Genomic DNA, 57,246 nt, shown 5'->3' with positions numbered 1-57,246 from the left:
CAGCAGGGTCTCGCCGCCGAAGGGCTGCTGGCCGAGCACGGGGAACCGGCGGCGCGCGTCGGGCTCGGGCGCGAGCCACAGCGTCTCCACCTCCTGGACGGCGACGACCAGCGGCAGCCCCGGGTCGGGAGGGATGCGCGACCAGCGGCTGCGGACCTCGCCCGGCACCCCGAAGGTGCCCACGCCCCGCTGGGCGCCGTCCGGGTCGAGCAGGGTCAGCAGCACCGCCGTGGGCGGCGGCCACGCGGTCGGGGCGGTGCCGAGCACGTCGCAGATCTCGTCGTAGCTGCGGGCGGCCGCGATCCGGGCGCTCAGGAGCTGGTGCTGGGACTGCAGCGCCTCGACCTCGGGGGTTCGGCTGGCGCGCTTCCGGGCGGCCGGAACGGGCACCGCATCCGGCTTCTCCACCTTGGTGGAGGCCCGGGAGCGCGCGACGTGCTGGCGCAGCTCGTCGTCGATGAGGTTCACCACATCGGGGGCGTTCGGGTCCGGCGACGTGGTGCCGACGATCGCCGCGGCCACCTCGATGAGCTTGATGTTGGTGCGCTGGCTGAGCCGCACGAGCTGGTCGAAGCCCTGGTCGGGGGTGATCCCGAGCCGCTCGACGAGCACGCCCTTGGCCTGCTCGATGACCGCGCGGTTCCGCATGGCGGTGCGCACCCCGGTCAGCTCGGCTCGCAGCTTGGCGACCAGCGCGGCGAGCGCCTCCGCCGGCTCCGCGCTGCTGTTGCCGCCCTCCGCGGGGGCCCTCTCGGCCATGCCTGTCGCCTCTCCCGTCCGTGCCAGTGTCCCGGCGCACCGCGTCCGGCTCGCCCGTTGATGTTTACCACCATCCGGCCCGGGTAGGGGCGTTGGCAGGTCAGCGCAGTCGGTTCGTGGAGGTCGGAGTCTTGAGGATTGCCCTGGTCTCCGCCCAAGCCAGCCCGCTGGGGCTGGGCGGACCGACGGCGGGAGGCCGGCACACGCACGTGGCGGCCCTGGCCCGGGCCCTCGGAGCCATGTCGCACGAGGTGACGGTGTACGTGCGCCGGGAGGACCGCGCCGCGCCCGAGCGCCTGCCGTTCGCGCCCGGCGTCACGGTCGAGCAGGTGCCCGCCGGCCCGGTCGAGTCGCTGCCGCCCGACGACACCCTGCCTCACATGGGGGACTTCGGCCGCGCCCTCGCGGCGCGCTGGGGCGACGAGGCGGGCGCCGGCCCGGACGTCGTGCACGCCCACTACTGGCTCTCCGGCCTCGCCGCGCTCACCGCCACCGCCGACGTGCGGCGGCCGGTCGTGGTGACGTACCACGGCCTCGCCTCCGCCGAGCGCCGCATCCTGCCCGTCGACCACAACGCCGGCCCGGGCCCCCGCGCGGGCATGGAGCGCACGCTGGGCTCGCTGGCCGACCGGGTCGTCGCGCAGAGCGAGGACGAGGTCGCCGAGCTCGGCCGCATGGGGGTGCGCCGCGCCGCGACCGTGATCGTCCCGTCGGGCGTCGACACCGAGCTGTTCACGCCGTCCGGCGCGGCCGCCGACCACCGCCGCCCCGGGCTGCGCCGCATCCTGTCGGTCGGCCCGCTCGTGCCGCGCAAGGGCTTCGGCGACCTCGTCGAGGCGCTGCGCCGCGTGCCGGGGGCCGAGCTCGTCGTCGTCGGCGGCCCCGACCCGGCCCGCCCGCCGCGCGACATCGACGCCGACCCCGAGGCCCGCCGCCTGATCCAGCTGGCCGACACCCACGGCGTCGCCGACCGGGTGCGCATCGTCGGCGCGGTCACCCCGGAGGAGCTGGCGGCCTGGTACCGCTCCGCCGACGTCCTGGCCTGCGCCCCCTGGTACGAGCCGTTCGGCCTGACCCCGCTGGAGGCGATGGCCTGCGGCGTGCCGGTGGTCGCCTACGCCGTCGGCGGCATCGGCGAGAGCGTCATCGACAACGTCACCGGCGTGCTCGTGCCGCCCCGCGACGTCAACGCGATGGCCGGCGCCCTGCGCGCGCTGCTCGGCGACGAGGTGCGCCGGATGAGCTTCGCCAGCGCCGCGATCGACCGCGTCCGCTCCCGCTACAGCTGGGAGCGTGCGGCGGCGGAGCTGGAGCGGGTGTACCAGACGGTGACCGGCGGCCCCGTCGCCGCCGACGGCGCCGAGGAGTCGTCCGAGGAGGACGAACTCTCCGAGGTCTCCTGATCACGTTCGGTGGTTCGCGTCTTGCTCATGGACCGGGCGGCGCGGTACGTTTGTCGAACCACATCCGCATCCTTCGTTGGACCGAGTCCTTCGTCGGATGGCCTCGGCGGGTCGTCAAATCAGCCGCGATCCAGTCGCCGCGGGACGTGCCGGGCGCTCGAGACCAGGGCGCCGACTGGCCGAACTTCGCCGTGAGACCGCCGTGCGCCGCCGTGCGTCGTGGCCCTCCCGGCCGGCAGGCAGGGAGACCCCCTCATGACCATCACCTCCCGCGGACCCCGTGCACCCGGCAAAGACGTCGAATCGGCCGCCCAGGCCCTGCTCACCCTCCTGGCCGACCTTCCGCCCGACAGCCCCGACCGCCCCCGCGTCCGGGCCCGCCTCATCGAGCTGTACCTCCCGCTGGCCGAGTACCTCGCCCGCCGCTTCCGCAACCGCGGCGAGCCCCTCGACGACCTCGTCCAGGTCGCCGGCGTCGGCCTGATCAAGTCCGTGGACGGCTACGACCCGGCCCGCGGCGCCGCCTTCCCCAGCTACGCCATCCCGATGATCGCGGGCGAGCTCAAGCGGCACTTCCGCGACAAGGGCTGGGACGTGCGGGTGCCGCGGCGCCTGCAGGAGCTGCGCCTGGAGCTCGGTAAGATCTCCGGCGGCCTGGCCCAGGAGCTCGGCCGCTCGCCGACCGTCGCCGACCTCGCCGCCCGCCTCGGGGTCAGCGAGGAGGAGGTCATCGAGGGCCTCGAGTCGGGGCACGCGTACCGCGCCCTGTCGATCAACGCGCCCGCCGGCGGCGACGACACCGGGGCCGAGCTCGCCGACCTCCTGGGCGGCCTGGACCGGGCCCTGGAGGCGGTGGACGACCGTGAGTCGCTGCGGCCCCTCATCGAGCGGCTGCCCGAGCGGGAGCAGCGGATCATCGCGATGCGGTTCTTCGGCAACCTGACGCAGACGCAGATCGCCCAGCGGCTGGGGATCTCGCAGATGCACGTGTCCCGGCTGCTGAGCCACGCCCTGACGTTCCTGCGGGGCGAGCTGAACGGCCCGCTGTGAGCGCTCAGGCCGGGGTGAGGACCGAGGAGACCGTCAGCTGGTACACGTTGTAGGCCTGCCGGATCACCGGGTGGGCCACGTTGCGCACCGGCACGCCGCCGGGGGTCGTCCCGCGCTCCGACCCGGCGTGCGCGTGCCCGTGCACGGCGAGGCCCACGCCCGGCGCGCCGTCGATGGCCTGGGCCAGGTGGTAGGAGCCGAGGAACGGGTAGATCTCCACCGGCTCGCCCAGCAGCGTCTCGGGCACGGGGGAGTAGTGGGTCAGCGAGATCCGCACGTCGCACTCCAGCGCGGCCAGCGCCTCGCCGAAGCGCGCCGCGAGCTCGCGGCCGTGGCGGGTGAAGGCCTTCATCTCCGGCTCGCCGAACTCGCTGGCGCACGCGCCCGCGAACCCGCCGCCGAAGCCCTTGGTGCCGGCCACGCCGACGCGGATGCCGTTGCACTCCAGCACGGTGCCGGTGCACTCCAGGACGGTCAGGCCGGCGTCGCGCAGGACCGCCGTAACCTCCTCCGGCCGGTCGGAGTGGTAGTCGTGGTTGCCGAGGATCGCGACGACGGGCACGGCCAGCCCGCCGAACTCGCGGGCCACGCACGCCGCCTCCTCCGGGGTGCCGTGCCGGGTGAGGTCGCCGGCCAGCAGCAGCAGGTCGGCCTTGCCGCCGAGGTGCTCCAGCGCCGGGCGGTAGCGGCCGACCACGTCGGCGTCGAGGTGGACGTCCCCGACCGCCGCGATCCGCACACACCCCTCGTCGGTACCCGTCACAGCTCCTCCACCTCTTCCGGCTCGTGCACGCGGGTCAGGCCGATGTTGCACTGCACCGGCAGGTCCGGGAACGCCTCGGAGACCACCCGGCAGATCGTGTCGCGGCGCTCGGCGCTCTCCACCTCGCCGACGAGCGCGATCCCGGCGCCGGTGCGGACGAAGCGGATGCCCTGCTCCGTGATCCGGTCGTCCTCGGCGAGCAGATGCTGCAGCTCACCCTCGACGTACTGCTCCGTGGACATCGTGGTCTCCCCTCACATGGCCGCGGCCAGGGCGCTGGCCTCGGCCATCGACATCACGCCGAGTCGGTCGATCAAGAACAGGAAAGCATGGGCGTACGGCGAGTGGGCCGTTTCCCGGTAGACCCGGGGCCAGTCGATCTGTTCCCGCAGCGACCGCGCCACGGGCAGCCCGCGCGCGAAGTCGCAGTAGTGCGCCGACCAGGTGAGCACCTTGTGGATCATCAGCTCGGTCGCCGAGAGGACAGGCATGTGGCAGGCGTTGACCGCGATGATGTCGGTGTCCTCCAGCGTCGCGTCGGTCACCGGCCGCTGCACGGGGCAGAAGATGAAGTCGATCAGGTTCTCGTCGTCCCAGCCCTTCACCAGCCAGCCCTCGGGCGGCACGTCGCCGCGGAAGCCGACCTCGGCCAGCGCGGCCAGCACCCGCTCCGAGTCCTCCTGCTTGATCAGGAAGTCGATGTCGTGGTCGACGGACTCACCGCCGCGCGCGTACACCGCGAAGCTGCCCGCCAGACAGAAGGGGATGCCCGCGTCCTTGAGGTGGAACGCGGCCTTCTTGAGCGTGGCGATCAGCGGCTGACTGTCCTCGGAAACTGCCATGCCTGACGGCTTACCCCCGCCGTCATTCCGTCACACGCACCGAATTCGCCAGTTCCTCACCCAGGCGCCGCAGCTCACCGGCCGGGCAGGCCTGGGCCAGCCGCGGGAAGAGCTCGGTCTCCTCCTCCTGCATGTGCTGGCGAACGGCGTCGAAGCGCTCGGCGGTGAGCGGGGCGAACGAGGCGTGCTCGGCCTCCTCGTAGGAGGCGATGTCCGGCCCGGCCGGCAGGTGCTCGCGCAGGGCCGGGTGCAGGAAGCGCGACTCGGCGTCGGCGTGGCGGGCGAGGGCGTCCGCGGCGGCGGCGAGCGCGTCGCGGCGCCGCTGCGGGGTGGAGGCCGTCTCCGCGTCGGCGAACAGCGACTCCAGCCGGCGGTGCTCGGCCGTGAGGAGCTCGAGGAGATCCGCCGACATGGTGCAGGCGTACCCAGAGCGGACATCCGCTAACCCACTCTACCGTGATGTTGGTACATGTGTTCGAATAGTCGACCATGGAGCGAAGAAAGCACTGGTGGAACGGCACCTGGGGGCGGCTGGCCCGCCGCGACGTCTATCTGCTCGAGGACGCCGGCATCTGGTGGGTCGAGTCGCGGGAGGGCGGCGCCGACGGGCGCTGCCGGCGCTACGAGTTCACCGACGAGGAGAGCGCGATGAACTGCGTGTCCGGCCTGCTCGCGCAGCCGGGCAACTGGCGCGAGATCAACTGAACAACGTTCCGCCGTTTCCCGGCGGTACTGCACAACAAAACTGCGCTATCAAGCACCGGATCGCAATGGTTCGCCGCCGAAGGGGGTCGTAGGTTGTGAAGCATGAGCCGTCGTTACCTCATGTGCCGCCCGACGTACTTCGCGGTGGACTACGCGATCAACCCGTGGATGGACCCGAGCCGGCCGGTCGACGCCGCTCGGGCCGTGGCGCAGTGGACGACCCTCTACGAGCTGTACCTGGCGCTCGGCCACACCGTCGAGCTCATCGACCCGATCCCCGGCCTGCCCGACATGGTCTTCGCCGCCAACGGCGCGACGGTCGTGGACGGCCGGGTGTACGGCGCGCAGTTCCGCCACCCCGAGCGCGCCGACGAGGGCCCGGCCTACCTGGAGTGGTTCGCCCGCAACGGCTTCGACGTGCACGCGGCCAAGAGCGTCAACGAGGGCGAGGGCGACCTGCTGCTGGCCGGCGACTGGATCCTGGCCGGCACCGGGCTGCGCACCGAGCACGCCGCGCACGCCGAGGCGCAGGAGCTCTTCGGCCGGCCGGTGCTCACCCTGCAGCTCGTCGACCCGCGCTACTACCACCTCGACACCGCGCTGACCGTGCTGTCGCGGGACAACATCGCGTACTACCCGGGCGCGTTCTCGGCCGGCAGCCAGGCGGTCCTGCGCCGGCTGTACCCCGACGCCGTGCTCGCCACCGCCGATGACGCCGCCGTGCTGGGCCTCAACGCGGTGAGCGACGGCCACCGGGTCGTCCTGCCATCCGCCGCCACCCGCCTGGCCGGGGAGCTAGCGTCGAAGGGGTTCGAGCCGGTCCCCGTCGACGTGTCCGAGCTGCACAAGGCCGGCGGCGGCCCGAAGTGCTGCACCCTGGAGGTCCGGTCATCATGACGAGCGTTGCCAACCGCACGGCCCCGGCGGTCGAGGAGGCCGAGCGCCACACGGCGCACAACTACCACCCGCTGCCGGTCGTCATCGCCGAGGCCGAGGGAGCGTGGGTCACCGACGTCGACGGGCGCCGCTACCTCGACTGCCTTGCCGGGTACTCCGCGCTGAACTTCGGCCACCGCCACCCCGGCCTCGTCGCCGCCGCCCACGAGCAGCTCGACCGGGTCACCCTGACCAGCCGGGCCTTCCTGCACGACCAGTTCGGCCCGTTCTGCCGCGACCTGGCCCGCCTGACCGGCAAGGACCTCGTGCTGCCGATGAACAGCGGCGCCGAGGCCGTGGAGACCGCGATCAAGGTGTCGCGCAAGTGGGGGTACCAGGTCAAGGGCGTCCCCGCCGGCCAGGCGACCATCATCGTGGCCGACGGCAACTTCCACGGCCGCACCACGACCATCGTGAGCTTCTCCACCGACCCCGAGGCCCGGGCCGACTACGGCCCCTACACGCCCGGCTTCGTCGTCGTGCCCTACGGCGACCTCGACGCGCTCGCCGCCGCGATCGACGAGACGACGGTGGCGGTACTCCTGGAGCCCATTCAGGGCGAGGCGGGCGTCCTGGTGCCGCCGAGCGGCTACCTGCCGGGCGTGCGCCGCCTGTGCACCGAGCGCGGCGTGCTCTTCGTCGCCGACGAGATCCAGTCCGGCCTCGGCCGCACCGGCGCCACCTTCGCGTGCGACGACGAGTCCGTCGTCCCGGACATGTACATCCTGGGCAAGGCCCTCGGCGGCGGCATCGTCCCCGTCTCGGCCGTGGCCGCGAACACCGACATCCTCGGCGTGCTGCGCCCGGGCGAGCACGGCTCCACCTTCGGCGGCAACCCGCTGGCGTGCGCGGTCGCCCGCGCGGTCATCGCCCTGCTGGAGACCGGCGAGCCCCAGGCCCGCGCCCGCGAGGTCGGCGCCCACCTGCACCGGCGCCTCAACGCGCTGGTCGGCCACGGCCTGACCGCGGTGCGCGGCCGGGGCCTGTGGGCCGGCATCGACATCGACCCGGCGCTCATGACGGGCCGCGAGGCGAGCGTCCACCTCATGGCCCGCGGCGTGCTGGCCAAGGACACCCACGGCTCGACCCTGCGCCTCGCCCCGCCGCTCGTGGTGACGGAGGAGGAGATCGACTTCGCCGTGGACGCCCTGGCGGCGGTCCTCCGTGGCGAGGTGGCCTAGGGGCTGTATCGAAGTGGATGGCCGGGCTGCGGCGGACTCAGACGCCGCCGGGAACCGTAGCGGTCACACCCCGATACAACCCCGGTATCGGGGCGCGCCCGGCGCGGCCCCAGCCGACGCCTGAGCCTCGCCTCGCTCCGACCCCCACTTCGATGCAGCCCCTAGGCCGACGCCCCGGCGGCGGGTCCTCAGCGGCCGAGCAACCGGCTGAAGAAGCCCTGACGCTGGGCCGGGGCCGGCGCCTCCAGCACGACGACGTCCGGCGACGCGAGACGGACCGGTGAGATGAGCGCCGGCATCGGGCGCGGGCGGGGCAACGGGTGCCGGTCCGCGGGCGTCATGGGCGGGCGGTCACCGTGGGCCACCGGGCAGCGCGCGGCCGCCGGCGGGACCGGCGAGCGCCCGCGGCGGCCGAGCTCGCGGGCGTCCGGGTCGAGGGAGAACCCCGGGCCCTGGTCGCCGGGCTCGGGGTAGTACCGGTGGAAGACGCCGAGCGTCGCGGGGCTCATCGGCGGCACGACCCACGACCAGTCGGCCGGGGTCGGGCGGCCGCAGCGCTCCTCGCTCGCGATGTGGGCCAGGAAGCGCTCCGACTCGGTGTGGTGGTCGCTGATGCGCGCGCCCGCCTGGTCGAAGGACCACAGCACCGCGCGGTTGAGCTCGACGAGCGCCCGGTCCTTCCACAGCGAGCGCTCGGTCGACGTGTCGAGGCCCAGCCGCTCGGCGACGACCGGCAGCAGGTTGTACCGGTCGTGGTCGGCCAGGTTCCGGGCGCCGATCTCGGTGCCGAGGTACCAGCCGTTGAACGGGGCGAGCGGGTAGTCGACGCCGCCGATGTGCATGCGCATGTTCGCGATGGCCGGGATGGCGTGCCAACGCAGCCCCAGCTCGGCGAACCAGCGCAGCTCCGGGTGCTCGATCGGCACCTCCCACACCGCGTCCTCGGGCAGCTCGTGCAGGCTCACCGAGCCGTCGGGGGCCTCGAGCGCCAGCGGCAGCACGTCGAACGGGTTGTCGGGCTTGCCGCGCCAGCCGTACTGGTGCAGCGTCTCGGTGAACTGGACGTAGCGCGGGTCGCCGACCACGGTGCCGTCCGCGTGGCGGTGCCCGGCGTAGCGGATGAGCTGCTCGTTCCACAGCCTCACGGCGCGCGTGCCGGGCCGGTGCGGCGCGAAGACCGAGATGACCGGGCGGATCACGTGCCGCTCGCGCTGCCCGGCCAGGCGCAGGTGCCGGACGAGCTCGTCGGCGATCTCGCCGGGGGCGGTGACCTTGCGCAGGTCCCGCACCACGAGGCTGCGCCAGTAGAGCCGGCCGATGCACCGGCTCGCGTTGCGCCAGGCGACGCGGGCGCCGAAGACGAGCTCGGCGTACGTGTGCGCGTAGGTGCCGGTCTCGGCGATCTCGTCGCGGACCCGGGCCATGCGCTCCCGCTCGTTGCCGCCGGGCTGCTCGTGATGGAAGAGGGCGAGGAAGTCCTCGGCCTCCGCCGGGTCAACGGGGCAGTGATCGTCCCAGACAGTCACGCCGCCACCTCCGCTTCGCTACGGTGACGCCGCTCATCAGGCTGAGTCACCTGGTGAGCGGCCTCTCCGCTTCGCTCCGAACCGCTCACGCGCTACCTCCAACGTGGCAAGGAGCACATCGTGTAAGCGCCCGGGCGAACGAAGCCGCACAACGTGTGTGGCCGGCGTCGTAGCGTCAGCTATTGCAAGTTGCAGAAACGACGGGGAGCGCCGCCGAAGGTACCGGCGACGCTCCCCGATCGGACCCCTCAACGACGCAGGCCTCGCGGCGGCTGTGTTTCCACTATCCGGAGGCCACCCGGCGCAGCCGGGCCAGGTAGGTCTGGGCCACGACCACCAGCGCGATGAACGCCCCGCTGATGACCGTCTGCCAGGCCGACGTGACCGTGCCGATCTGGTTGATGAGGTTCTGGATCACCTGCAGCAGCAGCACGCCGGCGATGGTGCCGCCGAGGGTGCCCGCGCCGCCGGTCAGCAGCGTGCCGCCGATGACCACCGCGGCGATCGCGTCGAGCTCCATGCCGGTGCCGAGCACCGTGACGCCGGAGCCGAGGCGGGCCGCGTTCATCGCGCCGGCGAGCCCGGCCAGCACGCCGGAGAGCACGTACACCCGCACCTGCGTGCTGCGGATCCGCACGCCCATCAGGCGGGCCGCGTCCTCGCTGCCGCCGATGGCGTAGACGGACTGGCCGAAGCGGCTGCGGTACAGCAGCAGCATCCCGGCCGCGAAGAGCACCACGACGAGGTAGACCGGGTAGCCGATGCCGGCGAGCTCGCCCGTCCCGAAGTGCTTGAAGGAGTCGGTCTTCACGAGGTAGGTGTCGGCCCCCTCGCCGGACAGGGCGAGCATCAGCCCGCGGGCCCCGAGCAGCCCGGCGAGCGTCACGATGAAGGGCGCCAGCCGCGCGTAGGCGATAATCAGCCCCTGCACGAGCCCGAACAGCCCGCACGCGGCCAGCGGCAGCGCGAAGGCGGCCCAGGTGCCGTACTGCGAGGCCCAGGCGGCCAGCACGCCGCCCAGCACGTACAGCGACCCGACGGACAGGTCGATGCCGCCGCTGATGATCACGAAGGTCATGCCCAGCGCGATCAGCGCCGGCGGCGCGGTCGAGATGAGCACCGTGCCGAGGTTGTCGAAGGTGCGGAAGCTGTCCCAGATGACGACGCCGACGACGATCACGAGGACGAGCACGGCGAGCGCGCCCTGGCGCTGGACGAGCTCGACGATCCGCTCGGTGCGCATCGAGGCCGCCTCGGCCCGGGCCGCCTTGGCCGGGGGAGTCACCACGGTCGGGCTGCTCATCGGGTCCTCCGTTCGCGGAGCGTTTGTGCTGCTGGAGCGACCACGGCGTGGCCGGCCGCCGGGGTCATCGGGTCCTCCGCTCGCGGGCGGCGTACACCGCCACCAGGATGATGACCGCCTGCACCATCTGCGCGGTCGAGTCGCGCAGGTTGTTGGCGATCATCGTCGCGGTCAGCAGCTGCATGAGCAGCGCGCCGGCCACGGTGCCGAGCACGCGCACCTTGCCGCCGGTCAGCGGGGTGCCGCCGACGACCACGGCGGTGATCGCCGAGAGCTCGATCAGCAGGCCGATCCGCGACGCGTCGGCCGAGCCGATTCGGGAGACCTGGATGACGCCGGCCACCGAGGCGAGGACCGCGCTGATGACGTACACCGTCACCAGCACCCGCCGCACCGGCACGCCGGCGAGCACCGCGGCCGGGCGGTTGTCGCCGACGGCCAGCAGCCGCCGGCCGAAGACCGTCCGGCGCACCACGAAGCCGACGACGATGGCCAGCACGGCGGCGATCCAGACGGTGTACGGCACGTAGAAGAACTGCCCCGTGCCGATCTCGATGAAGTTCTTGTCGTGGATGTCCTTGTAGCGCCCGCTGGACAGCACCAGCGCGATGCCCCGGCCGGCCACCAGCATCGCCAGCGTCGCCACGATCGGCTGGAGGCCGACGAAGGCGACCAGGCCGCCGTTGACCAGGCCGATGACCAGCCCGCCGACGAGCGCGAGGACGATCGCGGCGACCGGGCCGTAGCCGAGGTACAGCGGGATGATCGCCGCCCCGAGGGCCATCACGGACCCGACCGACAGGTCGATGCCCTCGGTGCCGATGACCAGCGCCATGCCCAGCGCCACGATCACCACCGGGGTGACCTGGACGAGCTGGATGCGCAGGTTCGACCACTCGAGGAAGTTGTCGGTGTACACGACGTTGAACAGCACCAGCACGAGCAGGGCCACGTACACGCCGTACACCGGCAGCAGCCGCCGCCAGCGGGAAAGGTCGATCTTGTTCACTGCGGTCGTGTCGCTCATGACGCGGCCACCGCGATCACGTTCATCAGTTGCTCCGTCGTCACTTCGTCGCCGCGCAGCATTCCCACCACGGCGCCGTCCCGCAGCACCACCACCCGGTCGGAGCCCTCGATGAGCTCCTCGGCGTCCGAGGACACCAGCACCACGCCGAGGCCCTCGGCGGCGAGCTCGTCGATGAGCGCCTGAACCTCGGCCTTCGCGCCCACGTCGATGCCGCGGGTCGGCTCGTCCAGCAGCAGCACCTTGGGCCCGGTGGCCAGCAGCCGGGCCAGCAGCACCTTCTGCTGGTTGCCGCCGGAGAGGTCGCCGACCCGCTGGTGCGGGCTGGAGGCCTTGATCCGCAGCCGCCGCATGAAGGTGTCCACGATCTCGTCGATCTTCCGCTCGGAGACCACGCCCGCGGTGGACAGCCGCGGCAGTACCGCGAGCGCGATGTTCTCCCGCACCGACAGCCCCAGCGCGACGCCCTCGGCCTTGCGGTCCTCGGGCTGCACGGCGATGCCGGCCTTCAGGGCGCTGACCGGGGTCGGGCGGCGCAGCGGCCTGCCGTCGACCTCGACGGCCCCGCTGTCCAGCGGCAGGGCGCCGGCCACGGCCTTGATGGTCTCGCTGCGCCCGGCGCCGAGCAGGCCCCCGAGCCCGACCACCTCGCCGGGCCGGACCTCGAAGCTGACCCCGGCGAGCCGGTGGCGGCTGACGAGGTCGGTGGCCTTGAGCACCGGGGGGCCGCCGGCGGCGTCGTGCTCGCCGGCGAAGCTGGTGAACGCGCGCCCGGCCGAGACCGGGCGGCCGAGCATGTGCGAGACGAGCTCGACGCGCTCGAGGCCGGCCAGCTTGCCCGCGTGGACCAGCCGGCCGTCGCGCAGGATCGTGACGCTGTCGCAGATGCGGTACAGCTCGTCGAGGCGGTGGCTCACGTAGATGATGCCGACGCCGCGCTCGTGCAGCTGGTGGATGACGCCGAAGAGCGTCTCCACCTCGCGGGGCTCGAGCGAGGAGGTCGGCTCGTCCATCACGACGACCTTGGCGTCGACCATGACCGCCCGGGCCAGCGCCACCATCTGCTGCGCGCCCAGCGGCAGGCGGCCCAGCGGGCGGCGCACGTCGGAGGTGATGCCGAAGCCGGAGAGGATCTCGGCCGCCTCGCGGTTCATCCGGGCCACGTCGACCAGGCCGAGGCGGTTGCGCGGCTCCCGGGTGAGGAAGAGGTTGCGCGCCACGCTCATCTGCGGGACGAGGTTGACCTCCTGGTAGATGGTGGAGATCCCGGCGGCCTGGGCGTCGAGCGGGCCGCCGAAGGAGACGGGCTCGCCCTGGTAGCGGACCTCGCCGCCGTCCGGGCTGTACACGCCGGTGAGGACCTTGATCAGGGTCGACTTGCCGGCGCCGTTCTCCCCGACGAGCGCGTGCACCTCGCCCGCGCGCAGCGTGAACGAGACGTCGTCGAGCGCACGCACGCCCGGGAACTGCTTGCTGACCCCGACGACTTCCAACAAAGACATGCTGCCTCTTTCCGCGCGTCGACCCCGGCCCGCGAACGACACCGTTCGCGGGCCGGGGTTCGAGGGTCTAGTAGGACTGACCGATGTCCGAGGACGCGTTGGTCGAGTCGTACTCGCGGTCGGAGATGATGATGTTCTCCGGGATCGCCTCGCCGTTGAAGAACTTGGTGGCGGTGGAGAAGGCCAGCGGGCCGAAGCGCGGGTTGGACTCGATGACCGAGTAGATCCAGCCGTCGACGATGCCCTGCACGGCGCCCTTGGTGCCGTCGATCGTCACGATCTTGACGTCGCCGGCCTTCTTGCTGGCGCCCTTGAGGGCGGTCACCGCGCCGAGGGCCATCTCGTCGTTCTCGGCGTAGATGCCGTTGACGTTCGGGTTGGCCTGCAGCAGCTGCTCGGCCGTCTTCTGGCCGTCCTCACGGGAGAAGTTGCCGGTCTGCTCGAAGACGACCTTGATGCCCGGGGCGACCTTGGCGATCTCGTCCTTGAAACCGCTGGTGCGCAGCGTGGTGACGTTGTTGCCGGGGGCGCCGAGCAGGATCGCGACCGTGCCGGTGTTGTTCAGGGCCTTGGCCATCTTGTCGGCGGCCCGCTTGCCCTGCTCCGCGAAGTCCGACCCGATGAAGGTCAGGTAGTTGGTGCAGCTCTTCGCGTTGATCTTCCGGTCGATCGTGACGATCGGGACCTTCTTCGCCGCGGCCTTGGCGAACACCGAGTCCCAGCCGTCCGAGTTGAGCGGGGCCACGATCAGCAGCTGCACGCCCTGGTCGATCAGGGTGCTCACGTCGGTGATCTGCTTGTTGAAGTTCGAGTCGGCGTTTGTCGCCTTGAGGTTGGCCTCGGGGATGCCCAGCTTCTTCGCCTCGTCCTTGATGGACTGGGTCTCGGCGATGCGGAACGGGTTCGCCTCCTTCTCCGACTGGGAGAAGCCGACCTGAGCGGTCTTGAGGTCGATCTTGGTGCCGCCGAACTGCTGCAGCGTGCAGGTCGCGCCCGCGGTGTCGGCCGACTTGGTGGCCTGCGCGGCGGCGGATGCGTTCGCCGACGTGCCGGACCCGGCGTTGTCGTCCTCGGACTTCGCGCAGCCGGACATCAGCAGGGCCGCGGCGCTGAGCACGGCCAGGGCGGGCCGCCAGCGGCCACGCATATCGATCATGGTGTGTCACTCCCTTGAGCGAGGGGTCGACGGGGGTGTCTGTGCGGAACCTCATCGAGGTGTATCGCATTCACTCATCCTCCAACTTTTTCTGTCAAGAGTTTCCACCCACTCGCCCAAAACCAAACACCAACTGTCACATGGCCGAGACCTGGGCGATGCCGGACCGACATCGATGACGGACCTTGTGCGACGGTGTTGAGCGGCGTACAACAACATTCAACATATTCGATCGAGTACCGCCTGGGAGCTGCGATGATCCGACCTCTCGGGGCGCTGCACCGCGCCCTGACCGCCGCCGTCACGACCCTCGGACTGGCCCTTACCGCATCCATCCCGCTCGTTGTTACCGGCGCGTCGCCCGCCACCGCGACCGCAACACCCCAACCAGGTCCGCTCACCGCCCCCGTCATGGGCTGGAACAGCTGGAACCGGTTCGGCTGCAACATCGACGAGAACCTGATCAAGGCGACCGCCGACGCCATGGTCAGCTCCGGCCTGCGCGACTCCGGGTACACCTACGTCGACATCGACGACTGCTGGATGGCGGGCACCCGGGACGCCCAGGGCCGCCTGCAGCCCGACCCGGTGCGCTTCCCGGGCGGCATCGCGGCCATCGCGACCTACGTGCACGCCCGCGGCCTCAAGCTCGGCATCTACTCCTCGGCCGGCACCGCCACCTGCCAGGGCCTGCCGGCGAGCCTCGACCACGAGGCCACCGACGCCCAGACGTGGGCCTCCTGGGGCGTGGACCTGCTCAAGTACGACAACTGCAACAACCAGGGCCGGCCCGCCCTCGACCGCTACAAGGCCATGGGCGACGCGCTCAAGGCGACCGGGCGGGCGATCGTCTACAGCCTGTGCAACTGGGGCGACGACCAGCCCTGGGTCTTCGGCCCGAACGTCGGGGGCAGTTCCTGGCGCACCACGGGCGACATCAACGCCAGCTGGGGCAGCATCACCTCGCTCCTGGACCAGCAGGCCGGGCTGGAGCCGTTCGCGCGCAAGGGGTACTTCAACGACCCCGACATGCTCGAGGTCGGCAACGGCTCGCTGACCCAGGACGAGAACGTCGCCCACTTCTCGCTCTGGTCGCTGCTGTCCGCGCCGCTGCTGCTCGGCAACGACCTGCGCTCGGTGAGCGCGACGACGCTGGGCATCCTGCGCAACGCCGACGTCATCGCGGTGAACCGGGACTGGGCCGGGTCCCAGGGCCGGCGGATCGCGGACGCGGGCGAGCAGGAGGTCTGGGCCAAGCCGATGAGCGACGGCTCGGTCGCCGTGGTGCTGTTCAACCGCGGCGCCGCCACCGCGACCGTCGCCACCACCGCGGCCGCGCTCGGGCTCACCGGCTCGAGCTCGTACGCCACGAAGAACCTCTGGACCGGCGCGACCGGCACCACCACCGGGGCGCTGAGCGCGTCGGTGCCCTCGCACGGCGTCGCGATGTTCCGGGTCACCCGGGCCGGCACCCTGGCCGGGGCCCCGGCGGCCGGGACGTACCAGGTGAGCGACATGACCTGGGCCGCGTCGAGCAACGGCTGGGGCCCGGCCGAGCGCGACCGCTCCAACGGCGAGCAGGCGGCCGGCGACGGCAGGACGCTGACCGTCGGCGGGACGACGTTCGCCAAGGGCGTCGGCGTCCACGCGGACGCGGCCATCCACGTGTACCTGGGCCGGGCCTGCCGCACCTTCACCGCCCAGGTCGGCGTCGACGCCGAGTCCGGCACCGCGGGCTCCGTGCGCTTCGCGGTCTACGGCGACGGCCGGCTGCTGGGGTACTCCGGCGTGAAGACCGGCGGCCAGGCGCCCACCCGCCTGACCGTCTCCACCGGCGGCTACCTGAGCCTGGAGCTGCGGGTCACGGACGCGCGCACGAACGGCATCACGAGCGACCACGCGGACTGGGGGAGCCCGACCCTGGTCTGCGGTACCCCCGGCGCCGGTTCGTTCGTCAGCGACCGCACATGGGATTCGTCAAGTGGCACCGCGACCAACGGCTGGGGCCCGGCCGAGCGTGACATGTCCAACGGCGAGCAGGCGGCCGCGGACGGCAGCGTCCTGACCGTCGGCGGCGTCTCCTACCCGAAGGGCGTCGGCGCCCACGCGGCGTCCGACATCACCGTCCCGTCGTCGGGCTGCACCCGGTTCACGGCCGTGGCCGGCCTGGACGCCGAGGTGGGCACGAGCTCGACGGGCGTGACGTTCTCGGTGCTCGGCGACGGCACGACGCTGTACACCAGCCCGACGGTCACCGCCGCCGCTCCCGTGGCGATCGACGTCGACGTGTCCGGCCGGGCCGGCCTGCGCCTCGTCGTCGGGGGCGCGGGCAGCATCGACTACGACCACGCCGACTGGGCGGACGCCCGGCTGGTCTGCTAACCGATTCGGTGGGTCCCCTCCGCCGGGGTGACCACGAAGGCGTCGGGGGGCGTGAAGCCGGCTTGGGTGAACGCCTCCCGCACCGCCGCCTCCACCGCCGCGCACCGGTCCGCGTCGACGAGCGCGAGCACGCACCCGCCGAACCCGCCCCCGGTCATCCGGGCCCCGTACGCGCCCGCGGCGAGCGCCGCCGTCACCACGGTGTCGACCTCGGGCACGGTGATCTCGTAGTCGTCGCGCATGGACTCGTGCGAGGCGGTCATCAGCGGCCCGATCGCGCGGGCGTCCCCGGCGCGCAGCGCCGCCACGGTGTCGAGCACGCGCTGGTCCTCGGTCACCACGTGCCGGACCCGCTTGCGCATCACCTCGTCGTCGAGGCGCGCCAGCGCGGCGTCGAGGCCGTCCGGCTCCACGTCGCGCAGCGCCGCCACGTCGAGGATCTTCGCGGCCTCCTCGCAGCTGCGCCGCCGGGCCGCGTACTCGCTCGTCACGTGTGCGTGCGGCGCCTTGCTGTCCACCACCAGGATCGCGAGCCCCTGCGCGGCGAGGTCGAACGGCACCTGCTCGGTCGCGAGGGACCGGCAGTCCAGGAACAGCGCGTGGCCCGCGCGGCACAGCGTCGAGGCCGACTGGTCCATGATGCCGGTCGGCGCGCCCACGTACTCGTTCTCGGCCCGCTGGGCCAGCCGCGGCCGCACCGCCATGGGCACGTCGAGCCCGGCGAGGTCCAGCAGCACCGCCATCACCGCGCACTCCAGCGCCGCCGACGACGACAGCCCGGCCCCGAACGGGACATCGGACGCGACGGCCAGGGACGCACCCGGGACATCGTGGCCGGCCTCGCGCAGCGCCCACACGATCCCGGCGACGTACGACGCCCAGCCCTCGACCTTCTCGTCCGGGCCGAACGTGACCGACTCGCCGGTCTGCTCCGACGCGACCGTCCAGCGCGGCGAGCCCTCCCGGCGGCCGCCGACCACGGTCAGGTGCGGCAGGGCGAAGGGCAGCACGAAGCCGTCGTTGTAGTCGGTGTGCTCGCCGATGAGGTTCACCCGCCCCGGGCTGGCCCACACGGCGTCCCAGGGGCCCTCGGGGAGCCGTTCCAGCGCGGTGCTCACAGCGCAACCTCCCGCAGCATCTGGGCGGCCTGCTCGGGCCGCACGTCGTTGACGAACACGCCCATCGCCGACTCGGAGCCGGCCAGGTACTTGAGCTTGCCCGGCGCCCGCCGCGTGCTGAACAGCTGCAGGTGCAGGTAGGCCAGGTCGCGCGCGACGCGCACCGGGGCCTGGTGCCAGGCCGCGATGTAGGGCATGGCGAGACCGAACATCCCGTCGAGGCGGCGCAGCACCTCCAGGTACAGCGGGCCGAACGCGTCGCGCTCCTCGGTGCTCAGGGCCGGGATGTCGGCGACCTGGCGGTTGGGGTACAGGTGGACCTCGAAGGGCCAGCGGGCCGTCGCCGGCACGAACGCGGTCCACAGCTCGTTGCCGGCCACGATCCGCGTCCCGGCCGCGCGCTCGGCGGCCAGCACGTCGGCGAAGAGGTTGTGCGACCCGCCGCTGCGCTCGCGGTGCTCGCGGGCCGAGCGCAGCATGCGGCGGGTGCGGGGGGTGACGAAGGGGTACGCGTAGATCTGCCCGTGCGGGTGGAAGAGCGTGACCCCGATCTCCTCGCCGCGGTTCTCGAAGCAGAAGACCTGCTCGACGTCGTCGCGGGTGGACAGGTCGGCGGTGCGGTCGGCCCACGCCTCCATCACCGTGCGCACCCGGTCGGGCGTCAGCGAGGCGAACGAGGCGTTGTGGTCGGAGGTGAAGCAGACCACCTCGCAGCGCCCGGCGGCCGGGCGGGTCGGCACGAGCCCGGGCAGGATGTCGCCCTGGGCCGGCCCGACGCGGTGGCTGAACGACGGGAAGCGGTTCTCGAAGACCACCACGTCGTACTCCGACGCGGGGATCTCGCTGTGCCGCTCGGGCGTCGACGGGCACAGCGGGCACTGGTCGGTCGGCGGCAGGAACGTGCGGGCCTGACGGTGCGCGGCGATGGCGACCCACTCGTCGAGGATCGGGTCGTACCGCATCTCCGACGCCGGCGGTGGTGGCGGCAGATCCCGTAGGTCGACGGCGTCCCGGGACGCGTCGTCGCGCTCATCGAAGTAGATGAGCTCCCGGCCGTCGGCGAGGTGGGTGACCGTGCGCTTCACTCGTTCTCCAGGGTCCTGGGCTAACCGTTCGGGTCCACGACGATGAGCTCACCGACGCGCTCGGCGAGCTGTACCCGCGCCTCCGCGGCCAGCCCGACGTCGGTGATGAGGATGTCCGCCTCATCCAGCGGCGTGATTGTCGCGATGCCCACCATCTCCCACTTCGTGTGGTCGGCCAGCACCACGAGCCGGCGCGCGGCCGCGACGAGCAGGCGGTTGGTGCCGGCCTCCATCAGGTTGGGGGTGGTGAAGCCGGTCCGCGGGCTCATCCCGTGCACGCCGAGGAACAGCACGTCGACGTTGAGCGAGCCGATCGCGGCCTCGGCGACCGGGCCGGCGAGGGCGTCCGAGGGGGTGCGGATCCCGCCGGTGAGCACGACCGTCTGGTCCGGGCGCCCGGCGTGGTAAAGGGTGTCGGCGACCGGGATCGAGTTGGTGACGATGGTCAGTCCCGGGACATCGACGAGGTGCGCGGCGAGCGCGGCGGTGGTGGTGCCCGCCGACAGCGCGACCGCGGTGTGCGGCTCGATGAGCTTGGCCGCCCGCTCGGCGATCGAGGCCTTCTCGTTGCGCTGGCGCACCGACTTGGCGTCGAAGCCGGGCTCCTCGGTGGAGCCGGGGCCGGCGATCGTGGCGCCGCCGTGCACCTTGTCGACCAGGCCGCGGTCGGCCAGCGCCTCCAGGTCGCGCCGGATGGTCATGTCGGAGACGCCGAACTGGCGGACCAGCTGGCTCACGCGCACGCCACCGTGGCGGCGGACCAGATCCAGGATGGCCGCCTGCCGTTGCTGTGCGAGCATCACGCTGTTCCCTTCGCAGGCGCAGCGGGGGTGTGCACGGCTGCGCGAGTGGCCGGACCCACAACGGGTTCCAACGCAGACGTTACGACTCCCATACGTCGGCGCGCCCCGCTGGCCCGGTCGAAGTCCTCGGCCGCTCGCATGGCGTACAGCTTCGAACCTAGACGACCAGAAGTCAACAAACTCGAACAGGCAGCTGTCCGCGTCACACCCCTTGCACCGCCCTTCGTTACCGACATGTGTCGCTGATCTTTCCGGGCAAACGCCCATCGATCCTGGCAAATTGCACCTGACCATGAGCGGTGATCCATTGACAATGTCCCTTTATCCGAGGACTGTCGCCGTACTGGAGGTTCTCGTTTGGTTCTGTGCCTTGCTGAGGAGGAAGCGATGAACTTCTCCCGTCGTACCGTTCTGGGCGGCGCCATGGCCGGGTTCGGAGGGGTGGCGGCGACGTCACTGCTCGCCGCTTGCGGCGACTCCGGCGACAGTGGCAGCGCCACCTCGGAAGTCACCTTCGGGTCCAACTACTCCGACAACGTACCGAAGACCGCGATGGCGAACGTCATCTCGGGCTACACCAACGGCAAGAACGTCAAGGTCAACACCGTCGACCACAACTCGTTCCAGGAGAACATCAACCGGTACCTGCAGGGCAACCCCGACGACGTGTTCTGCTGGTTCGCGGGCTACCGCATGCAGTTCTTCGCCAAGCAGGGCCTCGCCGGCGACATCTCCGACGTGTGGGGCGAGGTCGGCGGCAACTTCTCCGACGCCCTCAAGGCGGCCTCGACGGGGGAGGACGGCAAGCAGTACTTCCTGCCGTTCTACAACTATCCCTGGGGCGTGTTCTACCGCAAGAGCGTCTGGCAGCAGAAGGGCTACACCGCCCCGAAGACGCTCGACGAGTTCAAGACGCTGTGCGAGAAGATCAAGACCGACGGGCTGGTCCCGGTCGCCTTCGCCGACAAGGACGGCTGGCCGGCGATGGGCACCTTCGACTATCTCAACATGCGCATCAACGGCTACCAGTTCCACGTCGACCTCATGGCCGGCAAGGGCACCTGGACCGACGCCAAGGTCAAGACCGTCTTCGACACCTGGCGGGGGCTGCTGCCGTACCACCAGCCGGGCGCGAACGGCCGCACCTGGCAGGAAGCGGCCCAGTCACTGCTCAACAAGCAGTCCGCCATGTACGTCTGCGGCACCTTCGTCGGCGAGCAGTTCTCCGGCGCCGACCTCGACGACCTCGACTTCTTCGCCTTCCCCGAGATCAACTCGGAGTTCGGGCAGGACTCGGTCGAGGCGCCGATCGACGGGTTCATGATGGCGGCCAAGCCCAAGAACGCCGCCGGGGCCAAGGAGCTGCTGAAGTACCTGGCCACCGGCCCCGCCGAGCTGGCCTACCTGAAGAACAACCCGACGAACGTCGCGGCCAACAAGACCGCCGACATCTCGGGCTACAGCGCGCTGCAGAAGAAGTCCGCCCAGCTCATCAGCAGCGCCAAGCACATCTCGCAGTTCCTCGACCGCGACACCCGCCCGGACTTCGCCTCCCAGGTGATGATCCCGGCCCTGCAGAGCTTCATCAACAAGCCCGACGACGTCGACGGCCTCCTGAAGAACATCGAGGCCCAGAAGAAGACCATCTTCACGTCGTGAAGATCAAGCGCTTCGGTTTGGGCGACCGCGCCGTCATCGCGGTCGTGCTCGGCGTGGCGATCGTGCTGGACCTCGCGCTCATCTGGGGTCCCACGATCGCCTCGGCCGGGCTGTCCTTCACGTCCTGGAACGGCGTCACCGACCCCGTGTGGGTCGGCGGGAAGAACTACGACACCATCGTCAACGTCTACCCGCCGTTCTGGCCGGCGATGCGGCACAACCTGCTCTGGCTGGCGTTCCTCGGGCTGGTCGCCACCCCGCTGGGCCTGTTCTTCGCCGTGCTGCTGGACAAGAACCTGCGGCTGGGCCGGTTCTACCAGAGCGCGCTGTACCTGCCGGTCGTGCTGTCCCTGGCCATCGTCGGCTTCATCGCCCAGCTGGTGTACTCGCGCGACTACGGCGCCCTGAACAACATCCTGGGCCGTACCGGCAACCCGATCGACTTCCTCGGCGACCCGGACATCAACATCTGGGCGGTGCTCATCGCGGTCGGCTGGCGCCACGTCGGCTACGTGATGATCCTGTACCTGGCCGGCCTCAAGGCGGTCGACCCGGCGCTGAAGGAGTCCGCGGCCCTGGACGGGGCCAACGAGGCCCAGACGTTCTTCCGGGTCACGTTCCCGACCCTGCGCCCGGTCAACATCATCGTGCTGGTCATCACCGTCATCGAGGGCCTGCGCGCGTTCGACATCGTGTACGCCATCAACCGCGGCCGCAACGGCCTGGAGCTGCTGTCCGTGCTCGTGACCGACAACATCATCGGCGAGGCGAGCCGCATCGGCTTCGGCTCCGCGATCGCCGTGATCCTGCTACTCATCTCGCTCGGCTTCATCGTCACCTATCTCGTGCGCATCCTTCGGGAGGAGCGATGAAAGCAGGAGGGGCCCCGCGACCCGCACGCGTTGTCCTGAACGCCTTCCTGATGGTGGTCGCGCTGGGCTGGCTGGCCCCGCTCGCCCTGGCCGTCTACGCCTCGCTGCGGCCCTACGCGGAGACGTCCCGCAAGGGGTACTTCTCGTGGCCGGACAGGCTCACGCTGCACTACTACGCGCAGGTCTGGGACTCCGCGGAGCTGCCGAAGTACTTCACCAACTCGATGATCGTCGCGGTGCCGGGCGTGATCCTGACCCTGTTCCTGGCGTCCTTCGTCGCGTTCTGCATCGCCCGCCTGCGCATCCGGTTCGCCCTGCCGCTGCTGGTCCTGTTCACCGCGGGCAACCTGCTGCCGCCGCAGGTGCTGGTGACGCCGCTCTACGAGATGTACAAGCAGATCCCGGTGCCGGGCTTCGTCTCGTCCTCGGGCACCCTGTACGACTCCTACGCCGGCCTCATCGCCATCCACGTGGCGTTCCAGGTCGGCTTCTGCGTCTTCGTCCTGTCGAACTTCATGCGCACGCTCCCGGTGGAGATCACCGAGGCCGCGGTCGTCGACGGGGCGGGGGTGTGGCTGCAGTACTGGAAGGTGACGCTGCCGCTGTGCCGCCCGGCCCTGGCGGCGCTCGCGACCCTGCTGTTCACCTGGATCTACAACGACTTCCTGTACGCGCTCGTGCTCATCTCCACCGGCGACAAGCTGCCGGTGACGAGCGCCCTGAACAACCTGCGGGGCCAGTTCTTCACCGACTACAACCTGCTGGCCGCCGGCTCCCTGCTGGTGGCGCTGCCGACGCTCATCGTGTTCTTCGCGCTCCAGCGGCAGTTCGTGGCGGGCCTGACCCTGGGCGCCGCGAAGGGCTGAACGGGCGCCGAGGGTCAGGCCGGTTGCTCAGAAGGGGCGCGTGCCCACCGTGGTCAGGCGCTGGGTGGCGCGGGACAGGGCCACGTACAGCGTCCGGAAGCCGGTCGTCGCCTCGTCGCGGATGTCGGCCGGCTCCACCACCAGCACGCCGTCGTACTCCATGCCCTTCGAGTCCAGCGCGCCCACGGTCTGCAGCCGCTGCCCGTCGAGCCCGTCCAGCCACCCAGCGATCTCGCCGCGGCGGGGTGTCGGGGTGATCACGCCGACCGTGCCCTCGACCTGGTCGAGGAGCGTGGCCGCGGCCGAGCGCACGGCCGCCGCCAGGTCGTCGGTGACGGTCTCGACCGGTTCGATGCCGGCGGAGCGAACCGCCGTGGGCAGCTCGATGTCCGGCTGCGCCGCGCGGATCACGCGGGCGGCGACGGCGAAGATCTCGGCCGAGTTGCGGTAGTTCGTGGTGAGCGTGAAGAGGGAGCGGCGGCGGGTGCCGACCGCCGCCTCCATCGCGCGCTCCGACTCCGCGGCGTCGGCCCACGCGGCCTGGGCCGGGTCGCCGACGATCGTCCACGTGGCGTGGGGGCCGCGGCGGCCGACCATGCGCCACTGCATCGGCGAGACGTCCTGCGACTCGTCGACGATGACGTGCGCGTAGTCGCGGTAGTCGTCCGGGCGCTCGAGCGCCTGCTCGCGGGCCGCCGCCGCGCGCTGCGAGGCCGTCGCGACCTCCCGCACGCCCTCGGCCACCTGGAACGGGTCGCGGGCGGCGCGCTTGCGCACGGGCGGGTCGCCGAGGTACTCGTAGAGCTCGTCCAGCAGCGCCACGTCCTCGACGGACAGCGACGACGGGTCGACCGCCGCCGCCAGGGTCGCGATCTCGCGGTTCGAGAGCACCCCGTTGGCCCACCGCTGCAGGCGCTGGCGGTCGGCGAGCCAGCCGAGCACCTCGGCCGGGCGCAGGACCGGCCACCAGCCGCGCATGAACTGCACGAACTCCGGCCGCTCGGCGATCTCCGAGGCGAACTCGGGCCGCTGCTGCTGCCGGCCCGACGGGAGCAGCTCCACGCTCTGGCGCCACAGGGCGTCCAGGACGTGCCCGGCGGCCTTGGCCCGCGCCGCGTTGCGCTTCACGCCCAGGTTCAGCACCGTGCGGCGCAGTTCGTCCAGGGCGGGCTTGTCGAGGCTGAGCAGCTCACCGCGGTACAAAATCCGGATCTTGTCTGGTGAGCCCGGCACCGGGCCCCGCGCGGCGCGGGCGAGCACCCGCTGCATGCGCAGCGAGCCCTTGACCGCCGCGACCTCCGGCGGCTCGTGCCGGGTGGCCCGCACGCCCTCGACCAGCTGGCCGAGCGAGCGCAGCGTGGCGGTGTCCTCGCCGAGCGAGGGCAGCACCCGCGACACGTAGCCGACGAACACGTCCGACGGCCCGACGACGAGCACGCCGCCGCTCTCGTACCGGTTGCGGTCGGCGTAGAGCAGGTACGCGGCCCGGTGCAGCGCGACAGCGGTCTTGCCGGTGCCCGGCCCGCCCCGCACGATCGTGATCCCGGACGCGGGGGAGCGGATCGCGTCGTCCTGCTCGCGCTGGATGGTCGCGACGATGTCCTTCATGCCGTGGCCGGTGGCCCGCGACAGGTTGGCCAGCAGCGCGCCGTCGCCGATCACGGGCAGATCGGCGGGCGCGGCGGCCGGATCGAGCAGGTCGTCCTCGATCGAGACGACCTTCTCGTTGGTACTGCGGATGCTGCGCCGCCGCACCACGCCCATCCGGTCGGCCGGCGTGGCCCGGTAGAACGGCGCCGCCGCGGGGGCCCGCCAGTCGACGACGAGCGAGTCGTACTGCTCGTCGCGCAGCCCCAGCCGCCCGATGTAGCGCACCTCGCCGTCCGGCACCGCGGGGTCGACGGCCGCGGCGTCCGCGCCGGAGACCCCGTCGGGGCCGAGGTCGAGCCGGCCGAAGACCAGCCCGTCGTGCTCGCTCTCCAGGGCCCGGCGCCGCCGTGCCGCGTGGTACACCATCGCGTCCCGCTCGACCAGGGCGCCGAAGTTGCCGACCCGGGCCATGTTGTACCCGGCCTTCTCGACCTCGGCGGCGGAGATCCGCAGCTGGTCCAGCCGAACGTAGACCCGGTCGAGATAGGCCTGTTCAGCGGCGATCTCCGAGTCGCGAACCGCGTCGCTCAACGCTTTACTCCTGCCGCCCGGCGAAAAACAACCCCGAAAGCCTACTCGCGCGCCGGGGCTTTCTCGATCACGGCGTCGCCGCGGGCTCCTTCTCGGCCTCGGCGCGCAGCGCCTTCGCCTCCGCGGCCGCCCTGCGCCGCAGGTAGAAGGTGGTGGCGAGGCCGGCGACGACGGCCAGCGCGAGCGCCACCCACGAGAAGTCCTTGAGCCACTTCTCGGCGACCTGGCCCAGCGTGTAGATCGCGAACACGGTGCCGAACGACCACACTATGCCGCCCGTGGCGTTGGCAAGGAGGAACTTGCCGTACGGCACCTTGAGCGCACCCGCCAGCGGCCCGGCCAGGATGCGCAGCAGCGCGATGAACCGGCCGAAGAAGACCGCCCACACGCCCCAGCGCTGGAACGCCCGCTCGGCCTTGGCCAGGTGCTCGGGGCCGAAGTGCTTGGGGAAGCGCCGCCCGAACCGCTCCAGCAGCGCGGGCCCGCCCCGGCGGCCGATCAGGTAACCGGCGCTGTCGCCCGCGATCGCCCCCGCGGCGGCGGCGCTCGCGACCAGCCAGGGGTTCACGGAGGTGGTGACGGACAGCAGCGAGGCGGTGACGAGCGCGATCTCGCCGGGTAGCGGGACGCCCATGCTCTCGATGCCGATCACGGCCCCGACCAGGAGGTAGACCCAGATCGGGGAGAGTGTGCCAATCCACACCTCGATGTGATGCACCCGCGGACCCTCCCCCTCGAGACTTCCGTTCGCGCCCAGCGTCTCATAGTTTCCTGAGCGTGGGCTGTCTGGTGTACGGCGCGAACGGCTACAGCGGTGCGCTCCTGGCGCGCCTCGCGGTGACGCGGGGCGAGCGTCCGATCCTGGCCGGGCGATCGGAGGCGCCGGTGCGTGCGCTGGCGGAGGAGCTCGGATTACCGTACCGCGTCGGCGCCCCCTCGCCCGCCCTGCTCGAGGGCGTCGGGGCCGTCGTCAACTGCGCGGGCCCGTTCGCCGCGACCGCCCGCCCGATGGTCGCCGCCTGCCTCGCGGCCGGCGTGCACTACCTGGACATCACCGGCGAGCTGGACGTCTTCGCGTGGATGTTCGCCCAGGACGGGGCCGCGCGCTCGGCCGGCGTGACGATGATCACCGGTGCCGGCTTCGACGTGGTGCCGACCGACTGCCTGGCCGCGCTCCTCGCCGCCGAGCTGCCCGGCGCGGTCGCGCTGGAGATCGCGTTCTCCGCGCCCGGGGGCCTTTCCCGGGGTACCGCCCGCACGGCCCTCGCCGAGATGGGCTCCGGCGCGCTGCGGCGGGTCGGCGGCGAGCTGGTCGCGACCCGCTTCGGTGCGCCGTCGCGCTCGGTGCCGTTCCCGTCGGGCGTACAGCGGGTGGGCGCGACCCGCTGGGGCGACCTCGCCACCGCGTACCGCTCGACGTCGATCCCCGACATCACGGTCTACATGCCCCTGCCCCGGGGCACGGCCCTGGCCCCGCTGTTCCGGTTCGCCCCGCTGCGGCGGACCGTGCAGGCCCTGGTCCGCCCGGGCGGCCCGTCCTCGTCGGTCCGCGCGGCGGCCGGCTGCGAGGCGTGGGCCGAGGTCCGCGACGCCGCGGGCGCAACGCGCTCGGCCACGCTGACCGGCCCGAACGCCTACGCGCTGACCGCGGACGCCTCCTTGCGGGCCGCCCAGCGGGTCCTGGCCGGTGAGGTGGCGCCGGGGGTGCACACGCCCTCGTCCGCGCTCGGCGCCGGCTTCGTGCGCACGCTGGACGGGGTGACCGTCAGCCTGCTTTGACGGTACGACGGCGTCCAGCGGGTCCTGGCCGGTGAGGCGGCACCGGGGGTGCACACGCCCTCGTCCGCGCTCGGCGCCGGCTTCGTGCGCACGCTGGACGGGGTGACCGTCAGCCTGCTTTGACGGTACGACGGCGCCCCGGAGCCTCCGCCTGGCGCTGCCGCGGGGTGCGGCTCCGGCCGGCCCGGCGGATCACCGACACGATCGCCTCCGTCACGCACTCGGGACGCTCGATGGGCAGCATGTGGCCGGCGTCCTCGCACTCGCGCAGCTCGGCGTCGGGCAGCTCCCGGGCGATCGTCTCGGCGCAGACCGGCGGCGTGAGGCGGTCCGCGGAGCCGACCAGCACCGCCACGGGCAGCCCGCTCATCGCGGCCAGGGTGTCGACGCGGTGGTGCAGGTCGACGGAGGGCCGGAAGCCGCCTATCGCGCAGAGCGGGGCGTTGCCGACCATTGACGCGGTGAGCGCGACCCAGCTCGTGTCGACGCGGTGGCCGAAGACGAGCCAGCGCACGCCGGGCGCCAGCAGCGGCATCAGCCGCCGGTGCGGCCGCCAGGCCCCGGAGCGGGCGAGCAGCCCCGCGCCCTGCACCTCGAGCACGCGCATGACCCGCGCGAGCCGGGGACTGAGCCCGTAGCTGGTACGCGACGACCCCTCGGCCGACGTGGACACGAGCACGACCCCGACCACCCGGCGCGCGAACGACGCCGCGTGGCGGTGGGCGTACTCCATGATGGCCATCCCCCCGAGCGAGTGCCCGACGAGCACGATCGGCCCGCGCGGGACGCGCTGCCGGATGACCTCGGCGAGATCGTCCCCGAGCTGCTCGAGCGTGGCATCGGCCCCGTGCGTGGCGTCGGAGCGGCCGTGCCCGCGCAGGTCGAAGGCGAGCATCCGGACGGGGGCGCCGAGGCACTCGGGCAGGTCGGCGATCTGCTGGCGCCACAGACGGTTGTCGAGCGTCCATCCGTGCAGGAAAACCACCGTCACGGGCCGGCGCCCGGCGGCGGGGTGGAGAACGCTGTACAGGCGGGCGCCGTCCTTGAGCCGCACTGGCGAGGAGACGACGGTGCCCATGGGCAATTGTTACCCGGAAGTGTCGAGGATTACCCCTGTCACCCAGGGACTACTCCGATAACACTCTGCTCTCGCAACGCGCGCTGCGCGGGGCCGGCTCGCACCGGGGGCCCGTCAACGGCCGACTTTCCGCGGTCGCCGGCTGCTCTGGGCGGCTGCCGTTCGCGCTCTCGGTCTCGCAGCCGGGGCCTCTCAACCGCCGGCTTCCGCGGTCGCCGCCTGCTCTGTGCGGCTGCCGTTCGCGCTCTCGGGCAGGGCCCTCAACGCCGGCTTTCCGCGGTCGCCGCGCCGCAAAGTCCTTCTCGCAACGCCCTCGGCGGCGTGACTCGGACGATCACCGCGGGCGTACATCGAAAAGTCGGGCGCTCCGCACCACGACTTTTCGGATTTATACCCCGACAGGCGAAAAGTCGGAAAAGTCCGATCACGGAGTGTCGGACTTTTCCGTACAAACACGACGAACGCCGCCGAGCCCAAGCTCAGCGGCGTTCGAAGAAAGCAAGAAGCCAGCGCGTCAGGCGGCCTCGAACACGCCCGCGTCGACGAGGCGCTGCTCCGTGGCGTCCCAGCCGTTGTTCGGCTCGGCCGAGTTGAGGGCCTGGATCTCGGCCCGGATCTTGGTGGCGTGACCGGCCGCGGCGAGAACCCGGATCTCCTCGGCGAAAGCGTCGGAGGAGGTGCTCAGATGGACGGTCTTGCCGTTGGTCAGGTTTCGCACGTACACGTGCTTGCCCTTGTTGAGCGGGATGAGGTACTTGAACTCACCCAGCACACTGAGGGCGCCGGATGCACCGGCCTGACCGGCGCGGACTGAGGCCCGCGCGGTCTTTGAGGTGTTGCTCGCCACGGCGGGAACTCCTTGTCGAGGCTCTACTTGCGGAAGACAAGAAAGTGTAACAGCCTGCCGGTCCTGGCAAAAAAGGTGAGTTACCTGATGGAAGGTCCGTCCGTTGGACATTTCGGAGGACCGGTGTAGCCGTTTCTCTGGCGTACCGCGCTCAACATCGTCATCATTGGTCCCAACAGTCACCGCCGCACGCCTGGCATGACCACCGGAGCACGAGGTCGTAGGGGAAGACGCACCTCGGTCTCCAGGAGGTCTTACGTGCCCACGCGTGGCGTCATATACGTTCACTCGTCACCGCTCGCCGTGTCGTCGCACGTCGAGTGGGCGATCGCTCGCGTCCTCGGCGCGCCGGTCCGCCTCGAGTGGTCGGTGCAGCCTGTCGAGCCTTCGGCCCGCCGGGCGCAGTGCTCGTGGTCCGGCGCGACCGGCACGGGCGGAGAGCTCGCGGCCGCGCTCCGGCAATGGCCCATGATCCGCTTCGAGGTGACCGAGGAGCCGAGCCCCGGCGTGGACGGGGAGCGGTTCATGCACGTGCCCGGCCGTGGCCTGTTCCACGGCTCGACCAGCGCCAACGGCGACATCGTGCTGTCCGAGGACCGGCTGCGCGCCCTCGTCGCGAGCGCGCGCGGCTACGAGACCCTCGCGCACACGCTGGAGAAGGCCCTGGGCGCCCCCTGGGACGCCGAGCTGGAGCCGTACCGCCACGCCGCCGACGGCGTCCCGATGACCCTGCTCACCCGCGTCGGGTGAGAGATCTTCGTTGCACGGTCATGATTGAGTGGGCGGGTGCCGAGTCCCACGCGCCGCCTCCTGCTGTCCATGACGGCCCTCGCGCTGCTCGCGGGCGGCTGCTCCGACGGCGGCCGGCGGGGCGCCGACCCGCGTGACAGCGGCCCGGTGTCGGCGCTGGTGCCGGGGGCGGACCCCGCGAAGCAGGCGGCCGAGATCGCCGGGCGCCTGTCGGACGAGGAACTGGTCGGACAACTCCTGATGCCGTACGCGTACGGCAACGCCGCCGACAAGGTGTCCTCGGGCTCGGCGTCGGCCAACCGCACGTATGCGGGGGCGTCCACGCCGGCCGAGATCGTCAGGAAGTACCACCTGGGCGGCGTCATTCTCGTCTCCTCCAGCGCCGACGATCCCACCGCGGGGACCAACAAGACCACGAACGTGGAGTCGCCGGCCCAGGTGGCGAAGCTCACGGCGGGCCTGCAGCAGGCGGCCCTGAGCCTGCCCGCGCGGCTGCCGCTGTTCATCGGCACGGACCAGGAGTACGGCCAGGTCACCCGCGTCCGCGACGGCATCGTGCAGCTGCCGGCGGCGCTCGCGTTCGGCGCGGCGGGCGACCCGAAGCTCACCGAGGCGGCGTGGAAGGCGGCCGGCACCGAGCTCGCCGCGATCGGCCTCAACGTCGACTTCGCCCCGGACGCCGACGTGCTCGGCACCCAGCCCGGCGGCGTGATCGGCTCGCGCTCGTTCGGCAGCGACCCGGCGAAGGTCGCCCCGCAGGTCGCGGCGGCCGTGCGCGGGCTGCAGGCGGCCGGCGTCGCCGCGACCGTCAAGCACTTCCCCGGCCACGGGCACACCACGACGGACAGCCACAGCAGCCTGCCGGTCCTCTCGCAGAACGTCACGGCGCTGGAGTCCGGCGACCTCCCGCCGTTCACCGCCGCCCGCGACGCCGGCGTCGGCCTGATCATGTCGGGCCACCTCGACGTGAAGGCGATCGACCCCGGTACCCCGGCCTCGTTCTCCGGCAAGGTGCTCACCGACCTGCTGCGGGGCAAGCTCGGGTACACCGGCGTGATCGTCACCGACGCCCTCAACATGGCCCCGGCCGAGCAGTGGGGCCCGGGCGAGGCGGCGGTACGCGCGATCCTGGCCGGCAACGACGTGCTGCTGATGCCGCCGAACCTCGGCACGGCGTACAAGGGGCTGCTGGACGCGGTCAAGTCCGGCCGCATCACGAAGCAGCGGCTGGTCGACTCGGTGACGCGGATTCTGGCGCTGAAGCTGCGGCTGGCCGCGGTACCGAAGCCGGAATTCAGCGTCGTGGACGGGCCGGACGGCAAGAGCGCCGCCCGCGCGGGCGCCGCGGCCGCGATCACCGTTCTGCGCGGGAAGTGCACCGGCGCCCTGGTCACCGGCCCGGTCCGGGTCACCGCGGCCGGCGCGGACACGGCCAAGGGCTGGCTGGAGGAGTCGCTGAAGCAGGCGGGCGCCGAGGTGGTCACGCAGGGCGGCGCGGAGGTACGCCTGGTCGGCTACGGCCGCGGCTCCGCGGACCTGTCGCCGTCGGCGGCGGTGACGGTCGCGCTCGACACGCCGTACGTGCTCGGCTCGGCCAAGGGCACCCTGCTCGCGACGTACTCGGGGTCGCGCGCCTCGATGTCCGCGCTGGCCGACGTGCTGCTGGGCAAGGCGAAGGCCCCGGGCCGCTCGCCGGTCCCGGTGTCGGGCCTGTCGCCGACCGCGTGCGCCTGAGCTCGTACAAAGCGCGCTTTCCCGAAAAGTCGGGCGCTCCGCGCCGCGACTTTTCTGACTTTTCGCCTGACGGGGTATAAATCCGATATGTCGCGGCGCGGAGCGCCCGACATATCGTGGCCTGCGCCCGGGAGGAGCTGCGTGCCCGACCGTGAGTGGCGCGCGGCGCCGGCCCATCCGGGAGGACCTGCGTGCCAGAAAATCGTGGCCTGCGCCCGGGAGGAGCTGCGTGCCAGAAAATCGTGGCCTGCGCCCGGGAGGAGCTGCGTGCCCGACCGTGAGTGGCGCGCGGCGCCGGCCCATCCGGGAGGACCTGCGTGCCAGAAAATCGCGGCCGGCACCCAGGAAGACCTGTGTGCCGGCCGCGACCGGAAGGAAAAGCTAGACGCGCGCGAAGACCAGCGCCGCGTTGTGCCCGCCGAACCCGAAGGAATTGTTCAGCGCCGCCGGGATTTCGATGTGCCTCGCCTTGTGCGCCGCCACCTCGAGGTCCAGGCCGTCGTCCGGGTCGTCGAGGTTGATCGTGGGCGGTACGACCCCGTGGTACACGGCCAGGATCGTCGCGATCGACTCGACCGCGCCCGCTGCGCCCAGGAGGTGCCCGGTCATCGACTTGGTCGACGTGAGGATCGGGTGGTCGCCGAGCGCGCGGTGCAGCGCCTTGATCTCCGCGAGGTCGCCGACCGGCGTCGAGGTCGCGTGCGCGTTGACGTGCACGACGTCGGACTTGACGATGCCGGCGTCGCGGAGGGCGAACTCGATCGCCCGCACCGCGCCGTCGCCCTCGGGGTGGGGCTGCACGATGTCGTACCCGTCGGAGCTGATTCCGGCCCCGGCGAGCCGGGCGTAGATGCGGGCCCCCCGCGCGCGGGCGTGGTCGGCGCGCTCGAGCACGATGGCCCCCGCGCCCTCGCCGAGCACGAAGCCGTCGCGGCCCTTGTCCCAGGGGCGGGACGCGCCCTCTGGGTCGTCGTTGCGCACCGACATGGCGCGCATGGCGGCGAAGCCGGCGATCGGCAGCGGGTGGATGACGGCCTCGGTACCGCCGGCGACGACCACGTCGGCGCGGCCGAGCCGGATGAGGTCGAGGGCGTGCGCGATGGCCTCGGCGCCGGTGGCGCAGGCGCTGGCCACGCAGTGCACGCCGGCGCGGGCGCCGAGCTCCAGGCCGATCCAGGCGGCGGGCCCGTTGGGCATGAGCATCGGCACGGTGTGCGGGGAGACCTTGCGGGGTCCGCTGGCCTCCAGGATGTCGTCCTGGTTGAGCAGGGTCTGGGCGCCGCCGATGCCGGTGCCGACGCTGACGGCGAGCCGGTCCTTGTCCACCTCCGGCGAGCCGGCGTCGGCCCAGGCCTCGCGGGCGGCGATGATCGCGGTCATCTCGCTGCGGTCCAGGCGGCGGGCCTGCACCCGGTCGATCTTCTCCGTCGGCTCGACCGCGAGTTGCGCGGCGATCCGGACGGTCAGCTGCGCGGCCCAGTCCTGGGTCAGCGGCCCCACGCCGGACTTGCCGGCGAGCATGGCGTCCCAGGTGGACGGCACATCTCCACCGAGGGGAGTGGTGGCCCCCAAGCCGGTGACGACGACCTCAACACTCACTGCTCAACAACTCCTCAACGGCTGACCTGGTGTGCCGGGGCCCCGGTCGGGACCCCGGCTTTGGTTCAGGCCTGCGACTTCTCGATGTACGAAACGGCGTCGCCGACGGTCTTGAGGTTCGGCACCTCGTCGTCCGGAATCTTCACGCCGAACTTCTCCTCGGCCGCCACGACGACCTCGACCATGGACAGCGAGTCGACGTCGAGGTCATCGGTGAACGACTTCTCCTCGGCGACGTCGTCGGGGTTGACCCCGGCGACCTCCTCGAGGATCTCGGCGAGGCCTTCGGCGATCTCTTCACGGGTGGACATAGAGCTTTCCTTCCTAGGGTTGACGCGCTCGTCGATGAAAGATGAACAGACCGCTACGGGCAGTAGATGACTTGACCCGCGTACGTCAGGCCCCCGCCGAACCCGAAGAGCAGCACCGGCGCACCGGAGGGGATCTCGTGCCGCTCGATCGCCTTGGACAGGGCCAGCGGGATGCTCGCGGCCGACGTGTTGCCCGACTCGACGAGGTCCTTGAGGATCACGGCGTTGGGCAGGTCGAGGCGCTTGACGATCCCGTCGATGATCCGCGTGTTGGCCTGGTGGGCGACGAACGCGGCGATGTCCTTGCCCTCCACGCCGGCCCGGTCGAGCGCGGCCTGGGCGTAGGGGGCGATGGCCGTGGTGGCCCAGCGGAAGACGGCCTGGCCCTCTTGCTTGATGTACGGCCGCCAGCCCTCGATCTTGAGCACGTCGCCCTTCTCCGGCGCCGAGCCCCAGACCACGGGGCCGATGCCCGGCCGCTCGCCGTCGGCGACGGCGCTGACCACGGCCGCGCCCGCGCCGTCGCCGAAGAGCACGGCAGTGGTGCGGTCGGTCCAGTCGACCACGTCGGAGAGCTTCTCGGCCCCGATGACCAGGGCGTTGCGGGCGGCCCCGGCCCGGATCGCGTGGTCCGCGCCGGCCAGGCCGTAGCAGAAGCCGGAGCAGGCGGTGTTGAGGTCGTAGGCCGCCGGCGCGTTGATGCCGAGCTTGGCCGCCACCCGGGTGGCCACGTTCGGGCAGCGGTCGACCGAGCTGCAGGTGGCCACGATGACGGTGTCGATGTCGGCGGCGGTGAGCCCGGAGGCCGCGAGGGCCTTGCCGGCCGCGTTGATCGCCATGTCGGCGACGCTCTCGGCGCCGGCCACGCGCCGCTCGGCGATGCCGACCCGGTCGCGGATCCACGCGTCGTTGGTCTCGATCACCTTGGACAGGTCGTCGTTGGTGACCACCTGGGGCGGCTGGTAGTGGCCGAACGCCAGGATCTTCGATCCGGCGGCCGGAGTGGCCGGGGTCATAGTTGGCCTCCAATGCGGGCGAGCGGCCGGCCGGGGGCGACCGGGTCGTCGTGGTGGGCGAGCCACTCGGTGAGCACGCCGGCGCCGGGCGCGGCCACGTCGACGGGGCCGTGTGCAGTCTGCACGCTCCCGATGACCTGGCCGGCCTCGACACGGTCGCCCTCGGCAAAAGCCGGAGTGAAGGTCCCGGCGCCGGTGGCGACGGCGACGCTGTCCCCGGAGGCGCCGGGTGCGGCAACGGCCGCCGAGCCGTGGCGCGCGATCGCGTCGCGCGCCTTGGCGAGGTCGTCCGGCGTGTTGACGGTGACGATCTCGATGCCCTTGAGCGCCCGCTTGGCCAGGCCGGCCAGGGTGCCGGCCGGGGCGAGCTCGACGATCGCGGTGACGCCGAGGTCGGCGAGGGTCTGCATGCACAGGTCCCACCGCACGGGGGCGGTGACCTGGCGGACCAGGCGCAGCAGCATGGCCGGGCCGTGGCCGACCGGCGTGCCGTCACGGTTGGAGAGCAGGATCTTTTCGGGGGTACCGGCGGTGATGCCCGACGCCACCGCGGCGAGCGCGGCCTCGGCGGGGGCCATGAACGGCGTGTGGAACGCCCCGGCGACCTGCAGCTTGATCACCTTGGCCCGCGCGGGCGGCTCGGCGGCGAACTTCTCCAGCCCCGCGAGCGACCCGGCGGCGACGATCTGGCCGGCCCCGTTGCGGTTGGCCGCGTAGAGCCCGGCGGCGTCGATCGCCGCGACGACCTCGTCGGGCTCGCCGCCGAGCACGGCGCTCATCCCGGTCGGCTCCAGCGCGCAGGCGGCGGCCATCTCGCGGCCGCGCACCCCGGCGAGGGTGACGGCGGCCTCGGGGCTCAGCACGCCGGCCAGGGCCGAGGCGGCGAGCTCGCCGACGCTGTGCCCGGCGACGACCGCGGCGTCGTGCAGCGGCAGGTGCTCGGCGGTCAGCAGCGCGGCCGCGACGAGCAGCGGCTGCGTCTTGGCGGTGTCCTTGATCTCCTCGGCGTCGGCCTCGGTGCCCAGGTGCACCAGGTCGACCCCGGACAGCGCGGACCACCAGCGCAGACGGGCCTCCACGCCGGGCCGGGCGAGCCAGGGGGCCAGGAAGCCGGGCTTCTGCGAGCCTTGGCCGGGAGCGAGTACGGCGAGCACGTCTATGACTGTTCCGGATCCCCTACCGTCCCGCGGTAGCGCGAGACACCAAAGTGAACGACCTCACTTGTAGGAACCCTACAAAAGATCGCGTGGTGTTGTGCCAACAGCACCGCGCCGTTACCCGTCGCGGCCCGTTGTTCACGTCCCGGACAGGATAAACGGGCAAATCACCCCGAGGTGGGCGGGCTCGCCGCGGCCGGGGCGAGCGGGTCCAGCCGGCCGATGGTCAGCGCGATGCGCAGCGCGAAGGCGTCCCGCGGCACCAGCGGGGTGAATCCGGTCACCTCGCCGATGCGCCGCAGCCGGTACCGCACCGTGTTCGGATGCACGAACAGTCCCCGCGCGGCGCTCTCCAGCACCCCGCCGCCGGCGAAGAACGCGTCGAGCGTCTCCAGCAGCTCCCCGCCCGCCCGCACGAGCGCGCCGTAGACCTCCTGCCGCAGCATCCGCCGCGCCTCGGCGTCGCCGGCGAGGGCGCGCTCGGGCAGCAGGTCGGAGGCGGCCACCGGCCGGGGCGCGGCGGGCCAGGCGGGCGCGGCGCGGAAGCCGGCCAGGGCCGCGCGGGCGGACTCGGTCGCCTCGTCCAGCGACGGTACCGCCGGCCCGACCACGACCGGCCCGTCGCCGAACCCGACCAGCAGGCGCTCGGTCGCGGCCATCGGGTCCGCGGCCCCGCCGAGCACGACCACCAGGCGGTCGCCGTGCACGCCGCCCAGGATCTCCACGCCGATGCGGCGGGCGGCGCGGTACACGGTGTGCAGTACCGCCGCCGCCTCCCCACCCGGCGAGCGGCCGACCGCGACCGCCACCGGGGGCGCGTCGGCCCAGCCCAGCGCGGCCGCGCGGCTGGCCAGCACGTCGGAGGAGTCCCCGCGCAGCAGCGCGTCGACGAGCAGGGCCTGCAGCCGGGCGTCCCAGGCGCCGCGGGTCTCGGCCGCCCGGGCGTACACGCGCGCCGCCCCGAAGGCGACCTCCCGGCTGTAGTACAGCACCGCCTCGCGCAGCGCGCTCTCCTGCCCGGGGGCGGCCAGGGGCTTCAGGTGCTCCTCGACGACCTCGATGGTGACCCGGATGAGCTGGACCGTCTGCCCCAGGTTGATCGAGCGGGCCAGGGCGCGCGGTGCGGCGTCGAAGAACTCCTCGGAGTTGTCCGGCGGCGCGGGTCCGTCCTGGTCGCGGTTGCGCAGCCACTCCACCAGCGAGCGCACCCCGGCCTGGGCGACGAGCATCACCCAGGCCCGCTGGTCGGCGGGCAGCTCCCGGAACCACAGCAGCGTCTCGTCCATGCGCGCGACGCTCGCCGTGGCGAGCGCGCCCGCGGCCCGCTCGATCGAGCGGACGCTGTCCTCCAGCGGGCCCGGCGCCGCAGGCGGCCTCGCGTCAAGGCCGCCCAGCACCTCCGGCAGCTCCGGAAGGTCCGGTCCCAGGTCGTTCACCCGCACAGCTTTGCACGGCCGGCTTCACCGGTCCGCGCGAGCCGAAGCCGCCGGCTTCACCAGGCTGCCGTGAGCCGAAGGCGCCGGCTTCGCCGGGCTGCCGTGAGCCGAAGGCGCCGGCTTCGCCGGGCTGCCGTGAGCCGAAGGCGCCGGCTTCGCCGGGCTGCCGTGAGCCGAAGGCGCCGGCTTCGCCGGGCTGCCGTGAGCCGAAGGCGCCGGCTTCACCGGCCCGCCGTGAGCCGAAGCCGCCGGCTTCACCGGGCTGCCGTGAGCCGAAGCCGCCGGGCTCACCGCGCCGCGGCCAGCCAGAGCCGCCCGTACACGCTCGCCGTCCGCCCCGTCGCCCGCAGCCCGTTGGTACCGTCGACGAGCCGCCGCCCCCACGCCGTCAGCCGCCCGGGCCGGTAGCCGGCGACCACGTCGAGGTACTCGTACTGCGGGCTGTTGCCACTCCACGACCAGCCCAGGTACCCGAGCCCGTACGTCTGGCAGAACGCCATGATCGCGTCCTCGTCGGGGTCGCCGTACTCGTGGATCGACGAGAACTCCCCGACGACGATCGGCAGCCGCTGCGCCACGAAGTGCCCGAGGTACGCCGCCACCTTCTCCGCGGTGTCGAACGGCCCGTACATGTGCACGTCGAAGACCACGTTGCGCTGCGGGTCGCTGGCGAACACGGCGTCGGCGTGGTCGTACATCACCCGGAACGCGTCGTTGCCCCAGTTCGGCGCGTCGACCATCAGCGCGTGCGTGAACCCGGCCTTGCGCAGCCGGGCGATCGCGGCCTCGGTGTTGTCGAGCCAGTCCGCGTCCACCGCATGGCCGGACGGCTCGTTGGCGATGTTCAGCACGACGTACGACTCCTGGTGACGCAGCACGTCGCGCAGGGTGAGCCAGTAGTCGACGGCCTCGGTGATGGTCGCCGCGCCCGGCTGGGTGCCGTAGCCCATCGTGTCGTGCACGTCGAGCACGCAGATCAGCCGGGCCGCCTTGCACCGCGACACGATCGACGCGACCTCGCTCGGCCGCGTCGCCGGCCACTCGTGCCCGGTACCCAGCGCCACCCGCACCGCGTTCGCCCCGGTGGCGCGGATGTCGTCGAAGACCGACGCCGGACCGTGCCCGAACGCGTACCCGTGGTTGACCCCGCGCAGCACGAGCGGCTCGCCGCCGGCCTCGGTCAGCCGGCCGCCGGCCACGTGGATGCCGTCGGTCGCGCCGGCCCGCGCCGGGGTGACGTACGCCGCCCCCAGCAAGGCCAGGAGCAGCGCGGGAAACGCCGACCTGACCACCATCCGTTTGACCACGGGTGAGGCGCTACCCGGGCCGGTGCCATCCACCCGTTGTCCGAGGGTGATTCGGCCGCGCGGGGATCGACCGCCCTCCCTGGCGCAAGGTAGCGTGAGGCGCACGCAGCGTGCGAAAAGGGAGTTCCGTGGAGTCCAAGGCAGCCGAGATCGCTGCTGAGCAGCAACATTTCGACCTCGCCCACAAGCACCGCGAACGGGCGCGCGCCGAGCTGGGGGAGACCCCGGACGCCGCCGCCAACGCCGGCGCGGGCCGCTGGCTGGCGGGGTTCCGCCGCGGCCGTCGCGACGCGCTCGCCGGCCCCGACCAGGACGTCGCCTTCGGGCGGGTCGACCAGGCCGACCGGGAGTTCTTCTACATCGGCCGGGAGTCGATCTTCGACGACCAGCGCCAGGTCCTGGTCGTCAACTGGAAGACCCCGATCGGGGAGCTGTTCTACGAGGCGTCGCACGAAGATCCGCGCGGCCTGGCCCGCAAGCGCACCTTCACCACCGAGGCGAACCGGATCCTCGACTTCGAGGACCTGGTCTTCCAGCAGCTGGCCGCGGCGGTCGAGGCCCTCGACGGGCCCGACGCGGCGCTGCTCGGCGAGCTCGACCGCGGCCGCACCGGCGAGATGCACGACATCGTCGCCACGATCCAGGCCGCGCAGTACCAGCTCATCCGCTTCCCGCTCGAACACTGCCTGGTCATCGAGGGCGGCCCCGGCACCGGCAAGACCGCGGTCGCCCTGCACCGGGTCTCCTGGCTGCTCTACAACGAGCAGGACCGCCTCCGCCCGCGCGACGTGCTCGTCGTGGGCCCGCACCCGGCCTTCACGAGGTACATCCGCCGCGTTCTGCCCTCGCTCGGGGACACCGACGTGGAGCAGGTCGACATCGACCAGCTCGGGCCGCCCGTGCAGCGGGGCCGGCAGGAGGAGCCCGCGGCCCACCGGCTCAAGGGCGACTCCCGGATGGCCGGGTTCCTGGCCCGGGCGCTCGAGGCCCGCATCGGCGCGCCCGAGGCGGCCGAGCGGATGCTCTTCGACGGCCGTTTCCTCACCCTCACCGGCGCCGAGGTGGCCGAGGCGGTCGCGGCCGCCCGCCAGTCCGCCGGCCACTACGCGCTGCGCCGCCAGCGACTGCGCGCCCGCCTCGCCGAGCTCGTCCGCGACCGCGGCGGCCCGCTGGAGGCCGAGCGCCTGCCCCCGGTGGAGAACCTGCTGGAGCGGCTGTGGCCGCTGCAGAGCCCGGCCGCGTTCCTGCGCAGCCTGTTCGGCTCCCGCACCCGCCTCGCCGCGGCCGCCGCCGGGCATTTCACGGAGGAGGAGACGCTGCTGCTGTACCGCCGCGGCGCCGACCGCCTCTCCGCGCAGGTCTGGAGCGCGGCCGACGTACCGCTGCTCGACGAGCTCGACGAGCTCGTCAACGGCGCGACCGGCCGCTACCGCCACATCGTGGTGGACGAGGCCCAGGACCTCTCCCCGATGCAGCTGCGCGCGATCGGCCGGCGCTCCGCCAACGGCTCGTTCACCCTGGTCGGCGACCTGGCCCAGTCCACCGGGGCCTGGGCCCGCGACTCCTGGGACGAGGTCACCGGCCACCTGCCGGCGCTGCAGCCGCGGGTGCTGCACAGCCTGCGCTACGGCTATCGCGTGCCCCGCCAGGTGTACGAGCTGGCCGCGATGCTGCTGCCGATCGCCGCGCCCGGCGCCGAGCCGATCCGCGTGGTGCGCGACGGCCCGCAGGACCCCGGCACCCACGTCGTCGAGCCGGTCGAGCGGGCCGGCCGGGTGGCCCAGATCGCCCGCGAGCACCTGGACGCCGGCCGGTTCGTCGGCATCATCTGCCCGGCGGTCCTGCGCGCCGAGCTCGAGTTCGCGCTGCACGCCAACGACCTGCCGTGGGGCCGCGCCGACCAGGGCGAGCTCGACCGGGCGCTCAACCTCGTCTCCCCGCAGGAGGCCAAGGGCCTCGAGTTCGACGCGGTGATCGTGGTCGAGCCGGAGGAGATCGTCGCCGAGGACCCGCGCGGCCACCGGCTGCTCTTCGTCGCCCTCACCCGCACCATCCGCTACCTCGACATCGTGGCCAGCGGCGACACCCTGCCGCTGGAGTCCCCGCGCGACGTCACGAACCGCATCCCGCGCCAGCGCCGCGTCATCGAGCCCGACCCCGACCCGACCGTCGAGCTCTCTTTGCTCGACCGCCTGGCCGAGGACCTGGCCGCGATGGTCGCCGGCGGCTCGCCGCCACCGCTGTGGGACGAGGTGCTCCAGCGCACCGCGGCCCTGCTGGACGAGCGAGCGGGCCGCGACCGGCCGAAGGGCCGCCACAGCCGATGAGCGTCGTGCCCGCCCTGCGCGGCGGCCGCGGCCGACCACCGAAGGGCCGCCACCGCCGATGAGCGTCGTGTCCGTCATCAACTACAAGGGCGGCGTGGGCAAGACCACGATCACCGCGAACATCGGCGCCGAGCTGGCCGCGCGGGGCCGCAAGGTGCTGCTCATCGACCTGGACCCGCAGGCCAGCCTGACGTACTCCTTCTACCGCCCCTCCGACTTCGACGAGCAGCCGACGATCCGCGCCTGGTTCGAGGCGTTCATCGCGACCCGCGCCCCGGAGCCGCTGTTCAAGTACGTGCTGGCCCCGCACGCGGTCAACGCCCTCGTCCAGCCGCTCGGCGGCAACCTGCACCTCATCGCCTCCCAGCTCGGCCTCGTCGACGCCGACCTGGACCTGGCGGCCGGCCTGGGCGGTTCCAGATTCCAGAAGAGCAGTCCGCGGTACCTGCAGGTGTACCGCCTCCTCGCGGACGCCCTCGCGGACCAGTCGTTCAACAAGTACGACACGGTGCTCATCGACTGCCCGCCGAACTTCAACCTCGTGACGCGCACGGCCCTGGTGGCAAGCGACCACGTGGTCGTCCCGGCCCGCCCCGACTACCTGTCGACCCTGGGCATCGACCTGCTGCGCACGCGCCTGTCGGCCCTGGTCGAGGAGTACAACTCGGTCGCCGGCCACCCGATCAACCCCGAGATCGCCGGGGTGGTGTACACCATGGTGCAGTACACCGCGAACGGCCCCTTGAACACGCAGCAGACCTCGGTCCAAGCCACGACGGAGATCGAGATGCCGGTCTTCCGCCAGACGGTCCGCGACAACAAGTCGGCCGTGACGGAGGCGGGCCTGCGCGCCGTCCCGGTGGTGCTGGCACCGCCGGGCACCCCCGCGATCGAGAACCTACGATACGAGTTGCAACAGCTGACGAGCGAGTTCCTGGCGCGCACGAGAACCTGAGCGGAGCTTCCATGACCGACCCGGCCGACCTCGCCCACGAGGTGCTGCTCCGCGTAGCCGCCTTCGTGAAGACCCTCCCGGCCGACCAGCTGGCCGACCTGGCCTCGGGCGCGGCGAAACTGGAGCTGGTCCCGAAGGGCGGCCGCCCCGCCCGGCCCCCGGCGGCGGCTCCGGCCTTGTCGCGCCCGGTGAGCGAGATCGAGTCGATGCTGTCGCAGCTGGAAACCCGCCAGGCCGCGATCCAGTACGTCAACGACCTGAAGCTGACCGTGCCCCAGACCAAGGAACTGGCCAAGGTCCTGGGCGTGGCGGCCCCGGCGAAGTCGACGAAGGCCGCCCTGGTCACCGCGATCGTCGACGCCAAGGTCGGCCGCCGCCTGGACAGCCTGGCCCTGAGTTCCTAGCTCGCCGCCGCTCGCGGTGGGGGAGCTTCGCTCCACCCACACCCCCCTCAAGACCTTCGCCGGCGCCCTCGAATGCCAACAGCGCATCACGCTGGTTGGTTTTGGCGACAGTTCGTCGTAATCTTTACGACAGGTAGTCGCGAAAGAAGGTGGGCACAGTGACTGAGAAGCTGGTTGTCGTGACCGGGGCGTCCACGGGCCTGGGTGCGGCCGTCGCCCGCCGGCTGGCCGGGCCGGGGTACCACGTGCTGGCCGGTGTCCGGCGCGACCGTGACGCCGACGCCATCCGGTCGGCCGGCGTCGAGCCGGTCATCCTCGACATCACCGAGCCCGGGCACGTGGCGGCGCTCGCCGCGCGGGTCGGCGGTGACCCGCGCGCGCTGCACGCGGTCGTCAACAACGCCGGCATCCAGGTGAACGGGCCCGTCGAGGCCCTGCCGATGGAGCAGTGGCGGTGGGTGTTCGAGGTCAACCTCTTCGGCCACGTCGCCGTGACGCAGGCGCTCCTGCCGGCGCTGCTGCGCAGCCGGGGGCGTGTGGTCAACATCAGCTCGATCGGGGGGCGGTTCGCGCTGCCCACCTACGGCGCGTACGCCGGCGCGAAGTTCGCCCTCGAAGCGGTGAGCGACTCGCTGCGGCGGGAGGTCGCGCCGCTGGGCGTGCAGGTGGTCGTGGTCGAGCCCGGCGGCGTGCGCACGGAGATGGCCGGCCGCGGCGTCGCGACGGCGAACCGGCTGGCCGCGCAGATGACGCCGGAGCAGGAGGAGCGCTACGGCGGCCTGGTCCGGGCGATAAACACGATGATGGCCGAGGGCACCGCCTCCGGGCTGACCGCGGACGCCGCCGCCCGCACCGTCGCGAAGGCCGTGACGACCCGCCGGCCGCGCACCCGGTACACCATCGGCCGTGACGCCGCCGTCCTCGTCCGACTGGCCCGGGTGCTGTCCGACCGCGCCCTCGACCGGGTGAGCGCGGCCACCGTAAAGCGGTACCACCCGAAGCCGGCCACCGTGTGACCGGCGGGGGAGGATGACCGGATGCCGCGGATCCGGGGAGCCAGCATCGAGCAGCACCACGAGATGGTGTGGGCCGGCCTCACCGAGGCGATGCGGGAGCTGCTGCTCGAGCGCGACTACGACTCCATCACCATGGGCCACATCGCGGCCCGGGTCGGGCTCGCCCGCAACACGCTGTACAACTACGCGCGCGACAAGAGCGCGCTCGTCCTCGCGCTGAACCAGCGGGGCGGCCGGGCCGCGGTCGAGCGGGTGGCCGCGATCGCCGCGCGCCGCGACGACCCGGCCCCGGCGCGGATGCGGGAGATCGTCGCCGTGGTCCTGGAGGCGTTCACCGACCGTACGCTGCAGCTGATGTTCCGGCCGGGTGCCGAGATGCCGAAGGGGCCGGACAACCCGTTCCTCGCGATCGTGGTCGAGGTCGAGAACGTCGTGCGGGACGGCATCGCCCGCGGCGAGTTCCGCGACGTCGGCGACGTGCAGCTCGCGGTGGAGCTGCTGTCCGGCGTGATGCGCGCGGGCGCGGAGCGCATCGGCCGGGACCCGGACGCCTTCGCGGCGACGGCCCGCGCGGCGCGGGAGATGGTCCTCGGGTCGCTGGCGCCCCCGGATCAGGCGGCGACGGGGAACCGGATCTGATCCGGCCGGCTCAGGCGGCGGCCGGCCGGATCTGATCCGACCGGCTCAGGCGGCGGCCGGCCGGACCTGATCCGGCCGGCTCAGCGGCGGGAAGGCGCCGGCCTCGTGCAGGGCCGCGAGCACTTCGGCCGAGGCCGAGTGGACCAGGGCCTCACACATCGGGGTGTACCCGCGCCGGCTCCGGGCGTTCACGTCGAGGCCCGCGGCCAGCAGGCGCGGCAGGAGCTCGGGATGCTCGAACTGGTGGATGCGGTGCAGCAGGGTCCGGCCCTTGGCGTCGCGCAGGTGCGGGTCCAGGCCCGCGTCCAGCAGCGCGAGCACCACCCGGCCGCCGCCGTGCTCCATGTGCCGCCACAGCTCGGCGCGGTACTCCCGCAGCCGCCTCGGCATATTGCCGGCCCCGCCGTGCCAGATGCGCTCGGCCTCGACGCAGCCGCCGACGGCCCCGCCGAGGGCACGCATCGTCGCCTCGCGCCGCCGCTCGTCGTCGGTGTGGGGGTGCAGCAGCTCGAGGTGGCCGGCCCGCAGCGCGATCCAGTGCCAGTCGCGGCCACAGCGGACCCGGACCCGCTCCTCGCCGGCGAAGCCGCCGGGCAGCAGGGACCGCGCGAGGCCGCCGGGCAGGGACCGCGCGAGGCCGCCGGGCAGGGACCGCGCGAGGCCGCCGGGCAGGGACCGCGCGAGGCCGCCGGCGGCGCCGGGGAACAGCGCGTCGCGTACCAGCGGATGCAGCTCGGCCGCGTCGATCCGCCCGTGCCGCACCAGCTCCGCGTCGACCGGCCCGCGCAGCAGTTCCGGATGCAGGCACGGCTCCGCGCCCGGAGCCCGCGCGCCGGTCGTGTCGCGGGTGACCCGCAGGCGGTCCGCGGCCACCTCGAGGCGCAGATGCCAGTCGCGCCTCCCGGAAGCCCGCTGAAACTGTACCGTCCGCAGCGCCCACGACTCCCGCCCGAACTGGGCGGCCAGGCGCCGCACCTCGCGCGCCGCGAGCCACGGGTCCGCCGGGCCCAGCATCTCCATCCCGGGCAGCCCCCACGAGTCGATGACCGCCTCGTCGACGGTCCACCCGGCCGCGGTCCACGCCTCGACCGCCCCGAGACCGTGGATCTCCGGCTCGGCCCGCAGCTCGCCGGCCCGCCGGGCATCCCAAAAATGCGGCGGCAGCGGTACCACCAGCCCCTCGGCCAGGTCGCCCGCGCGCCCGGCGTGCAGGGTGAGCCGCTGCGACCCCGTCGACCAGTCCGGCGAGCGGATCTCGAGTACGACGGTGTCCGCGCCGACCGGGCCGTCGGGCGCCAGCACGTACCGCAGCCCGGCCGCGAGCGTCGCCGAACCACCCCGCGAGCGGGGCAGGTGCCAGCGCAGCAGATCGGGCGCGAACCCGGCGAGCAGCTCGGCGGCCTCCGGCCCGGGCTCGCCGAACGCGACAGTGACGCGGGCGGCGGCACAGGCGGCGCGCCAGTCGCCGCGCTCACGGGCCGCGGTGCACTCGGCGATCATCCAGCCGGGAACTGCGTACCGGCGGACCAGCCGCCAGTGGTCCAGCTCCGCGAACGGTCCGCCAGCCACCCGTGCCACACCCCCCGAGCCAGGCCTGAGCGGCGAAGCCGACCGGACTCGAACCGGCGTCCTCCTGCGTGATGTCAAGGCGCGACGACCTCTGCGCTACGACTTCGCCGCGCGGATGATACGCGAGCCGCCTATCGCGCGGCGGGCCCGAGCCCTCGCTGCGTGTGAGCCGGCTACTCCGCGGCGTGCGGGCCGAGCGCCGAGCGGCGTGCGGGCCGAGCGGGCCGAGCGGCGTGCGGCGTGCGGGCCGAGCGGGCCGAGCGGCGTGCGGCGTGCGGGCCGAGCGGCGTGCGGGCCGAGCGGCGTGCGGCGTGCGGCGTGCGGGCCGAGCGGCGTGCGGCGTGCGGGCCGAGCGGCGTGCGGCGTGCGGGCCGAGCGGCGTGCGGCGTGCGGGCCGAGCGGCGTGCGGGCCGAGCGGCGTGCGGCGTGCGGCGTGCGGCGTGCGGCGTGCGGCGTGCGGCGTGCGGCGTGCGGCGTGCGGCGTGCGGCGTGCGGGCCGAGCGGCGTGCGGGCCGAGCGGCGTGCGGGCCGAGCGGCGTGCGGGCCGAGCGGCGTGCGGGCCGAGCGGCGTGCGGGCCGGCTACTCCGCGGCGGGGCGGATCGGCAGCAGCGTCCGGCTGCGGCCCGGGCGCGGGTACGCCTCCGCGGCGGCCGCGAGCCTCGCCGCATGCTCGCGCTGGCGCTGCCAGTGGCCGTACAGCGCGCCCTGCTGCGAGAGCCGGTCCACCGCCCGGATCGTCTCGGGGTCGACGTCGCCGGGCGCCGCGTCGCGCCACGGCGTGCCCGGCAGCGGCATGAACGTGTGCGCGTGGATGCGCGCACCGAGCGAGGCCAGCTCCGTAGCGAGCTTGAGCGAGGCGTCGACGTCCTCCTGATCCTCGCCGGGCATGCCGAAGATCATGTCCACGTTGATCCGGAAGCCTTCCTCGATGCCGAGCCGGGCCGCCCGCCTGACCTCCTCGACCCCGTGCCCCCGCTTCGCCGCCTCGAGCACCCGGTCGGACCCGGACTGCGCCCCGACGATGATGTTGTTGTTCGCGCAGTACTTCTTGACGAGCCGCAAAGCAGAACGGCTGACGTGCTCGGGCCGGATCTCGCTGGGGAACGAGCCGAAGAAGACGCGCCCGTTCGGCCCGATCCCCTCCTTGCACGACGCGAGCAGCTCCTCGACGGCGTCGAGGTTCGGCGACTCGTCCTGGCTGCCGTACGACAGCGCGGTCGGCGTGATGAACCGGACGTCACGCAGGCCGCGCTCGCGCATCTGGTCGACGTGCCAGCGCACGTTCTCCACACTGCGATGCCGGAACCGCGCCGAGAACATGAACGGCGTCTGGCAGAACCGGCACGAGAACGCGCAGCCGCGCGTGATTTCGAGGGCGTTGAAGCGCTGCCAGCGCAGCGAGAAGCCGCGGAAGCGGTCCAGCGGCAGCCGTTCCGGCCGCCCGGTCTTGACCACGTTGCCGGCGGCGTCGCGGTACGCCAGGCCGGTCACGCCGGTCGGCTCGCCACCGGCGTCGACGAGCTTGAGCAGCGTGGTCTCGCCCTCGCCGATGGCGGCGACGTCCCAGCCGGCGTCGAGGGTCTGGACGGGTTCGGCGGTGGCGTGCACCCCGCCGGCGACGTGCAGAGCGCCCGGCGCCGCGGCCTTGATGGTGGTGAGCTCGGCCGCGAGGGCCTCGGCGTCGGGGGAGTAGAACGACCACAGTACGAGCACCCGTTTGGCCCGCCCCAGCGAGGAGACGATCGCGTCGATCGTGGCCGAAGGCGACTCGGCGAAGACGACCTCGTACGCCGTGGCGGTCTCGTGCTGCTCCAGCGCGCCGAGCAGCACGTGGAAGCCGTACGTGACGGCCTTGCGGTACCGCAGCACCAGGATGAGGTCGAGGGAGCTCACCAGCCCATCCTGCCAGCCCCCGGGTCAGGTGTAGGAGATGGCCGGGGGGCGGTCGCCGCGCAGGGCCCGCCCGATGAACTCGAAGAACCGGTCGGCCTCCGAGCCGAAGGGGTTGTCCGCGACCATGTACGTCCAGGTGGACGACGGGCGGCGCAGGCCCAGGTCGGCGAGGGTCGCGGCGTCCTCGGACGCGGCCGCGAGGGTGTCCCGGGTGGCGGCGGCGGCCTCGTGGGCGAGGGTGCGGAAGTCGTCGGTGGCGATGAGGTTGAACTCCTCCAGGGGGTCCTGCCGCCCGAGTACCCGCAGGTGGATGCCCTCGCGGAGCTCGGCCAGGAGGTTCAGGTGGCGGGCCCAGGCGCGGTCCAGGTGGTACAGCGCCACCTCGACCGCCAGGGAGCGCCGGGCCGGGCGGGTCCACCGGCGCGGTTCGTCGGAGCCCGCGGGCCAGATGCGGGTCAGGTAGTCCTCGAGCGCGGCCGGGTCGGCCAGGAGCGCCTCGCGGGTGGTGAGCACGAGCCGGCGGTGCTGGTCGGTGGCCGTGTGGTAGCGGCGGGTGGTGCGGTGCAACTGCAGGAGCTTGCCCTCGGCGACGCGCTGGGCGTGCTCGTACACCTGGCGGAACCTCTTGTCGTTGATCCGGCCGTCCGGGTCCACCGAGCGCGGGTCGAGGCCGATGATCAGGTGCTCGGTCACCACGTCGTCGTCGAGGCTGGTGTAGAACACGGAACGGCCCGGGTCGCCCTGCCGGCCCGCGCGGCCGCGGAGCTGGTGGTCGAGGCGGGCGCTGTCGTACCGCCCGAGGCCGAGCACGAGCAGCCCGCCCGCCTCGGCGGCCCGTGGCCCGAGCCGGATGTCGACGCCGCGGCCGGCCATCTGGGTGGACACGGTGACCGCCCCGTGCTCCCCGGCGCGGGCGATGATCTCCGCTTCGGCGGCGTCGTTCTTGGCGTTGAGCACGACCGCGGCGACGCCGCGGGCGGCCAGGAGCCCGGCGAAGCGCTCGGAGTCGGCGACGCTCGCCGTGCCGATGAGCACGGGCTGCCCGGCCTCGTGCGCGGCCTGCACCCGGCCGGCCGCGGCGGCGTCGCGCCGCTCGGCGGTCAGGTACAGCCGGTCGCGCTCGTCGACGCGGATGCCGGGCCGGTTGGTCGGGATCGTTCCGGTGCGCAGGTGCAGGTCCTCCGCCAGGCGTTCGGACGCCTCCAGCGCGGTGCCGCTCATCCCGGTGACGACGCGGTAGCCGCGGGCCACGGTCTCGACAAGCATCTGGTCGAGCACCTCGGCCTGCGCGGTCACCGCGATGCCCTCCTTGCGCTCGATCGCCGCGTGCAGGCCGTCGGGCCACCGCTGACGGTCGGCGACCCGGCCGCGGGCGTCGTTGATCAGACGCACCTGACCGTCGGCCACGATGTAATGCACGTCGCGGTGTACCAGTGCCTGCGCGTGCAACGCCACATGCGCGGCGGTCAGCAGGCCCACCTGGTCCTCGGCGTACAGGTCGTCGACGCCGAAGTGCTCCTCCAGCGCCCGGATGCCCGCCTCGAGCAGTGACACGTTGCGCCCCTCGCCGTCGACCTCGTACTCGACGCCCGCCGTCATCGCCGCCACCACCCCGGCCAGCGGGGCACCCTCCGGCCGCGGTTCGGCGTCGCCGGCGAGCACCAGCGGGACCATCGCGTCGTCGAGCAGCACCGCGTCGATCTCGTCGATCACCGCCGCGTCCAGCTCCGGCACCAGCCGCTGCGCATCGGCCGGCCGTTGCCGGTCCCGGAGCAGGTCGAACCCCACCTGGTGCACGGTCGCGTAGACCACGTCGCTGCGGTACGCCGCGTGCCGCGCGGCATGGTCCATGCCGTCGACCACCGCCGCGCACGACAGGCCGAACGCCGCGAACAGCGGCGCCCCCGCGCGGGCATCCCGGCCGGCCAGGTAGTCGTTGGCCGAGAGCACGTGCACCCGCCGGCCGGTCGCGGCCAGCCCGGCCGCGACGAGGAACCCCACCAGCGTCTTGCCCTCGCCGGTCGCCATGTCCACCACACGCTCGCGGAGCATGCTCACCGCCGCCGACAGCTGCACCCCGAACGGCTCGAGCCCCAGCCGGCGGCGCGCGACCTCGCTCGCCACCGCGAGCAGGCCGACCAGGTCGCCGTCGTCGGCGAGGTCCGCCGTCGCCGCCGACCGGGCGCGTTCGAGCAGCGCCTCCTCGCCGAGCCCGGGCAGCGCCGCCCGTTCGCGCCGGACGGCCTCGACCAACGGGTCGAACCGGCGCAGGTTCGCCGTTCCCGGCTCCTGCCGGAACCGCCGCACCAGTACAAAGGCCCGCCGCCACGACGACGGGTCACGCAACTGCTCCAGCCGGCCCATGACCCCAGGCTAGCCCGGCAGCGACGGCCGTCTACCGGTCCTCGAGCCAGACGACGATGCCGGTCAGGCCGGTGAGGACCGCGGCGGCGCCGGCCCGGATCGCCGCGTCGCAGCGCTGGGCCGTGAAGGACGCCGCGTCATACGTCGAGGAGGCCCCCAGACCCTCCCCGCGGAACGACGCCCCGGCCCAGTCGACCGCCGTCACGTTGTGGGTCGGCTCGGCGAGCTCGGCGCCCACCACGAGGAACGGCTGCGACAGGTGGCTCGCGGTGATGACGGCCAGCGGGTCGACGAGCTCGTTGCCGGCACTCACGACGAGGTCCGGGTGCATGTCGACGGCCCTGACGATGTCCGGGACCGGGTCGGCGCCCACGGTCACCGTGCGCAGGTCCGCGTGCGCGGCCGCGGCCCACCCCCGCACCGCGGTGACCAGCGCCGTCGTCGGTCCGTCGGTGCCCTTGGTCAGCAGGACCACGCGGTAGCCGCGCGCCGGCTGCACGCCGTCCCACGAGCCGGGGACCGGCGTTATCGTGCCCTCCGGGGTCGGCGGCGCGGACGGGTCGACGAAGCCGGGGCCGAGGGTGCCGACCGGCGACGGCATGGGCCGGGGCTCGGCCCAGCCGTCGGTCCCGGCTCCGCAGCCGGACAGCAGCAGGGCGACCGCCAGGCCGGCCACGAGGCGTCTCACGACACGGAATACCAGCAGACGACCGGCAACCCATTCAACCGGTCGGAGAAGACGTTCTTGATCGGTTCGCCCGGGAAGGGGCCGGAGTTCACCTACGCCCTGCAACGTGACGCCGCGTGTCCCGCCTTGCCGTCGTGGGTTTCGCCGCCGCGCTGGTCGCCCTGCTCTGGAGCGGCCCGGCCGGCGCGCACGGGTTCTCCTCCACGGTGTACGCCGGCGTGACGGCCGCACCGCACGGCGTGCACACGCGGCTGCAGCTCGAGTACGACCTCCTCGTCGTCTCCACCGCCGACGCCGGGCACGACGACGCGCTGTTCCGGGCGGGCACCGCCGCGTTCGAGGCCGGCGACGTCCCGGCCATGGCGGCGGCCCTGAACGCGCACGCGGAGCCGGCCGGCCGGTACGTGACCGAGCGCTTCACCGTTCAGGGCTGCACCGCGGCCCCGGCGCCCGCCTTCACCATGGGCGAGCAGGAGGGCGTGCCGTACGCGACGCTCGAGGTCGACTGGGCGTGCCCGCCGGCGAGCAGCCACACCGTGCGCAGCGCCCTGTTCCCGGACGGCGAGGGCTACGTCAAGGACGTCAAGACGATCGTCACGTACGACCTGGACGGCAAGCGTGGCAGCGCCGCCCTGGACGGGCAGCACCCCGCGTTCGACACGAGCCAGGCCTGGTACCAACGGTTCTGGGAGTTCTTCCGCCTCGGCGCCGAGCATCTGCTCACCGGCGTCGACCACATCCTGTTCCTGCTCGCCCTCATCGCCGGCTCCCGGCGCCTGCGCGACATCGTCCTGGCCGCCACGAGCTTCACCCTGGCGCACTCGGTGACCTTCATGCTGGCCGCGCTCGGCCTGGTGGCGGTGCCGGCGGGCGTCGTGGAGCCGGTCATCGCCCTGTCCATCGCCGTGGTGGCCGCGATGAGCGCGGTGAACAAGGAGGTGACCGGCCGGGCCCGGCTCGCCGTCGTGTTCTGTTTCGGCCTCGTCCACGGTCTGGGATTCGCCGGCGCGCTGGGCATCGACGAGCCGTTCTCGTGGACGCTGCTGTGGTCGCTGCTGGTGTTCAACGTCGGCATCGAGGCCGTGCAGCTCGGGCTGATCGGGCTCACCTTCCCGCTGCTGCTCCGGTTGCGCCGCAAAGCCCCCATAACCGGGCGTTGGGTGACGGGGGCCATCGCCGCGGGCGTCGCGGCCATGGGGCTGGTGTGGTTCTTCCAGCGCCTCTAAATGGGCGTCCGGCTCGCGTTCACGAGGGGTTCATGAGCCGGCGAAAGCGTGGTCACGCTTTTCCCCTACCCCCATCGGAAAAGGAAAAATATCCGATGAACCACCGCACCTCCCGCGTGGCCGCCGCGGCCACCGCGGCGCTCCTGGGCCTGGCCATGGCCCTCGGCTCCGGCGGTTCCCCCGCCGCGGCCGCGGACCCGGCCACGCTCACGGGCGTCATCCTCGGCGTCGGCGCCAACGAGTCCCAGCGGATCGTGACCTGGTACTCCTCGGCCGACACCGCACAGCAGGTCCAGCTGGCCCCGACGGCGGCGCTCACGTCCGGCGAGTTCCCCGCCTCGGCCGCCACCTTCGCGGCCATCGGCGGGGCGAACATCGCCACCAGTGGCGGCTTCAACCGCCACGCCGTCCTGACCGGCCTGCAGGAGAACACCCAGTACTCCTACCGGGTCGGCGGCGACGGCAACTGGTCGCCGGCGTACGCCTTCAAGACGCAGGACTTCGAGGGCGACTACGACTTCCTGTTCTACGGCGACCCGCAGATCGGCTCGTCCGGCGACGTCGCGAAGGACGCGGCCGGCTGGCGCGACACCCTCGACGTCTCCCTGACCGCCAACCCGAACGCCGAGCTGCTGGTCTCCGGCGGCGACCAGGTCGAGACGGCCAACACCGAGCCGCAGTGGGACGCGTTCCTGTCCTCGGACAAGCTGCGGCAGTACCCGTGGGCCGCGACCATCGGCAACCACGACGTCGGCGGCAAGGCCTACGAGCAGCACCTGTTCACGCCGAACACGGACCGCTCGAACGCCCTCTACGCCAACGGCAACCCGGCGTCGAACACGTCCGGCGGCGACTACTGGTACATCTACAAGGACGTGCTGTTCATCGACCTGAACAGCAACTCCTACGCCACCACCTCGGGCGGCGGCGGCGACGCGGCACACATCGCGTACGTCACCGACGTCATCAACCAGCACGGCGCCGAGGCCAAGTGGAAGGTGCTCGTCTACCACCACTCGATCTACTCGCCGGCCGACCACGCCAAGGACGGGGACAACAAGACGCGCCGGGTGGACTTCCCGACCGTCTTCTCGAACCTCGGCGTCGATCTGGTGCTGCAGGGGCACGACCACTCCTACTCCCGCAGCTACGAGATCAAGAACGGCGCGAAGGCGAACCCGGACGAGCAGCCCGGCGCGGCCGACGTGTACCCGGGCCCGGGCGGCGTCATCTACGTCACCGGCAACTCGGCGTCGGGGTCGAAGTACTACGACATCACGGCCCCCGACAACAGCGGCACCAGCGGCGCGGGCAACGGCGCCGACCCGCTGAACCCGAACGACTACTGGTACAACTCGGTCCAGAACCAGGAGCACGTCCGCTCCTACGTGAAGGTCGAGGTCCGCGGCGACAAGCTCGTCGTGCAGAACCTCCGCAGCGGCACCTGCGCCGCCCCGAACGCGGCGGTCGAGCTCGGCAAGGTGTCCTGGTGCAACAACACGCCGGCCGGCCAGCCGGTGGGCTCGGTCGTCGACAAGGTCACGGTCCACCCGTACCACGGCGACGGCCAGCAGCTGCAGGTCAACGTGCCCAACGCGGCCCCCGGCGAGTTCGGCTGGACCATCGACGGCTACAACGGCCTGGTCAACCTGGGCACCGCGCAGGAGCACAACGGCGAGTACTTCGCCGCGAACGGCAACCTGAACCCGATCGTCGTGTCCGACACGCGCCGCACCCAGGCGCCGTGGACCGTCTCGGCCAGCGTCAGCGACTTCCGTGACGCGAACAAGACGTTCCCCGGCTCGTACCTGGGCTGGACGCCGAAGATCCTGGCCCCCGGCGCGGGCGCCCAGGCCGGCGCCCCGGTCGCGACGGCGTACGACGACCACGGCCAGGGCCTGGCCGTCTCGCGCCAGCTGGGCTACGCCGAGCAGGGCCACCCGAAGGGCACCGCCCAGCTCGGAGCCGGGCTCGACCTGAAGATCCCGGGTGACGTCGAGAAGGGCGAGTACCGCGCCACGCTCACCATCACCGCACTGAGCAGCTGAGAACCGTCGGGGCGGGCCCCGGCCCGCCCCGACCTCCCCGACAGACGAGGTACGCCATGCGCTTCCGAACCATCGCCATCGCCCTCGGGCTGCTCGCCGCCGCCGGGGTCGCGGCCCCCGCGCACGCGGAGGAGGGCGACGTCGCCTGGACCGTGCGGACGGCCTCGAACACCTACGGCGCCGAGCGCTCCAGCTACAGCTACGCGGTCAACCCCGGCGGCCAGGTCAAGGACGCCATGGTGGTGGCCAACCGGGGCAAGGCGCCGCTGAGCCTGGCCGTGTACCCCGGCGACGGCTTCACCACCGGCACCGGCCAGCTCGACCTGCTCACCAAGGACAAGCCCTCGATCGGCATCGGCGCCTGGCTGCACGCCGGCAACGCCACCGTGACCGTCGCGCCGGGCCAGACCGCCGAGGTCCCGTTCACGCTGGACGTGCCGGGCAACGCGACGCCGGGCGACTACGCGGGCGGCATCGTCACCGCGCTCGCCCAGCCGGACTCGGCCCAGGGCATCAACGTCGAGCGGCGTCTCGGCATCGCCGTCAAGCTGCGCGTCGGCGGCGCGCTGCACCCGGCCCTCGCGGTGGAGAACCTGACCGTGGACTTCGACGGCGGCGACGCCACGGTCACGTACACCATCCACAACACCGGCAACGCGATACTCTCCGCGGACCAGGACGTCTCGGTGGCCGGCCCGTTCGGGCTCCTGCGCACCGGCGCGGGCACGGTGAAGGCCCCGCCGCAGCTGCTGCCCGGCGAGACGTGGCAGATGACGGTCCCCGTGCACGGCGTGCCCCGCGCCGGCTGGCTCACCGCCCGCGCCTCGCTCACGCCGCGCCTGACCGACGCGTCCGGCTCCACCACGTCGCTGCCGGCCGTCCACGCCGAGGCGCGCACGGTGGCCCTGCCGTGGCTGTGGCTGGCCGGGCTCGTCGCGCTGATCGGGATCCTCTTCCTGGTTCGGTATCTCCGGCGGCGCACCAAGGCCCGCCAGGACGCCCGCGTGCGCGAGGCGGTCGACAAGGCGCTTCAGGCCGGCGGCGTCACCGCGTAGACCGCGGCCGAGCGGGGGGAGCGGGTGCCGAGCAGGCCACGGGCATAGACCGCGAAGGTGTACTCCGTCGAGCCCCGCAGGCCACGCAGGGTCACCTCGGGCCGGGCGGTCGCCGCGACGCGGGACTCGCTCGCGCCGTTGACGGCCACGACGATGTAGGTCGTGCCCGGGGACCGGCGCGGCCACGTCAGGTGCACGCTGTTCGCGGTGACGTTCGCGACCTTGAGCGAGGCTCCCGCGGTACCGTTGCGGAAGGTCGTCGCTTCTCGAGTGTCAGTCGAAATGCCGTTCGGACCCGTGAGGAACCGCTCGCCCCAGGCCGTGCGGCTCGTCGGGTCGAAGTTGTGGACCAGGTCCAGGTAGCTGTAGGGCGTGTCGTTGCCGCTCCAGGACCAGCCGAAGTACCCCACCGAGTGCCCCTCGGCGTAGGCCATGATGGCGTCCTCGTCGGGGTCGCCCCACTCGTGCTCGCCGGAGAACTCGCCGATCACGACCGGCAGGCGGCGCTTGGTGAACGAGCCCAGGTACGCGTTGACCTTCGCCGCGTTGTCGAACTCGCCGTACATGTGGATGTCGAACGCCGTGTTGCCCGTCGGGTCGGCGGCGCGCACCTTCTCGGCGTTGTCGCGCATCACGAACGCCTCGTCCTGGCCCCAGCCGGGCGCGTCGACCAGGAGCGTGTGCCGGAACCCGGCCGCGCGCAGGGCCCGGACCGCATCCGACGTCTGCTGTACCCACGGCCACTCCCCGCCGACGCCGAACGGCTCGTTGGCCACGTTGACGATGATGTGGTCCTCCTGGCCGGCGAGCACGGTGCGCAGCGAGGTCCAGAACGCCACCGCGTCGGCGATCGTCGCGGCCTTCTTGTCCTGGCCGAAGCCGGACGTGTCGTGCGCGTCCAGGATGCAGACCAGCCGCTCCTGCCGGCAGAGGTTGACGATCGTGCGCACCTCTTCCGGTTTGGTACGGCGGAACTGGTGGCCCATCCCGAGCGGCACCCGCACCGCGTTGGCGCCCGCGGCCTTGATCGCCGCGAAGGAGCCGTTCTTGTCCGGGTACCAGATGAAGTCGTGGTTGACCCCGCGCAGCACCAGGTCGCTGCCGTTCGCCTCGACCAGGCGGCCGTTGCGGACCTCGATGCCGTTGGCGGCCTCCGCGGCCTGCGCGGGGGCCTTCAGCAGTACCGCGGAAGCGACGAACAGCAGCAGGACCAGCACGCTCCTCATAGAAGCGGCGGCTACCCGGGCCGCGGCGGGTCTATCTCGCGGCCGGGGTGAACCGGTCGCCGTTCGGCGGCGCCGGCCCATCCTCGCCCCGCTCCAGGGCGTCGGCCACGGCCACCTCGACGACCCGTTCCAGTACCGCGGCCAGCATGCCCAGGGTCTCGTCGTCGAGGCGGTCCAGGAGCCGCCGCTGCGCCTTCGCCCCGCCGTCCATGATCTCGGTGAGGATCTCGCGCCCGGCGGCCGCGAGATGGATGCGGCGGATGCGGCGGTCCTGCTGATCCTCGGTGCGCGTGACGTAACCGTGCGCCACGAGCCGGTCGACGATGCCGGACAGCGTGGCCAGGCTCACACCGAGGCGGCGGGTGAGCTCGGCGGAGGCGATGCCGTCGTGCCGGGACAGCAGCATTAGCACCTTGAGCTGCTGCATCGTGAGGTTAACTGAGAGCAGCGGGTTGGTCCGGTCGTAGGCGAGCAGGGCGCGCATCCGTTCGTCGGAGGCGGCGACGCGAAGCAGAAGCGCTTCCCTGTGAGTGTTCACAGGAACGTTTTACCCCCTGGACAAACTTTGCGCGAGGCGAACCGTTAGCATCACACGAACTAACGTATGTCTAGCCGATCGGAAGAAGACTCCAGACATGTCGTTCCTCGCCCGGCTCAGTTTGGCGAACCGGGGGCTGGTCGCGATCATCGCGATCGTCGTCCTGGGCTTCGGCGCCATTGCCATCCCGAAGTTGAAGCAACAGCTCATTCCCTCGATCGACTTCCCGGCCGCCTTCGTGGTCGCGTCCTACCCGGGCGTGTCGCCGGACATCGTCGAGCAGCAGGTCACCGAACCGATCGAGAGCGCGCTGCAGGGCGTGCCCGGCCTGAACGACATCACCTCCACCAGCCGCGAGGGCGTGGCCACGGTGCAGGTGTCGTTCGAGTACGGCTCGTCGATCGACGACATCACCAACAAGATGAACACGGCCCTCGCGCGCATCCGCACGCAGCTGCCGTCGACCGTCGACCCGCAGGTCATCGCGGGCTCGACCGACGACCTGCCGGCCGTCACGCTCGCCGCGTCCCGCTCGGGTGACCAGATCGCGTTCGCGCAGCAGCTCAACCAGGTCGTCGTGCCGGAGCTGCAGGGCATCGAGGGCGTACGCCAGGTCGAGGTGACCGGCGCCGAGACGCAGAACGTGCTCATCACGCTCAACCCGGCGAAGGCCTTCCCGGCCGGGGTCAACGCGCAGACGCTGACCGCCGCGCTCAAGTCGAACGGCGTGTCCTTCCCCGCCGGTACCCTGACCGAGGGCGACAAGTCCCTCGCGGTCCAGGTCGGCGGCACCCTGACCACGCTCGACGAGCTCAAGAACCTCAACGTCACGCCGACCGCGAAGCTCGGCGACGTGGCCACGGTCGAGCTCAAGACGGTCGAGGCGACCTCGATCACGCGGACCAACGGCAAGCCCAGCCTCGGCATCTCGGTCACGGCCTCGCCCGACGGCAACGCCGTGAAGATCTCCGACGCGGTCCGCGGCAAGCTCGCCGACCTCGAGAAGTCGCTCGGCGGCGACACGAAGATCACGGCGGTCTTCGACCAGGCGCCGTTCGTCAAGTCCTCCATCAAGAGCCTGTCCACCGAGGGCGCGCTCGGCCTGCTCTTCGCCGTCCTGGTGATCCTGATCTTCCTGGTGTCGCTGCGCTCGACGCTCGTCAC

50 protein-coding genes and 1 tRNA gene (2 of these 51 cut by a window edge) are annotated in these 57,246 nt (G+C 72.5%); 21 read left to right on the top strand and 30 right to left on the bottom strand.

Annotated features, from left to right (window positions below):
* A protein-coding gene (locus tag ACPPVO_RS52450; RefSeq protein ID WP_426506840.1) for a SpoIIE family protein phosphatase crosses the window boundary here: on the bottom strand, positions 1-759 show its beginning. Its footprint begins 1,737 nt before the window's first position; 759 of the gene's 2,496 nt are visible here — the first part of the coding sequence; the start codon lies at positions 757-759; its stop codon lies beyond the left edge, outside the window.
* 131 nt (positions 760-890) lie between these two features.
* On the opposite strand from ACPPVO_RS52450, the gene ACPPVO_RS52445 reads away from it, so the two are divergent.
* Both ACPPVO_RS52445 and ACPPVO_RS52440 read left to right on the top strand, forming a co-directional pair.
* Positions 891-2,162: a glycosyltransferase gene (locus ACPPVO_RS52445; RefSeq protein WP_426506839.1), complete on the top strand. Its 1,272-nt coding sequence runs from the start codon at positions 891-893 to the stop codon at positions 2,160-2,162.
* 255 nt (positions 2,163-2,417) lie between these two features.
* A complete protein-coding gene (locus ACPPVO_RS52440; RefSeq protein WP_426506838.1) occupies positions 2,418-3,212 on the top strand; it encodes an RNA polymerase sigma factor SigF in 795 nt (264 codons plus the stop codon).
* A gap of 4 nt (positions 3,213-3,216) precedes the next feature.
* Here ACPPVO_RS52440 and ACPPVO_RS52435 read toward each other — a convergent pair whose 3' ends face one another.
* The 4 genes from ACPPVO_RS52435 to ACPPVO_RS52420 are packed head-to-tail and all read right to left on the bottom strand — an operon-like array spanning position 3,217 to position 5,229.
* A complete protein-coding gene (locus ACPPVO_RS52435) occupies positions 3,217-3,975 on the bottom strand; it encodes a metallophosphoesterase family protein (RefSeq protein WP_426506836.1) in 759 nt (252 codons plus the stop codon).
* The gene (locus ACPPVO_RS52430) at positions 3,972-4,217 is read right to left on the bottom strand and encodes a hypothetical protein (RefSeq protein WP_360369978.1); all 246 of its coding nucleotides are present in this window, start codon (positions 4,215-4,217) and stop codon (positions 3,972-3,974) included. The genes ACPPVO_RS52435 and ACPPVO_RS52430 overlap by 4 nt, the downstream gene beginning before the upstream one ends.
* Before the next feature lie 12 nt (positions 4,218-4,229).
* Positions 4,230-4,817: a nucleotidyltransferase domain-containing protein gene (locus ACPPVO_RS52425; protein WP_426506834.1), complete on the bottom strand. Its 588-nt coding sequence runs from the start codon at positions 4,815-4,817 to the stop codon at positions 4,230-4,232.
* Between the two features lie 22 nt (positions 4,818-4,839).
* Complete coding sequence (locus ACPPVO_RS52420) at positions 4,840-5,229, bottom strand: hemerythrin domain-containing protein (RefSeq protein WP_426506833.1); 390 nt, start codon at positions 5,227-5,229, stop codon at positions 4,840-4,842.
* Positions 5,230-5,306: 77 nt separating this feature from the next.
* On the opposite strand from ACPPVO_RS52420, the gene ACPPVO_RS52415 reads away from it, so the two are divergent.
* The 3 genes from ACPPVO_RS52415 (at position 5,307) to rocD (ending at position 7,639) form a co-directional block, all read left to right on the top strand.
* On the top strand, positions 5,307-5,522 hold the full coding sequence (locus ACPPVO_RS52415) for a hypothetical protein (RefSeq protein WP_426506832.1): 216 nt from the start codon (positions 5,307-5,309) through the stop codon (positions 5,520-5,522).
* A gap of 102 nt (positions 5,523-5,624) precedes the next feature.
* Complete coding sequence (gene ddaH, locus ACPPVO_RS52410; protein ID WP_426506830.1) at positions 5,625-6,419, top strand: dimethylargininase; 795 nt, start codon at positions 5,625-5,627, stop codon at positions 6,417-6,419.
* Positions 6,416-7,639, top strand: coding sequence for an ornithine--oxo-acid transaminase (gene rocD, locus ACPPVO_RS52405; protein WP_426506828.1), 1,224 nt, complete (start codon positions 6,416-6,418; stop codon positions 7,637-7,639). Before ddaH ends, rocD begins: the two co-directional genes overlap by 4 nt.
* Before the next feature lie 188 nt (positions 7,640-7,827).
* Here rocD and ACPPVO_RS52400 read toward each other — a convergent pair whose 3' ends face one another.
* The 5 genes from ACPPVO_RS52400 to ACPPVO_RS52380 all read right to left on the bottom strand — a co-directional run bounded on the left by ACPPVO_RS52400 (position 7,828) and on the right by ACPPVO_RS52380 (position 14,153).
* Positions 7,828-9,165 (bottom strand): nitric oxide synthase oxygenase, encoded by a 1,338-nt coding sequence (locus ACPPVO_RS52400; protein ID WP_426506827.1) that lies wholly within the window; start codon positions 9,163-9,165, stop codon positions 7,828-7,830.
* A 283-nt stretch (positions 9,166-9,448) separates the two neighbouring features.
* Complete coding sequence (locus tag ACPPVO_RS52395; protein WP_426506826.1) at positions 9,449-10,468, bottom strand: ABC transporter permease; 1,020 nt, start codon at positions 10,466-10,468, stop codon at positions 9,449-9,451.
* A gap of 64 nt (positions 10,469-10,532) precedes the next feature.
* The gene (locus ACPPVO_RS52390) at positions 10,533-11,495 is read right to left on the bottom strand and encodes an ABC transporter permease (RefSeq protein ID WP_426506824.1); all 963 of its coding nucleotides are present in this window, start codon (positions 11,493-11,495) and stop codon (positions 10,533-10,535) included.
* Positions 11,492-12,997, bottom strand: coding sequence for a sugar ABC transporter ATP-binding protein (locus tag ACPPVO_RS52385; protein WP_426506822.1), 1,506 nt, complete (start codon positions 12,995-12,997; stop codon positions 11,492-11,494). Before ACPPVO_RS52385 ends, ACPPVO_RS52390 begins: the two co-directional genes overlap by 4 nt.
* A gap of 67 nt (positions 12,998-13,064) precedes the next feature.
* A complete protein-coding gene (locus tag ACPPVO_RS52380; RefSeq protein WP_426506821.1) occupies positions 13,065-14,153 on the bottom strand; it encodes an ABC transporter substrate-binding protein in 1,089 nt (362 codons plus the stop codon).
* Positions 14,154-14,408: 255 nt separating this feature from the next.
* On the opposite strand from ACPPVO_RS52380, the gene ACPPVO_RS52375 reads away from it, so the two are divergent.
* Positions 14,409-16,535, top strand: coding sequence for an NPCBM/NEW2 domain-containing protein (locus tag ACPPVO_RS52375; protein ID WP_426506820.1), 2,127 nt, complete (start codon positions 14,409-14,411; stop codon positions 16,533-16,535).
* Here the strand turns inward: ACPPVO_RS52375 and galK are convergent.
* From galK to ACPPVO_RS52360, 3 genes are read right to left on the bottom strand one after another with little or no spacing between them, the layout of a single operon-like run.
* On the bottom strand, positions 16,532-17,653 hold the full coding sequence (gene galK / locus ACPPVO_RS52370) for a galactokinase (protein ID WP_426506818.1): 1,122 nt from the start codon (positions 17,651-17,653) through the stop codon (positions 16,532-16,534). The two genes, ACPPVO_RS52375 and galK, sit on opposite strands and share 4 nt — an antisense overlap.
* A complete protein-coding gene (gene galT, locus ACPPVO_RS52365; protein WP_426506817.1) occupies positions 17,650-18,738 on the bottom strand; it encodes a galactose-1-phosphate uridylyltransferase in 1,089 nt (362 codons plus the stop codon). Before galT ends, galK begins: the two co-directional genes overlap by 4 nt.
* 20 nt (positions 18,739-18,758) lie before the next feature.
* Complete coding sequence (locus tag ACPPVO_RS52360) at positions 18,759-19,538, bottom strand: DeoR/GlpR family DNA-binding transcription regulator (protein ID WP_360370246.1); 780 nt, start codon at positions 19,536-19,538, stop codon at positions 18,759-18,761.
* A 390-nt stretch (positions 19,539-19,928) separates the two neighbouring features.
* Here ACPPVO_RS52360 and ACPPVO_RS52355 point away from each other — a divergent pair, with 390 nt between their 5' ends.
* From ACPPVO_RS52355 to ACPPVO_RS52345, 3 genes are read left to right on the top strand one after another with little or no spacing between them, the layout of a single operon-like run.
* Positions 19,929-21,200, top strand: a complete 1,272-nt coding sequence (locus tag ACPPVO_RS52355; RefSeq protein WP_426506815.1) for an ABC transporter substrate-binding protein — start codon at positions 19,929-19,931, stop codon at positions 21,198-21,200.
* Entirely contained in the window at positions 21,197-22,072 is an 876-nt protein-coding gene (locus tag ACPPVO_RS52350) for a carbohydrate ABC transporter permease (RefSeq protein ID WP_426506813.1), read from the top strand. The genes ACPPVO_RS52355 and ACPPVO_RS52350 overlap by 4 nt, the downstream gene beginning before the upstream one ends.
* 50 nt (positions 22,073-22,122) lie before the next feature.
* Positions 22,123-22,938: a carbohydrate ABC transporter permease gene (locus ACPPVO_RS52345; RefSeq protein ID WP_426506811.1), complete on the top strand. Its 816-nt coding sequence runs from the start codon at positions 22,123-22,125 to the stop codon at positions 22,936-22,938.
* Between the two features lie 27 nt (positions 22,939-22,965).
* Here ACPPVO_RS52345 and ACPPVO_RS52340 read toward each other — a convergent pair whose 3' ends face one another.
* Together ACPPVO_RS52340 and ACPPVO_RS52335 are read right to left on the bottom strand one after the other, a co-directional pair.
* Complete coding sequence (locus tag ACPPVO_RS52340; RefSeq protein WP_426506809.1) at positions 22,966-25,119, bottom strand: HelD family protein; 2,154 nt, start codon at positions 25,117-25,119, stop codon at positions 22,966-22,968.
* A gap of 67 nt (positions 25,120-25,186) precedes the next feature.
* Positions 25,187-25,837 carry a DedA family protein gene (locus ACPPVO_RS52335; RefSeq protein WP_426506807.1) on the bottom strand — a complete coding sequence of 217 codons (651 nt, stop codon included), beginning with the start codon at positions 25,835-25,837 and terminating at the stop codon, positions 25,187-25,189.
* A gap of 59 nt (positions 25,838-25,896) precedes the next feature.
* Between ACPPVO_RS52335 and ACPPVO_RS52330 the strand changes: the two genes are divergently transcribed.
* Entirely contained in the window at positions 25,897-26,898 is a 1,002-nt protein-coding gene (locus ACPPVO_RS52330) for a saccharopine dehydrogenase family protein (RefSeq protein WP_426506805.1), read from the top strand.
* Positions 26,899-27,007: 109 nt separating this feature from the next.
* Here the strand turns inward: ACPPVO_RS52330 and ACPPVO_RS52325 are convergent, their stop codons facing one another.
* Positions 27,008-27,976 carry an alpha/beta fold hydrolase gene (locus ACPPVO_RS52325; protein ID WP_426506804.1) on the bottom strand — a complete coding sequence of 323 codons (969 nt, stop codon included), beginning with the start codon at positions 27,974-27,976 and terminating at the stop codon, positions 27,008-27,010.
* 514 nt (positions 27,977-28,490) lie between these two features.
* On the bottom strand, positions 28,491-28,823 hold the full coding sequence (locus ACPPVO_RS52320) for a hypothetical protein (protein WP_426506802.1): 333 nt from the start codon (positions 28,821-28,823) through the stop codon (positions 28,491-28,493).
* 258 nt (positions 28,824-29,081) lie between these two features.
* Between ACPPVO_RS52320 and ACPPVO_RS52315 the strand changes: the two genes are divergently transcribed.
* Both ACPPVO_RS52315 and ACPPVO_RS52310 read left to right on the top strand, forming a co-directional pair.
* Positions 29,082-29,573 (top strand): DUF3145 domain-containing protein, encoded by a 492-nt coding sequence (locus tag ACPPVO_RS52315; protein WP_426506801.1) that lies wholly within the window; start codon positions 29,082-29,084, stop codon positions 29,571-29,573.
* Positions 29,574-29,642: 69 nt separating this feature from the next.
* Positions 29,643-31,307, top strand: coding sequence for a glycoside hydrolase family 3 protein (locus ACPPVO_RS52310; protein ID WP_426514858.1), 1,665 nt, complete (start codon positions 29,643-29,645; stop codon positions 31,305-31,307).
* Between the two features lie 381 nt (positions 31,308-31,688).
* Here the strand turns inward: ACPPVO_RS52310 and fabF are convergent, their stop codons facing one another.
* The 6 genes from fabF to ACPPVO_RS52280 all read right to left on the bottom strand — a co-directional run bounded on the left by fabF (position 31,689) and on the right by ACPPVO_RS52280 (position 38,121).
* Positions 31,689-32,906 carry a beta-ketoacyl-ACP synthase II gene (gene fabF, locus ACPPVO_RS52305; protein WP_426506799.1) on the bottom strand — a complete coding sequence of 406 codons (1,218 nt, stop codon included), beginning with the start codon at positions 32,904-32,906 and terminating at the stop codon, positions 31,689-31,691.
* Between the two features lie 65 nt (positions 32,907-32,971).
* A complete protein-coding gene (locus ACPPVO_RS52300) occupies positions 32,972-33,217 on the bottom strand; it encodes an acyl carrier protein (protein WP_223097536.1) in 246 nt (81 codons plus the stop codon).
* 53 nt (positions 33,218-33,270) lie between these two features.
* A complete protein-coding gene (locus ACPPVO_RS52295) occupies positions 33,271-34,233 on the bottom strand; it encodes a beta-ketoacyl-ACP synthase III (RefSeq protein ID WP_360370050.1) in 963 nt (320 codons plus the stop codon).
* Complete coding sequence (locus tag ACPPVO_RS52290) at positions 34,230-35,387, bottom strand: acyltransferase domain-containing protein (RefSeq protein WP_426506796.1); 1,158 nt, start codon at positions 35,385-35,387, stop codon at positions 34,230-34,232. The genes ACPPVO_RS52295 and ACPPVO_RS52290 overlap by 4 nt, the downstream gene beginning before the upstream one ends.
* A 170-nt stretch (positions 35,388-35,557) precedes the next feature.
* Positions 35,558-36,787: a PucR family transcriptional regulator gene (locus ACPPVO_RS52285; RefSeq protein WP_360370249.1), complete on the bottom strand. Its 1,230-nt coding sequence runs from the start codon at positions 36,785-36,787 to the stop codon at positions 35,558-35,560.
* Between the two features lie 326 nt (positions 36,788-37,113).
* Positions 37,114-38,121 (bottom strand): cellulase family glycosylhydrolase, encoded by a 1,008-nt coding sequence (locus ACPPVO_RS52280; protein WP_426506795.1) that lies wholly within the window; start codon positions 38,119-38,121, stop codon positions 37,114-37,116.
* A 140-nt stretch (positions 38,122-38,261) separates the two neighbouring features.
* Here ACPPVO_RS52280 and ACPPVO_RS52275 point away from each other — a divergent pair, with 140 nt between their 5' ends.
* The 5 genes from ACPPVO_RS52275 to ACPPVO_RS52255 all read left to right on the top strand — a co-directional run bounded on the left by ACPPVO_RS52275 (position 38,262) and on the right by ACPPVO_RS52255 (position 43,474).
* A complete protein-coding gene (locus tag ACPPVO_RS52275; protein WP_426506793.1) occupies positions 38,262-40,460 on the top strand; it encodes a HelD family protein in 2,199 nt (732 codons plus the stop codon).
* Positions 40,461-40,518: 58 nt separating this feature from the next.
* On the top strand, positions 40,519-41,415 hold the full coding sequence (locus ACPPVO_RS52270; RefSeq protein ID WP_426506791.1) for a ParA family protein: 897 nt from the start codon (positions 40,519-40,521) through the stop codon (positions 41,413-41,415).
* A gap of 11 nt (positions 41,416-41,426) precedes the next feature.
* A complete protein-coding gene (locus ACPPVO_RS52265; protein ID WP_426506790.1) occupies positions 41,427-41,819 on the top strand; it encodes a hypothetical protein in 393 nt (130 codons plus the stop codon).
* A 158-nt stretch (positions 41,820-41,977) separates the two neighbouring features.
* Positions 41,978-42,835, top strand: coding sequence for an SDR family NAD(P)-dependent oxidoreductase (locus ACPPVO_RS52260; RefSeq protein WP_426506788.1), 858 nt, complete (start codon positions 41,978-41,980; stop codon positions 42,833-42,835).
* Positions 42,836-42,856: 21 nt separating this feature from the next.
* A complete protein-coding gene (locus ACPPVO_RS52255) occupies positions 42,857-43,474 on the top strand; it encodes a TetR/AcrR family transcriptional regulator (RefSeq protein WP_426506787.1) in 618 nt (205 codons plus the stop codon).
* Between the two features lie 45 nt (positions 43,475-43,519).
* Here the strand turns inward: ACPPVO_RS52255 and ACPPVO_RS52250 are convergent, their stop codons facing one another.
* The 5 genes from ACPPVO_RS52250 to ACPPVO_RS52230 form a co-directional block, all read right to left on the bottom strand.
* Complete coding sequence (locus tag ACPPVO_RS52250) at positions 43,520-45,043, bottom strand: ankyrin repeat domain-containing protein (protein ID WP_426506785.1); 1,524 nt, start codon at positions 45,041-45,043, stop codon at positions 43,520-43,522.
* A 33-nt stretch (positions 45,044-45,076) separates the two neighbouring features.
* Positions 45,077-45,149, bottom strand: a tRNA-OTHER gene (locus ACPPVO_RS52245).
* Positions 45,150-45,623: 474 nt separating this feature from the next.
* Positions 45,624-46,937, bottom strand: a complete 1,314-nt coding sequence (locus tag ACPPVO_RS52240; protein WP_426506783.1) for a TIGR04013 family B12-binding domain/radical SAM domain-containing protein — start codon at positions 46,935-46,937, stop codon at positions 45,624-45,626.
* Positions 46,938-46,961: 24 nt separating this feature from the next.
* Positions 46,962-49,301 carry an accessory Sec system translocase SecA2 gene (secA2, locus tag ACPPVO_RS52235; protein WP_426506781.1) on the bottom strand — a complete coding sequence of 780 codons (2,340 nt, stop codon included), beginning with the start codon at positions 49,299-49,301 and terminating at the stop codon, positions 46,962-46,964.
* Positions 49,302-49,332: 31 nt separating this feature from the next.
* Positions 49,333-49,989, bottom strand: a complete 657-nt coding sequence (locus tag ACPPVO_RS52230) for a hypothetical protein (RefSeq protein ID WP_426506779.1) — start codon at positions 49,987-49,989, stop codon at positions 49,333-49,335.
* 116 nt (positions 49,990-50,105) lie between these two features.
* On the opposite strand from ACPPVO_RS52230, the gene ACPPVO_RS52225 reads away from it, so the two are divergent.
* The 3 genes from ACPPVO_RS52225 to ACPPVO_RS52215 all read left to right on the top strand — a co-directional run bounded on the left by ACPPVO_RS52225 (position 50,106) and on the right by ACPPVO_RS52215 (position 54,318).
* Entirely contained in the window at positions 50,106-51,215 is a 1,110-nt protein-coding gene (locus ACPPVO_RS52225) for a HupE/UreJ family protein (protein WP_426506777.1), read from the top strand.
* 95 nt (positions 51,216-51,310) lie between these two features.
* Positions 51,311-53,263, top strand: coding sequence for a fibronectin type III domain-containing protein (locus tag ACPPVO_RS52220; protein WP_426506775.1), 1,953 nt, complete (start codon positions 51,311-51,313; stop codon positions 53,261-53,263).
* A gap of 56 nt (positions 53,264-53,319) precedes the next feature.
* Positions 53,320-54,318: a WxL protein peptidoglycan domain-containing protein gene (locus ACPPVO_RS52215; protein ID WP_426506773.1), complete on the top strand. Its 999-nt coding sequence runs from the start codon at positions 53,320-53,322 to the stop codon at positions 54,316-54,318.
* On the opposite strand, the gene ACPPVO_RS52210 is transcribed toward ACPPVO_RS52215, so the two are convergent.
* Both ACPPVO_RS52210 and ACPPVO_RS52205 read right to left on the bottom strand, forming a co-directional pair.
* The gene (locus tag ACPPVO_RS52210; protein WP_426506772.1) at positions 54,294-55,544 is read right to left on the bottom strand and encodes a cellulase family glycosylhydrolase; all 1,251 of its coding nucleotides are present in this window, start codon (positions 55,542-55,544) and stop codon (positions 54,294-54,296) included. The genes ACPPVO_RS52215 and ACPPVO_RS52210 overlap by 25 nt on opposite strands.
* Before the next feature lie 31 nt (positions 55,545-55,575).
* Positions 55,576-56,082 carry a MarR family winged helix-turn-helix transcriptional regulator gene (locus ACPPVO_RS52205; RefSeq protein ID WP_426506770.1) on the bottom strand — a complete coding sequence of 169 codons (507 nt, stop codon included), beginning with the start codon at positions 56,080-56,082 and terminating at the stop codon, positions 55,576-55,578.
* A 97-nt stretch (positions 56,083-56,179) separates the two neighbouring features.
* On the opposite strand from ACPPVO_RS52205, the gene ACPPVO_RS52200 reads away from it, so the two are divergent.
* Positions 56,180-57,246 carry the 5' portion of an efflux RND transporter permease subunit gene (locus ACPPVO_RS52200; RefSeq protein ID WP_426506768.1) on the top strand. It continues 2,125 nt past the right edge of the window, so only the first 1,067 of its 3,192 coding nucleotides appear in the window; its start codon is at positions 56,180-56,182; its stop codon lies beyond the right edge, outside the window.

Source organism: Dactylosporangium sp. McL0621 (genome assembly GCF_049995355.1).
Taxonomy (GTDB): domain Bacteria; phylum Actinomycetota; class Actinomycetes; order Mycobacteriales; family Micromonosporaceae; genus Dactylosporangium.
This window is presented reverse-complemented; position numbering and strand designations above follow the sequence as displayed.

Bases quoted from the DNA above. Each gene is read 5' to 3' on its own strand.
- ACPPVO_RS52440 (WP_426506838.1), top strand. From the start codon at position 2,418: ATGACCATCACCTCCCGCGGACCCCGTGCACCCGGCAAAGACGTCGAA.
- ACPPVO_RS52430 (WP_360369978.1), bottom strand. From the start codon at position 4,217: ATGTCCACGGAGCAGTACGTCGAGGGTGAGCTGCAGCATCTGCTCGCC.
- ACPPVO_RS52425 (WP_426506834.1), bottom strand. From the start codon at position 4,817: ATGGCAGTTTCCGAGGACAGTCAGCCGCTGATCGCCACGCTCAAGAAG.
- ACPPVO_RS52420 (WP_426506833.1), bottom strand. From the start codon at position 5,229: ATGTCGGCGGATCTCCTCGAGCTCCTCACGGCCGAGCACCGCCGGCTG.
- ACPPVO_RS52415 (WP_426506832.1), top strand. From the start codon at position 5,307: ATGGAGCGAAGAAAGCACTGGTGGAACGGCACCTGGGGGCGGCTGGCC.
- ddaH (WP_426506830.1), top strand. From the start codon at position 5,625: ATGAGCCGTCGTTACCTCATGTGCCGCCCGACGTACTTCGCGGTGGAC.
- rocD (WP_426506828.1), top strand. From the start codon at position 6,416: ATGACGAGCGTTGCCAACCGCACGGCCCCGGCGGTCGAGGAGGCCGAG.
- ACPPVO_RS52395 (WP_426506826.1), bottom strand. From the start codon at position 10,468: ATGAGCAGCCCGACCGTGGTGACTCCCCCGGCCAAGGCGGCCCGGGCC.
- ACPPVO_RS52390 (WP_426506824.1), bottom strand. From the start codon at position 11,495: ATGAGCGACACGACCGCAGTGAACAAGATCGACCTTTCCCGCTGGCGG.
- ACPPVO_RS52385 (WP_426506822.1), bottom strand. From the start codon at position 12,997: ATGTCTTTGTTGGAAGTCGTCGGGGTCAGCAAGCAGTTCCCGGGCGTG.
- ACPPVO_RS52380 (WP_426506821.1), bottom strand. From the start codon at position 14,153: ATGATCGATATGCGTGGCCGCTGGCGGCCCGCCCTGGCCGTGCTCAGC.
- ACPPVO_RS52375 (WP_426506820.1), top strand. From the start codon at position 14,409: ATGATCCGACCTCTCGGGGCGCTGCACCGCGCCCTGACCGCCGCCGTC.
- ACPPVO_RS52360 (WP_360370246.1), bottom strand. From the start codon at position 19,538: ATGCTCGCACAGCAACGGCAGGCGGCCATCCTGGATCTGGTCCGCCGC.
- ACPPVO_RS52355 (WP_426506815.1), top strand. From the start codon at position 19,929: ATGAACTTCTCCCGTCGTACCGTTCTGGGCGGCGCCATGGCCGGGTTC.
- ACPPVO_RS52345 (WP_426506811.1), top strand. From the start codon at position 22,123: ATGGTGGTCGCGCTGGGCTGGCTGGCCCCGCTCGCCCTGGCCGTCTAC.
- ACPPVO_RS52325 (WP_426506804.1), bottom strand. From the start codon at position 27,976: ATGGGCACCGTCGTCTCCTCGCCAGTGCGGCTCAAGGACGGCGCCCGC.
- ACPPVO_RS52310 (WP_426514858.1), top strand. From the start codon at position 29,643: ATGACGGCCCTCGCGCTGCTCGCGGGCGGCTGCTCCGACGGCGGCCGG.
- ACPPVO_RS52300 (WP_223097536.1), bottom strand. From the start codon at position 33,217: ATGTCCACCCGTGAAGAGATCGCCGAAGGCCTCGCCGAGATCCTCGAG.
- ACPPVO_RS52295 (WP_360370050.1), bottom strand. From the start codon at position 34,233: ATGACCCCGGCCACTCCGGCCGCCGGATCGAAGATCCTGGCGTTCGGC.
- ACPPVO_RS52280 (WP_426506795.1), bottom strand. From the start codon at position 38,121: ATGGTGGTCAGGTCGGCGTTTCCCGCGCTGCTCCTGGCCTTGCTGGGG.
- ACPPVO_RS52270 (WP_426506791.1), top strand. From the start codon at position 40,519: ATGAGCGTCGTGTCCGTCATCAACTACAAGGGCGGCGTGGGCAAGACC.
- ACPPVO_RS52265 (WP_426506790.1), top strand. From the start codon at position 41,427: ATGACCGACCCGGCCGACCTCGCCCACGAGGTGCTGCTCCGCGTAGCC.
- ACPPVO_RS52255 (WP_426506787.1), top strand. From the start codon at position 42,857: ATGCCGCGGATCCGGGGAGCCAGCATCGAGCAGCACCACGAGATGGTG.
- secA2 (WP_426506781.1), bottom strand. From the start codon at position 49,301: ATGGGCCGGCTGGAGCAGTTGCGTGACCCGTCGTCGTGGCGGCGGGCC.
- ACPPVO_RS52220 (WP_426506775.1), top strand. From the start codon at position 51,311: ATGAACCACCGCACCTCCCGCGTGGCCGCCGCGGCCACCGCGGCGCTC.
- ACPPVO_RS52215 (WP_426506773.1), top strand. From the start codon at position 53,320: ATGCGCTTCCGAACCATCGCCATCGCCCTCGGGCTGCTCGCCGCCGCC.
- ACPPVO_RS52210 (WP_426506772.1), bottom strand. From the start codon at position 55,544: ATGAGGAGCGTGCTGGTCCTGCTGCTGTTCGTCGCTTCCGCGGTACTG.